Origin of the sequence: Hyunsoonleella pacifica (assembly GCF_004310335.1) — a bacterium.
GTDB lineage: Bacteria > Bacteroidota > Bacteroidia > Flavobacteriales > Flavobacteriaceae > Jejuia > Jejuia pacifica.
Genome location: NZ_SIRS01000005.1, coordinates 288,358 through 346,028 on the forward strand (window position 1 = coordinate 288,358; position 57,671 = coordinate 346,028).

A 57,671-nucleotide genomic window follows, 5' to 3' on the forward strand; every position below is an offset into this window, starting at 1 on the left:
ATCCTTATACCATTAAATTTATAAGACTAACGTAATAATTAAAGAGAAATGAAATCAATTATAAATAAAATAGGTCTTCTACTGCTAGTAGTAACTCTAGTGTTTACATCTTGCGAGACAGAAGAAACCTTAGAAATTACAACTCCAGAAGCAGAGTTTATATTAAATACACCAGGTATTAGTACCGTGTTTTTAAATTTTGCATTACCAGATAACCCTGCGTTTACAATTTCATGGGATGATGAGGTAACTGGAAGTTCATCATATACTGTGGAGATGGCAACTGATGCCGACTTTACATCTCCTATGACGTTAGGAACTTCTGATTCCAATAACTTTTCAATGTCAGTTTCAGAATTTAATAATGCACTCACATCAACTGGAAATACCCAATTTAAAGATATTCCTGTTTATATGAGAGTTCTGGCTAGTAATCAAATTAGTAATAGCATTTTAATACTGGCCACTACTTATCCAGTTAACGAACCTACCATTAATAGTGTAGCTGATGGCGATACATTTGTATTATCCATTGATAATAATGACGCTGTTGCAATGACATTTGAATGGACAGATCCTATTCTAGACTCTTCTTTAAATTTAGATGTTGAATATATATTACAAGCTGCTTTAGCCGGTACTAATTTTGCAGTACCCGTTGAAGCTGGAACTGCAACAAACACAAACAGTATTACTCTTACTAACGCTCAACTAAATGCTGCAGCTATCCAAAGTGGCATTGAAGCTGATACTACAGGCGATTTAGATTTACGTTTAGTTGCTATAATTACAGATAACGCTTCTGGCAGTGTTTTAGAAAGAACTACAGATGCAGTAACTATCACAGTAACAACCTATGCTACAGCTTTAGATTTATCAACTAATTGGGGAGTAGTTGGATCTGCTGCAAATGATTGGGGTGCAACTCCTGATTTACCATTCTTTAAAACAGATACTGATGGTGTATTAGCTGCCTATGTAAATCTGATTGATGGTGAGATCAAGTTTAGAGAGAATAATGATTGGGCAAACAATTTAGGCGACAATGATGCCGATGGCACACTAGAACAAGGCGGAGCAAATATTGCAGTAACTGCTGGTTCATATAAAATTACAATGAACTTAAATGACTTTACCTATACCATTGAACCTTTCTCTCTAGGAATTGTAGGTGGTGCCTATAACGATTGGGGGGCAACTCCTGATTTTATGCTAGAGTATGATCAGTACTCGGATGTATTTAGAGGTATCGTTACGCTTATTGATGGTGAGATGAAATTTAGAATGAACAACGATTGGGGTACCAATTGGGGTGATGATGGTGCAGATGGCACTCTAGAACTTAACGGAGCAAACATTGTTGTAACTGCTGGAATTTATATAGCCACAGTAAATATGAATGATTTAACATACACCTTAGAACCAATCGATTATGTTTGGGGGCTTGTTGGTGGTGCTTATAATGATTGGGGGGCTACGCCAGATGCTCAATTCACAAGAGATTGGTCTCGCCCATTTGATGATATCTGGATTTTAAATGATGTAACACTTATTGATGGTGAGTTTAAGTTTAGAGCCAATAACGACTGGGGAACAAACTATGGAGACGATGGTGGCGATGGTGTATTGGAGCTAAATGGAGCCAATATTGTAGCAACCGCTGGAACATACTCATTCGTTCTAGACTTCTCAGACCCTGCAAACCCAACATATACACAAAATTAAGTTTAGTTTAGTTGAGAGTGTCTAAAAAAGGCTGTACAAGAATTGATACAGCCTTTTTTGATTAAATTTTAAAGGAACAAATATGAAAAAGAAAATATTTTTTTTCCTCTTTCTGTATAGCGCATTAGTTTATGGACAGTCTGTATCTACTGTACCCGCAATTCCAACTGCGGACAATGCCCTAACCATAACATTTGATGCAACTGGTTCTGAGCTTGAAAATTACACAGGAGATGTTTACGCTCACACTGGTGTTCTTACCTCAGAATCTACAAGCAATACAGATTGGAAATATGCTATAGGTTCTTGGGGAAACAACGCCCTACAGCCAAGGTTAACACGGTTAACGACTAACACTTATGAGCTTTCTATTACACCAGACATTGCATCGTTTTATAACGTAGGTACTGGAGAAACCATAACCAATATAGCCATTGTGTTTAGAAGTGCTGATGGTAACCAACAATCTAGACCAGATCTATTTATAGAGGTTTTTGAGGCTGGTTTAAACATTACAATCATAAATCCTTCAAACGATGATGTTTTTGATGTAAACGATAACATTACGATTACAGCAGAATCCAGCACTACAGCTAATTTAGAGCTAAAAGTTAATAACACTACCATTGGTACCGAAACCGCTTCAACTAGCATTGCTACATCATACACATTTACTACTACAGGGGCATTCACTATTAATGCAAGTGCTGTACAAGGTGCAGAAACCAGAGAAGAAACCATTTCGGTTTACGTAAAAACACCCACGCAAACAGAAACTGTCCCAACTGGTCTAGAGTATGGTTTAAATAAAAACAATGATGGTTCTGTAACTTTTGTATTGCAAGCTCCGATGAAAACTGATGTTTTCCTCATAGGAAGTTTTAACAATTGGGGAGTAGACCCAATGTACCAAATGAAAAAAGATGGCGATACGTTTTGGCTTACATTAAACGGCCTTGATCCCGATACCGAATATGCATATCAATACTTTATAGATTATACGTTGCGTCTTGCAGACCCTTACTCAAAAAAAGTACTAGACCCTAGTAATGACCAATTCATTTCAGATACCACCTACACTAATTTAATGGATTACCCAGAAGGTGCCTCAGGCATTGTATCCACCTTTCAAATCAATGAAGTAGCCTATAACTGGCAAGTCGACTCTTTTTCCAAACCTAACCAAGAAAATCTGATAGTTTACGAAATGCTAATTCGTGACTTTACTGAAGATGATTCATTTTTAGCAGCTATGACGCATCTAGACTACCTTGAAAATTTAGGTATTAACGCAATCGAATTAATGCCAGTAAGCGAATTTGAAGGTAATGATAGCTGGGGTTATAACCCATCGTTTCATGGGGCTTTAGATAAATATTATGGCACTCAAAATCATTTTAAAGCATTTGTAGATGCATGTCATGAAAGAGGGATTGCTGTTATTATTGATGTAGTGTACAACCATGCGTTTAGCCAAAGCCCGCTTGCACAAATGTATTGGGATAGCGCTAATTTTAAGCCAACAGCAGACAACCCTTGGTTAAACCCAGATGCAAAGCATCCTTTTAATGTAGGTTATGATTTTAACCATGAAAGCGAATACACGAAAACCTATGTAAAACAAACTTTAAAATACTGGATTGATGAGTTTAAAGTAGACGGGTTTAGATTTGATTTATCAAAAGGATTTACACAAACTAATAATCCAGATAATGTAGGTGCGTGGGGCAATAGGGATGTCTCAAGAATTGCTATTCTCCAAGATTATGGCGACTACATTTGGAATAATGTGTCAAGTGATGCATACTTGATTTTAGAACATTTTGCAGACAATACTGAAGAAAAAGAACTGGCGGACTATGGTTTTATGTTCTGGGGTAACTTAAACCACAGTTTTAACCAAAACACAATGGGGTTTGCCTCTGATGCTAATGTATCTTGGTTATCTTATACCGAGCGTAATTGGAACGCCCCTCATGTTGTTGGCTACATGGAAAGTCATGACGAAGAACGACTTATGGTTAGAAACATTAACAATGGTAATTCCAATGCAGAGCACGATACTAAAGATTTTCAAACGGCATTAGACAGGATTAAAGCCGCTACAGCAATTTTTTATAGTGTACCTGGACCTAAAATGCTATGGCAATTTGGCGAACTGGGTTACGATAAAAGTATAAATTGTGAAAACGATATTACCAATGGTAACTGTCGCTTAGATAGAAAGCCAATAGCTTGGACTTTAAATTATGATGAAGATGAGGACCGTTTAGATTTATACCGAGTTACTGCCAAAATGATACAATTAAAAATAGATTACCCTTCAACGTTTAACACAGATGATTTTAGCTACAGTTTAGACGGCCTAGTGAAACGTATTAATTTAAATGATAATACTGGAAACTTTGATGTAGTGGTAATTGCTAATTTTGATATTGTTGAAAAATCTATAACTCCAAACTTTTCAAAAACAGGCACATGGTACAATATTCTTGACAATAATAAACCTCTTGATGTTACCAATGTATCATCTTCAATAGCATTAACACCCGGGGAGTACCGTGTTTATGGTACGCAACCTGTTATAGATCCTAATGATTTAGATAGTGATGGTGTTCCTAATACAGATGATGCCTGTGCCAATACACCAATAGGAGCAAACGTTGACGCTACAGGCTGTGAAGTATTTATTTTACCAGCCACCAACTTTAGGCTACAAATTGCCAGTGAAACATGTAGAAATAGTAACAACGGCATTATTGATATAATGGCAGCAGAAAATTTAAACTACTCAGTGGCTATTACTGGAAATGGTTTAAATACTTCTGAAACTTTTACAAGCACATACATAAAATCCGATTTAAGCGCAGGAGATTATCGTATATGTATCACTGTGGACGGACAAGCTAATTATGAGCAATGTTTTAATATCACTATTACAGAACCTGAGGATTTATCAGTATCCTCCAAAGTTATTGAAAGTAAAAATGTAGTTGCTTTAAGTTTGGATGGTGGCGAGTTATATAAAATTGACATAAATGGCACCATTATCGAAACTACAGCCTCACAAATAGAATTACCATTACAAATGGGGAAAAACAATATAACAATTAAAACCGATAAAGACTGTCAGGGTGTTTATAAAACATCACTCTTTTTAGAGAGTAAAGCCCTTGTAAGCCCCAATCCTTTTAATGGTTATCTTAATGTATTTACAGGTGTATCAAATGGTACAAATGCATCGATAGAAGTGTACTCCATTCTAGGAAATCTAGTTTATAATACTACCAGTATAAAGTCTAACTTAAACATTGATACTTCTGGTCTTTCAAAAGGTATCTATATACTTAGAGTTACCACAGATGCAAGTATTAAAACATTTAAAATCATAAAAGAATAATGAAAAAGTTAAGTACATATATCTTAGTGGGTGTTATCATATGTGGCTTCCATTTTAGCTGTAGCAGTGGTGGAGGTGGAGATGATGATATGTCAAGCCCAGATCCAGACCCAATTGCCATAGACCCGCCAAGTGCAGCTGCGTTGGTGTTTCCAGAACAAAACTCAGAATGTACAACGGGGTCTAATCTAACCAGTACAGAAAGTACAATTGTTTTTAATTGGAATGATGCCAGCAATGCAACTTCATATCAATTATTTGTTAAAAATTTAAACACACAAAATACTCAAAATTACACCTCTAACGTTTCAGAAAAAAGTGTAACAATTATGAGAGGCACACCTTATTCATGGTATGTTATTTCAAAAAATTCAAGTACAGAAACTGCTCAAAGTCCAACATGGAAATTTTACAATGCAGGAGAGGCTGTATCATCCTATGCTCCATTTCCAGCTGAATTAATATCACCTGCTCTGTCTGAAACTCTAGATGCAACAACTACAAGTGTTGTATTAGAATGGAATGGAGCCGATGTAGAAAATGATATAAAGGAGTATGATGTGTTTTTTGGCACTGAAAACTCTCCAACAAATAAAGAAGTTACTACTAACAGTACTAATACATCAGTAAGCGTGAGCTCAGGAAATACATACTATTGGAAAATTATAACTTACGACGAGCAAAATCATAATTCTGAGTCGCAAGTATTTCAATTTCATATAGAATAAAACTTCTAGTTTAGTTTGTTTTTTGGTTGACTTTGATCAACTCTCAAAGCTAAAAGGCTTCCAATCGAAAGCCTTTTTAATAACGTAAATTTAATTAGGAAACTTAGCTCTAATTTTATCTAAAGATAGGTTGTGGATGCTTCCTACATGGGTATGCTGTTTTGAGGTATCTGGAATATAAGTACCATCCTGTACTTGCCCACCTATTTTTTGGTAGGCCTCTCTAAAGCTCTGACCCTCCACCACTAGCGTATTTATATTATCTACCGTGAATAGGTATTTATATTTATCATCATTCAAATCGATGTCTTTTATAATGACTTGCTGAATGGCATAATTAAAAATGTCCAGAATATCTTTTAATTCCTCAAAAGCGGCAATCATATTTTCTTTTAATAACTGAAAATCTCTGTGATATCCGCTTGGTAAATTATTGGTAATTAATACCATTTCGGTTTGTAATGCTTGTATTTTATTGCACTTACCACGAATCAATTCAAACACATCTGGGTTCTTTTTATGTGGCATGATGCTACTACCGGTTGTTAACTCGTCTGGAAAAGTGACAAAGCCAAAATTCTGACTCATATACAAGCACACATCCATTGCAAATCTAGATAGTGTGTTGGCTAAACTTCCTAAAGCTGCGGCAATAGTGCGCTCGTTTTTACCGCGTCCCATTTGGGCAGCCACCACGTTATATTTTAGCGTAGCAAAATCCATTTCTTTAGTGGTTAATTCTCTATCTATTGGAAATGAACTCCCATAACCAGCAGCCGAACCTAGCGGATTTTGGTCCACCGTTTTTAAGGCAGCGTTTAGTAAATACACATCGTCAATCATTAATTCAGCATAAGCCGAAAACCATAATCCAAAGGATGATGGCATGGCTACTTGTAAATGGGTATATCCTGGTAAGAGTTTGTCTTTATGTGTTTCAGCTAAATCTAAAAGCGTATCAAATAATGTTTTTACTTTAGATTGTACTACCTGTAAATTCTCTTTATAGTATAAATGGCATGCCACTAAAACCTGGTCGTTTCTGGAGCGCGCCGTATGTATTTTTTTCCCAACCTCTCCCAAAGATTTGGTTAATTCGAACTCAATTTTAGAGTGTACATCTTCAAATTGTGCATCAATTTGAAACGTACCTTCCTCAATTTGTTGTGCCAACACCTCTAAACCTCCTAAAAGTTGTTCTAATTCTTCGGAAGTTAAAATGCTTATACTCTGTAGCATTTTTGCATGCGCTTTGGACGCGATGATATCATATTTTGCTATATGAATATCAATTTCACGGTCGTTACCAACTGTAAATTGCTCTATTTTGTTGTCTATTGATATGCCTTTATCCCAGAGTTTCATTATTAAGTTTTTTGTCATTCCCGCGAAGGCGGGAATCTATTTTTTAATTTATTGGATTCCTGCCTTCGCAGGAATGACAGAATTGCTAAACGATAACCCGTTCCAACAATTCAACATATATTTTAATGCCTTCTTCTATTTCTTTTAAATAAATAAATTCATCTGCACTATGTGAACGCGTACTATCGCCTGGACCTAATTTTAAACTAGGGCAGGATAATACCGCTTGGTCTGATAATGTTGGCGACCCGTATGTGCTTCGTCCCATAGCAACACCTGCTTTTACGAGTGCATGGTCTGTTGGTATGGAGGATGAATTTAATCTTAAACTACGTGGTGTAATGCTGGTTACTGGTGCTTCTTTTTGTAAAATTTCGGCAATTTCAGCATTGCTGTAAGCATCATTAACGCGCACATCTATCACTAAACTTAAATCGGCTGGTACGGCATTGTGTTGCTTCCCTGCACTTATCTGACTTACGGTTAACTTTACATCGCCTAAAGCTTCAGAGCCTTTTTCAAATCTGTAATCTTTAAACCATTGCAAGGTGTCAATTGCTTTGTAAATCACATTATCATCATTTGGATGTGCTGCATGACTTGGTGTTCCTGTTAAAACAGCATCGAACACTACGAGACCTTTTTCAGCGACAGCTAAATTCATCAACGTAGGTTCTCCCACAATAGCTACATCTACTTTTGGAATGATTGGCAGCATACTGTTTAATCCGTTAGCTCCACTACTTTCTTCTTCCGCGGAAGCGACAATCACTAAGTTATAGTTTAAGTTTTCATGGTTGTAGTAATAGGTAAATGTTGCTATTAAACTTACCAAACAACCCCCAGCATCGTTACTGCCTAAACCATATAGCTTCCCATCTTCTACAATAGCCTTAAATGGGTCTTTTGTGTAAGCAGAATTAGGTTTTACCGTATCGTGATGTGAATTTAAAAGTAAAGTTGGCTTTCCTGCTTTAAAATGTTTATTTACTGCCCAAACGTTATTTTTTGTGCGCTTGAAATCTATACCATAACGCTGAAACCATCCTTCAATATGAGATGCCGTTTGGTCTTCTTCTGATGAAAACGATTGGGTTTCTATCAGTTGTTTTAACAGCGATATGGCATCTTGCGTTAATTCCTGAATCATAATTACAAGGTTATGGTTGTGAAATTATCATTTTCTTGTGTTAACATGGCTGTATTCCCCATGTTAATAGAATGTACACCATTGTTTAAAGCATCAAAACAATTTTCTAGCTTTGGTAACATACCGTCTGCAATAATACCTTTTTCTAACAATTCGGCATACAATTTAGTATCAATATGTTTTATTACAGAGTTTTTATCGTTAATATCTTCTAATACCCCATTTAACTCAAAACAATAATAAATAGAAACATCATATAAATGACTCATTCCTACAGCTACCTGACTTGTAATAGTATCAGCATTAGTGTTCAATAATTGTCCATTTCCATCGTGAGTAATGGCACAAAACACTGGTGTAAAATCAGCTTTAATCAATTTATCTATGGATTTACCTGATACTGTTTTTACATCGCCTACAAAACCGAAATCTACATCCTTCACTGGTCTTTTATCAGAAGTAATACTGTTTATATCTGCACCTGTTAGACCAATAGCATCGATATTTAGCCCTTGTAATTTAGCTACTATGTTTTTATTAACTAATCCGCCATACACCATAGTAATGACTTCTAAGGTGTCGGCATCAGTAATACGTCTACCATTAACCATTTTAGACTCAATACCCAGTTTTGCAGCTATACTAGTAGCGCGTTTTCCACCACCATGTACCAGTATCTTTTTGCCTTCTAACTTTGAAAATAATTGTAGAAAGTTATCTAAAGCATTGGCATCTTCAATGATGTTTCCTCCTATTTTTACGATGGATAGTTTTTCCATTGGCCTCTCCCTCCGCCCTCTCCAAAGGAGAGGGAACTTTTTAAGTTCGTTATATGTTCTCTAACAATTTCTTTAACACCAATTGTGCGGCGTAAGTTCTATTATTAGCTTGTTCAATAACTATAGAACTGTCGCTATCTAATACGGCATCTTCTACCACTACATTACGTCTTACTGGTAAACAGTGCATAAATTTTGCATTGCCTAGTTTTTCTTTGGTTATCATCCAATTAGGGTCTGTATTTACTACTTTTCCATAATCTTCGTAAGAACTCCAGTTTTTGGTGTATACAAAATCTGCATCCTTAAAAGCTTCCTCTTGGTTATGATAAATTGGCGTATCTCCAGTTATTTCTGGGTTTAAATCATATCCTTCAGGATTTGCAATAACGAATTCTACATCCATTTTTTGCATGGCTTGGGTAAAGCTGTTGGCTACAGCGTGTGGCAACGGTTTTATGTGTGGTGCCCAACTTAACACTACCTTTGGCTTTGCTTTTGTTGCATGTTCTGAAATGGTCAATGCATCTGTTAAGCCTTGTAATGGATGTCCTGTGGCACTTTCCATATTTACAATGGGTACAGACGCATATTCCATAAAGGCGTTCATGACTTGTTCGCTTTCATCTTTGGCTTTATCAGTTAGCGTTGGAAATGCACGTACCGCTATGATATCACAGTATTGTGATACGACGGCAGCAGCTTCTTTAATATGCTCGGCGGTATTGCCGTTCATAACTGTACCGTCTTCAAACTCTAAGCCCCAAGCATCGCCAGACACATTCATTACAATAGGGTTCATCCCTAAATTTAAGGCCGCCTTTTGCGTACTTAAACGTGTTCTTAAACTGGAATTAAAAAATAACAATCCTAGGGTTTTGTTTTTCCCTAAGTCAATATGTTTTAAAGGATTTGTTTTTAAAGCCTTTGCGTCTTCAATCCAATCTTCAATATTATCAATATTATTTATGGAGGTGTAATGTTTCATCATGCTTTCAATTCCATTTTTTGGTGAATAATTCCGGTTTTAAGTGATGGATATAGCTCTCCAACAGGTTTAAAATTAAACTTACTATAAAAACCTAAAGCTGTTTCTCTAGCACTTAAAACGATTTTAGTCACGCCTTTTTCTTCACTATATTCTATTAATGCTTTTAATATTTTGGCACCAATACCTTGCTTTTGAAAATTTGTATTAACAGCCATTTGAGATATAATCCCTGTATTATCTTCAATATTTAAACGCCCTGTTCCAACAACTTCATTTTCATTCAAACACACTAAATGTAAGCCATCAGATTCTAAAGCATCGTTAATTAAATCTGAACTATTTTTCATGTTCTTGAAGAACTGTTCTTTTCTAATTGCTACTGCTTTTTGATACAAAGGGTCTTCAATTGTTATATATTTCAATTTCAAACTAAACACTTACTCTTTTAGTTTATGATGAGATGCTGAAATAAATTCAGCATGACATTTCATATCATTTTATCTTAGTAAACGGCACCTCATTTTCCATAGCATTGACTATAAAATTATCTTCGAGTCCGTTTACAATCCATGTTTCAACCTCAGCTTCTTTCGCCACCTTTGCAGCTTCTATTTTGCTTTGCATGCCACCACTTCCGTGCGAAGATTTAGAATTAACCACCTCATCTGTCAATTCACTAAAATTGGTAACTTCTTTAATAGTTTTTGGCGTACCACTTTCTATAGATGCTTTGGTATAAATACCATTGGTGTTGGTAGCAATGACAAATAAATCGGCATTTAATAACGAAGCGGTTAAGGCTCCTAATTTATCGTTGTCTCCAAATTTAATCTCATCAGTAGCTACTGTATCATTTTCGTTAATAATAGGTATGTAATTGTTATTTACTAATACGTTAATGGTATTTGTAATATTGACTTTGCTTTCTTCTTTTTCAAAATCTGAATACGATAACAAACATTGCGAAGTAAGCAACCCATATTCTCTAAAAATCTCCTGATAAATACGTATGAGATGTGGCTGACCGATAGATGCTAAGGCTTGTTTTACAAAAACATCTTCTTGCTTACTCTCTAATTTTACAAATTGCTTAGCTACAGCAATAGCTCCAGAGCTTACAATAATAAATTCGCAAGTATCTTGAAGTTGTGCAATTTGATTTGCAATATCTTCAATCTTACCTCTGGAAATATTATTGGTTTCCTTGGTTAGGGTATTAGACCCCATCTTTAGCAATATGCGTTTCTTTTTCTTATGCATGTCTTGTTTGTAAAATCTTTACAGTAATTAGACCTCAACTTTTATCTTCAATTACTTTCCCCTAATTGAATACTACTTCCTGATATTACCTGCCATTGACGATTAATCAATTTCCAGGTTCTAATAATTTTATATGTTCCGTCAATGACAAAATCAAAATACATCCCTTTCATGTTGATTGTTGTTGAAACAATAGCAGTATCTTCTATTAAATTTATATCTTGATTTGTAGCATGGATATCCGTTATTTTCATATTACCTGAACCATACGTTTCTAAATCCATAACCTTGGTTATCGTTTGTCCGTTAGGAATATTAAAAAGTAACTTATCATGTAATAAATCATCTAATTTGTTAATATCAGCTCGTTTCATGGCAAGTAAAAGCTCGCTTTCTACTTCTATTATTGCATCCTTATCTTTTAACTTAATATTGTCCATTCAGATTTCAATTTCAAAATTAGCTACATTTATCTAATTTGTCCGTTACCGTGAACATACCATTTATTGGTTACCAAATGCTGTAAACCAATAGGCCCGCGTTGGTGCAATTTATCGGTACTGATGGCTAACTCGCCTCCTAAACCAAACTCAAATCCATCTGTGAAACGTGTAGATGCATTATGGTAAACTGCACCACAGTCTACTGCCATCATAAAGTTCTCAGCAATAGCATTATCATTTGTTACAATAGTTGCTGAATGTCCGCCACTATATTTATTAATCATTTCTATAGCTGCTTGAGCATTTTCTATACTGCCTATTACTATTTTATAATCTAAAAACTCTTCATACCAAATGGCATCGTTATCTATTTGATTTACAGTACTATAATCACTAAGTGATGCATCTCCCTGAATTTCGACATTATGAGATTCTAAACGTGCTATTAAATCGCTGATAAACTGTGACTTGTTTGGTAAATCGTTATCTATAATAACTTTATCTACAGCATTACAGCCTGATACTTTTTGCGTTTTACCATTAACTATAATATCTAAAGCCATAGTAGCATCAACATTTTTGTGGACATACACAAAATTATTGCCTCGACCACTCACAATAACTGGACATTTAGCATTTAACTTTACAAACTCTATTAAACGCTCGCCACCACGAGGTACTATTAAATCTAAATTTTGAGTTGGATTTTCTAAAAAGGCTTGTGTTTCTGTACGATTATAATTTAAATACTCTACCCAATCTGTACTTACTCCATTATCTTTTAAAGCTTTATGCCAAAGGTTTACAATAGCCAAATTAGAATTTAGAGATTCTTTACCTCCTTTTAATAAAATTTTATTCCCAGATTTAAACGCAATTCCTCCGGCCTCAATAGTTACATCTGGCCTAGATTCGTAGATAATCATCACGGTACCAAACGATGCTGTTTTATTATAAATCTGCATCCCATTGTCGTGCGTAAAACGGAAACGTTCTACTCCCACAGGGTCTTCTAATTCAGATAATTGACGTAAGGACTCAACCATACCATCAATTTTAGCATCGTCGACCTTTAAACGGTCTCGCATTGCTAAATCGCCTCCAGCATAGGCATCCATATCTATTTTATTAGCATCCAAAATAGTATCCGCATGTTCTTTTACCAATGTTTTCATGGTCTTTAACACGGCATTCCGTTTATCTATGCTTAGTATCTCATTCATTTTTATTAGTATTTTACAAGTAACTATAGGTTATACAGTTGCTTCAATTTTAACTAAAGCTTTTGTTAAAGCCTCAAAAAACTGGTCTATATGCTGTTTTTCAATATTTAAAGGGGGTAAAATTCGCAACAGCTTTTTATTCGCTGCTCCTCCTGTAAATATCTTATAGTTATAGATTAAATCTTTGCGTAGGTCGCCCACTTCAAAATCAAACTCTAAGCCTAGCATTAAACCTCTTCCTTTTATTTGTTTTATCTGTGGAATTGCTTTAGCCTTTTCAACAAAGTAAGCTCCTATGTTATTAACGTTATCTAATAAGTTCTCAGACTCTATAGTATTTAACACCGATAAACCAGCTGCACACGCTAAATGGTTACCCCCAAAAGTGGTTCCTAGCATACCATATTTTGCTTCTATATCTGGATGAATAAAAATTCCTCCTATTGGAAATCCGTTACCCATTCCTTTAGCCAGAGAAATAATATCTGGGGTAACGTTATAATGCTGAAACGCAAAGAATTTCCCCGAACGTGCATAACCACATTGAATTTCATCTGCAATAAACATAGTATTGTTCGCTTTACACAAGGCATCTACTTGCTCAAAGAATTCTGTAGTACCTTGGTCTAAACCACCAACACCTTGAATAAACTCCACAATAACAGCGCAAACATCCCCTTTTTCAAGTTCTCTTTTTACACCTTCAACATCGTTTAACTCTAAAAAAGTTACTTTTTGTTGTGCATTAAGAGGTGCAACCACATTAGGGTTGTCTGTAGCAGCAACTGCAGCTGATGTACGCCCATGAAATCCATTTTTAAAGGCTATTACACGAGATTTTCCCGTTTTAAACGATGCTAATTTTAATGCATTTTCATTCGCCTCAGCACCAGAATTCACTAAAAACAACTGGTAGTCTTTACAGCCAGAAAGCTGTTCTAATTTATTGGCTAATTGTTTTTGTAACGGATTTTGAATCGCATTAGAATAAAATCCTAATGTTTCAACTTGTTTTGTAACTGCCTCTACATAATTTGGATGTGCATGCCCAATGGAAATCACTGCATGCCCACCGTAAAGGTCTAAATACTCAGTCCCTTGGTCATCATATACATGAATGCCCTTGCCCGAAACTGGTGTTACATTATATAATGGATAAACGTCAAATAATGGCATTTTAACTCTTTTTTAATTGATTAATTTTCTCAAACGAAGCCGTAATTCCTTGAATTAAGGCAGAGCTCAATCCCTTGTGCTCCATTTCATTTAAGCCTGCGATAGTACATCCACTTGGTGTGGTAACCCTATCAATTTCTGCTTCTGGGTGCCTACCAGATTCTTTAAGTAAACTAGCAGCACCATAGCAGGTTTGTAATGCTAAATTATGGGCTTCATCAGCTTCAAAACCTAGCTGAATTGCTCCTTGAGTAGTCGCACGCACAAGGCGCATCCAAAATGCAATACCACTGGCACAAATTACCGTAGCAGCCTGTATTTGTTCTTCAGGAATTACCATGGTAGTTCCTAATTGGTTAAATATACTTTTCGCTAATTCAAGCTTCAACTGGCCCACATCATTAGCCGATAAACAGGTCATCGATTTCCCTATAGAAATCGCCGTATTCGGCATCACACGAATAATATGTTTATCATCGCCTATGATACTTTCAATTTTAGCTATGGAAAAACCAGCAGCCACCGACATTATCACATGGTCTTCAGTAATTAAAGGTTCCAATTCCTTTAAAACGCCTTCAATATGTCGCGGCTGAAGCGCAAAAATCACAACATCACTGTTCTCTACGGCCGTGGCGTTGCTGTTTGTGATTTTCACATAATCTTCATCTACAAACTCATTGACTTGCGCCGTATTTCTATCACTTAAATACAACGATGTAAACGACTTGTTTTTAATAAGTCCTTTTGCAATTGAACTTCCTAAATTCCCGGTTCCTATAATGGCTATTTTCATAATACTAAAAAGAAGCCTCCCCCAACCCCTCCAAAGGAAGGGAGTACTTACTCATATTTTAAAATTATTATATTCATTTTTAAGCCTTTCAGCTTTATTTTTATTCTTTTTTTGGGCGTTACCCACAAGGGGTCGGGCTTTCCGTTCCAAGTCCTCGCTGCACCCTAAAGGGATTCCGCTGTGGGCTTTCCTCTACAATCCCTAACGCACTCACTCAAGCGCAACAATACGCATGAGTAAATCCCTCCCCTTCGGGGAGGTTAGGTGGGGCTTCGGGCTTTAAAAATAAGTTCCTTTCAAACCTAAGCCCATAGTTTCTTCCAATCCAAACATTAAATTCATATTCTGTATGGCTTGTCCAGAAGCACCTTTCAATAAATTATCAATCGTACTTGTAATTAATAATTTACCATTATGCTTATGTAAATGCACTAAACACTTGTTGGTGTTTACTACTTGTTTCATATGCAAAAACTCATCCGACACAAATGTAAATTTTGCATCCTTATAAAACGAGTTATAAATAGCTTTCGCATCGTCTACAGAACCATCAAAATCCGTATAAATAGTAGCAAAAATACCTCTAGAAAAATTACCTCTATTTGGCATAAAAATAATTTCTGAAGAAAAATTGGCTTGCAACTGATTTACCGACTGATTAATCTCTCCTAAATGCTGATGCGTAAACGGTTTGTAATACGAAAAATTATTATCTCGCCAGGTGTAATGCGTTGTAGCAGATAACGAGGTTCCCGCACCAGTAGCACCAGTAACAGCATTTACATGCACATCTTTTTTAAGTAAGCCAGCATCAGCCAAAGGCAATAATCCTAACTGAATAGCCGTAGCAAAACACCCAGGATTAGCAATATAATTCGCATTTACAATAGCCTCTTTATTCAATTCTGGTAATCCATATACAAACGTTTTACCATCAAAAACTTTATCAGCTTCCAATCTAAAATCGTTACCTAAATCAATAATTTTAGTACTATCAGAAAACGTATTAGCTGATAAAAACTTAACCGAATTTCCGTGCCCTAAGCACAGAAATAACACATCTACGTTTGGGTTAACGGTATCAGTAAACACGCGATTTAAAGACCCAACCAAATCTTGGTGTACTTTAGAAATTTGATTTCCTGCATTACTTGTACTATACACAAAATCTATCTCAACCTCAGGATGATGTATCAATAGTCTGATTAATTCCCCTGCGGTGTACCCTGCGCCTCCTATGATACCTACTTTTATTTTCTTCATTTCAATTTATAATTCTATTGAGATGCTGAAACGAGTTCAGCATGACAAAAAGATTAAGAGTTTACCTGCTGATAAATCTTATTTTGATTTCCTATAATTTTAATAAATCCTTTCGCATCGTCGGCAGTCCATGCTTTATTTTCTTCGCCATAACTACCAAACTTCGCACTCATTAAATCATGTTCAGATGTGATACCGTCTAATGAGAAATGATACGGTTTTAATGTTACTGTAACGTCTCCCGAAACTTTTTCTTGACTGTTAGATAAAAACGCTTCAATATCTCGCATTACAGGGTCTAAATACTGTCCTTCATGTAAATGCATACCGTAAAAACTAGACAAATACTCTTTATGCTGTAATTGCCACTTCGTAAGCGTATGCTTTTCTAATAAATGGTGTGCTTTCACAGTAATTAAAGCCGCTGCAGCTTCAAATCCTACACGCCCTTTTATACCCACAATCGTATCTCCTACGTGAATATCTCTACCAATAGCATAAGCCGATGCTAAATCATTCAATTTTTCAATATTTACCTCTGGTGCATTAGTTGCGCCATTCAAAGCTACAAACTCGCCTTTATCAAAAGTTAAGGTCACTTTTTCCTCGCCTTCTTTTTCTAATTGCGACGGATACGCTTCACTTGGTAATGGCTTTTCAGAAGTTAATGTTTCTGCGCCACCTACACTAGTACCCCACAATCCTTTGTTTACGGAGTATTGTGCTTTTTCCCAAGACATATCAATACCATTAGCTTTTAAATATTCTATCTCCTCTTGTCTCGATAGTTTTTGGTCTCTAATTGGTGTGATGATTTTTATACCTGGTGCTAGTGTTTGAAAAATCATATCAAAACGCACTTGGTCGTTTCCGGCACCTGTACTTCCATGAGCAATATATTCAGCATCAATACTTTTAGCGTACTCAATAATTTCAATAGCTTGTACAATACGCTCAGCACTTACAGATAGTGGATAGGTGTTATTTTTCAACACATTGCCAAAAATTAAATACTTCACTACCTTTTGGTAAAAGGTTGCTACAGCATCTATATTTTTATAGGTAGAAACACCCATTTTATAGGCATTACTTTCAATATGTTTAATTTCATCTTGTGTAAAACCTCCTGTGTTTACACTTACCGCATGCACATCGTATTCTTTGGATAAACTTACTGCACAATACGATGTATCTAATCCGCCACTATAGGCTATTACTAACTTTTTCATGAATTTGTTTTAACTAATATTTTTAAGAATCTTATTAAACTGATTGATTTTAGATTCGAAATATGGATTAACGTAATATTTATATTTAAACTCATCCCTTAACTTTCCCAGCTTTTCAAGTGTTTCAATTAAAACAGGCGATAAGTCTTTTAATGTAATAAACTTCATGCCTAACAACTCATTGTTAAGATGCACGGTTTTATCTTGAGCTATTGAAATAAGAAATGCTTTTGAAAATTTTTTGGTCAACGCATCCATCAATAACAACCCTAAATTATGATTTCTATAGGTTTTATGAATCCATAAAGAGGAACGCTCGTACACAGAGTGTTTTTCTATAGTGTGCCTGTGTGCAAAAATATGACCAACGATATCATCATCTTTTAATAGCAAAAAACAACCATTGTTAAGTCTATCAAGCAACATACCTACACTAGCATGATACATCGCAGGAAGATTTTTAGTTCTTTCTGAAATAATCTGTAGCTGTGTTTTGGAAACCTCATGCGTAAAAACAAGCTCTAAGCCTTTATCTTCGCAAAAGGCTGTTGCTTCTAATAAAGCTTTATTAATATCTTTTTCCAATGTCGTTTCCATTTTTAGTTGTTGTTTTTTTCAAAACACATTTCTAGTTTAATATTCAACTTTGACCTAAATAGGTGTGAATTTTAAATTACTTTTCTGCTAAAATCTTCCATAATGGAATAATCCCAACAAACTTTAATACTTCAATACATAACGAAAATCGCGAAAGTGAATTACTTTCTTAAACAGATACACCCCACTAGGGGCGTGTTTGAGGAAAACGCACAACAACTGCCTCAGCATTGGCTGCTGAAACAAAAGAGATAAAAGATATGTTGTTTCCTGTTTTCACTGAATAACCATCTTAACTATTAACTCTAAATCGTCGGCGTGAGCCCCTTTCGTTAATATGAGCGGCAAAATTACAACTTATTATGAATTAAACAACTACTAAATGTAAAAAATAAAATCTACGGAAATAAAAGTTGTTTTAATCCAACGCTCTAATCCAAATATTTCTGTAGCTCACACGGCTATTATCGCCATGGTCTTGTAACATTAAAGGTAGTTTACCATGGGGATTGTACTTTGGAAAACCTACATGTGCCACAGCGCCTTGGATTTCAAAATTATCCTGAATTAACACACCGTTGTGTAATACTGTAATGGTTGCCTCTTTTATCACACGTCCTAAATCATTAAACCTTGGTGCGTGAAAAATTATATCGTAAGTATTCCAATCGCCGCTTGCAACCGATGCTTTTACCAATGGTATCGATTGTTTATATATGGCTCCAACCTGTCCGTTAACATAAGTATCGTTGTTGTTATTATCTAAAATTTGGACTTCATATTGACCTTGCAAGAACACGCCACTATTGGCACGGTGCTGTCCATTTCCTCGAATATCCTCTGGCGATTTCCACTCTATGTGTAATTGAACGCTCCCAAATTGTTGCTTGGTTTGAATGTCTCCAGATTTATCTTTTACCGTCATAGAGCCGTCTTCATTTAAAATCCATTGTACGGCACTGCTATCCTTTACGTGTTCCCAAGCCTCAAAATTGCTACCATCAAAAAGCACAATGGCATCACTAGGCACTCCGTTTTGTCCTGTGGGGCTGACCGTTGGCGGTACAGGTTTATACAACTCTGTCTCTTCCGGAGTTTTGGGTTCTTCTTTATTGAGTGCTTTTTCTTTGGCTAACTTTTCACTTTTATCTTCAAGCAAATAGTTGCAGGAACTTATTGCAAGCAATAATAACAATAAGGGTAAAATTCGCTTCAAAAACATAACTTAGATACCTAGTATACTTTTTAAATAATCCTCATCTATATCGCCTCCAGCAAAATCATCAAAACTTCGTGTAGCTGCTTCAATAATATGCTTTTGAATGAAAGGTGCGCCTTCCCTAGCTCCTTGTTCAGAGGATTTTATGCAACACTCCCATTCCATAACTGCCCACAAATCGAGTCCGTATTTGGTCAATTTTGAAAAAATAGCACTAAAATCCACCTGGCCGTCTCCCAAACTTCTAAAACGTCCTGCTCTATCTTTCCAATCGGTATAACCACCATACACCCCTTGCCGCCCTGTGGGGTTAAACTCTGCATCCTTTACATGAAATGCTTTAATTCTTTCGTGGTAAATATCAATAAACTGCAAATAATCCAGTTGCTGTAATACAAAATGACTGGGGTCGTATAACAAATTAGCGCGAGAATGATTTCCAGTTGCTTCTAAAAACCGCTCATAAGAAATTCCATCATGCAAATCTTCGCCTGGATGAATTTCATAACACACATCTACGCCACAGTCATCAAAATGATTCAAAATAGGCAACCATCTTTTGGCTAATTCTTTAAAACCCATATCCACCAAACCAGTTGGTCGTTGAGGCCAAGGGTATACTGTATGCCACATTAATGCTCCAGAGAACGACGCGTGCGATTTTAAACCTAAACGCTTACTTACTATTCCACATTTTTTTACAAAATCTATTGCCCACTCGGTTCTCGCTTTAGGGTTGCCTCGAACAGCTTCTGGCGCAAAACCATCAAACATGGTGTCGTATGCTGGGTTTACGGCAACTAATTGGCCTTGTAAATGCGTAGATAATTCTGTGATTTCCAATCCATAAGATTGTACTTTTCCTTTAAGCTCGTCGCAATAGGTCTGACTTTCGGCTCCTTTATCAATATCTATTAAGCTAGATTCCCATGTTGGGATTTGTATACCTTTATAGCCTAAATCGGCAGCCCATTTACACATACCGCCTAAACTATTAAATGGTGCTTCACTACCTGCAAATTGCGCTAAAAATACCGCTGGTCCTTTTATTGTTTTCATAAATTCTCTGTACCTAAAGCCCCACCTAACCTCCCCAAAGGGGAGGAACTGAGTACTCTTTTATTATTTATTTTTTGGGCGACTGTATTGAAACAGGTAATCCTAACGCAAAAAAATCAGCCCAAACCTATGTCAATCATTTAGCTTATTTATTATCTTCTCAATCAAGACATCATCTTCCTCTTTTAGGAAAATAATTGTCGGACCATACACATTATTCACTGCAAGAAGCCCGTAGTCTTCATTATACAATATCGGCCCAGTTCCATCAACAACAGGACTTTCTAAATTGTAAAATCCAAATTTCAAATTATCTAACTTTTTGCTAATAAAAGGTCTTTTATTAATACTTATAAATTTTTCGAAACCGAAAAATAAAAAATTTGAATCTTTAATCTTTCTAATAGAAATAACTTTTGAGGAGTCGATTCGATTTACATACTTATAATTCAATGAATCTCCATTTCTTGTGAATGTTGATATAAACCTCTCTTCTCTAAGCTCTGCCCCATACAATATTATCGCATCCATTTCTGTTTTCCTTTCTACATTTTTCTCAGAACAATTGTTACAAAGCATAAATAGCAATATGTAGACAAAACAAAATCTCAAAAAATTAAATCTTCGTCCAATTAGCATTGTTCTTATCACTTTCTACAGCAGCATAAATAAATTTCATGCCACGTACACCATCTGTAATGGTCGGATAATCTGGATTTTCAATAGTTTTTCCTTCATTTACCGCAGATAAGTGCAATGCAAAATTTTTATATATCGTAGCAAAGGCTTCTAGATAACCTTCGGGATGACCTGCTGGAATTCTACAGACCGCCAAAGCCTCGTCGTGCAAACCGTTACCGTTTGGTGTATAAATTGTTTTAGGTGCTTCCAGCCAGCGCGCTGTTAATTCATTTGGGTTTTCTTGATACCATTCTATACTCCCTTTTGTTCCATATACTTTAATTCCCAAATTGTTTTCTTCGCCCAGTGCTATTTGCGAAATAGAAATCGTGCCTTTCGCACCATTCTCCATACGTATCAACATATTGCCATCATCATCCAAAACCCTGCCTTCTCCAAAGCGTCCTAAATCGGCTGCAATTTCTTCGATTTTTAAGCCTGTAACGTATTCTATCAAGTTTTCAGCATGCGTACCAATATCTCCTAAAGCACCTCCAATTCCCGAACGTTTAGGATCTACCCGCCATGCGGCTTGTTTTTGTTCGGTTTTTTCTAATGATGTAGATAACCATCCTTGCAAATATTGCGCTTGTATTTTTCTAATGGTACCCAATTCGCCTTTAGCCACCATAGCTTTAGCTTGTTTTACCATAGAATTTCCCGTGTAATTATGGGTTAGTGCAAATAATTTTCCGCTTTTAGCAACTACGTCTTGTAATGCTTCAGCCTCATCTAAAGTTAAGGTTACAGGCTTATCGCACACCACATGAAAACCATTCTCTAAAGCTAGTTTTGCTGGTGGAAAATGCATGTGATTAGGCGTTACGATGACTACAAAGTCCATTCTAACATCTTCAGGGAGTGCTTTCTCCTTTACAATCATTTCTTCAAATGTTCCATAGCATCTTGTTTCGTCTAGACCTAATGCTATCCCAGAGGTTATCGATTTTTCGGCAGTACTACTAAACGCACCGCACACCAACTCAATCATGCCATCAATGGCTGCAGCTTTTCTATGCACATCGCCGATAAAAGAGCCTGTACCACCGCCGACCATTCCCATTCTTAATTTTTTACTCATAAATAATTTATACTTCTGAAGTTTGATATTTTTTTCTCATATAAATATGCAATCCCAAAAATGCCACAATTAAAATAGCTGGTAAAATAGACATAGTCCGCAATGCTTCTGCAGCATTAGCATCATCCATAAGTTTTCCCATAATTGGCAAAACTAAAGATACCGAAAACATGCCCGCACCTCCCATAATAGAAAGTCCCAACGCACCTGTTTCTGGTAAATATTCTGCCACAAACCCTAACATAGTTGGCCAAAAGAATGTGACCCCTATAGCAAAAACCGCCGCTGCTACAAAGGTCATTCCGCCACTTGTAATGGTTAACAACCATAAGCCAATAAAGGTAAAAATAGCGGAATACAATAACATCCCCGAAGGACTTAACTTATGCACCACTTGCCCTGCAAAAAGTCGCCCCAAAGCCATAATACCATTAATAAATGCCAACACCAATAACGGTGCGGTTACCGATTCTTTTAATAAGGATTCTATACGCTGCGTAGTCCCTAATTCTGAAGCGGCCGTTAAAAACATACACGCTACCATAAATAAAAACAAAGGCTTTAAGACACTGGAGAACATTTTTTTATTACTAATACCCATTTGCACACGTTCAGTAACGGGAATCTTTTGCCCCCAAAACAACAAACCATAGATAATAAGTGGAATGAATAAAGTCCCTACCATAACTTGCCAGCTTTCAAAACCTAAAAAACTTAAATCTAATTTATCCATAACTAACCAGCCCACAAGCGCACCAATTACAATACCTCCAGGAAACCATACATGAAACCGGTTTAGCATTTTGGTTTTTTCGTCCAGATACATTGACGCCACCATAGGATTTAAAGCCGCCTCTACAAAACCATTACCTATACCTATAAATAAGGTTGCTATAAATAGTGAGGTCATGGAATCTGCTAATAAAGTCAATACGATTCCAACAGCGTGGGTTACAAACGCCATCCACGTAATTTTTTTAATTCCCAATAAATCCACCAAAGGTCCACCAATAATCATGGCGATGGTAAACCCAAAAAAGGCTGGTGCAAAGGCATAACCTATTTGCTCTAGTGTTAAGCCTACGCCTTCTGGTCCAAACACCGTTTCTAATCTTGCCCTAATAGCAAAGGTCATGGCAGTCGTAATTAAAGCCAAACAACTCCCGAGGAATAACCTGTTCTTATTAATCGTTTCCATTTATATTTAGTTTGGTTAGTTGTGTTTTAAGCAAGTTGTTTCCCTACTTTCTTTAGCAAGTCTCGCGTTGCAGTAATACCTGCTTCTTCAGTCATACCACGGCCTTCAAACTCAATACCCACAAAGCCAGTATACCCAACTTCCTTAACTAGCTTCATTAATCTTAAATAGTCTAGTTTCGTTTCGTTTCCTTCAGCATCAAAATGATATGATTTTGCACTTACTGCTTTTGCAAACGGCAATAGTTCTTTCACGCCTTTATAAGTATCATAGGCCTCCAGACAATTTCTGTCTTTGTCTTTTTGGATGCAGAAATTGCCAAAATCGGGCAATGTCCCACAATTATTATGTTTTATTTGAGAGAACACCTGTGTCATCCACTCGCCATTTGAAGAAAACCCACCATGATTTTCTACTAAAATATTAATATTGGAACCCTTTGCAAATTCAGATAATTTAGACAACGAATCTATACTGGCCTTAACGGCATCATCCTTATCTGTACCTCCTGCAAGATTTACGCGAATGGCATGACAACCCAAAAAGTGAGCCGCTTCTACCCATTTGTAATGGTTTTCAATAGCTTTTAAACGCTTTGGAGTATCTGCGTCGGCCAAATTCCCCTCGCCATCAATCATTATCAAAACATTTTGTTGCCCTTCTTTGTTAGCTCTAGCATTCATTTCTTTTAAGTAAGACCTGTTTTTGGCCTTATCTTTGAAAAAACTATTAACATATTCTACACCTTCACAATCAAAATGGCGCGCTTTTGCTGCAAAGTCTAAGTTATCCATAGTACCATCACGCAACGAACGATTAAACGACCATTGTGCCAATGAAATCTTAAAATGCCAAGCAGGGTTTTCTATTACTGCCGTAGACGTTTCATTATTCTTGTTTGTATTTTTGCAAGAAGAGAGCCCTAATAGCGACAACGCCAAACCTGTTTGACCAGTTTTATAAATAAAGTCACGTCTTTTCATTGTTCCTAATTTAGATGTGTTAGTAAACACGTGAAAATATATAAATATTAGCCTCTTTCTGTTTATTTTTATTCAGTGAAAGATTTTGAACAAATACTTTACAACTCAGGATAAGTAGTAAGCGATTGCTTTTTACTATATAACTCGCGATATTCATTTGGAGAACATTTTTCATGTTTTCTAAACACAGTGGAGAAGTACTGACTTGTTGAAAACCCACACATATAAGCCACCTCCGTAATGGTTAAATTTTCATTTTTTAGCAAGATTTCTTTTGACATCTTTAATCTGCACATGGTTAAGTACCGCATTGGTGTTAAATTAGTCAACTGCTTACAATGATGTGTAAACCTAGTGAGGCCAACACCTGCGGACCGAGACATTTTACCTATCGTCCAGTTCTCAGCAAGATTTTTATCCAGCTCCTTTAAAAAGTAAGCCACACTTCTGGAACTATCAGTTAAAGATTCATTGAACTCAATGTTTTCGTTATCCAACAAATCTAAAATCAATATTAAAAGATAGTTTACCAAAAGCCGTATTCTAGAAGCATTACTTCCTTTTTCATCTGTATTAACCGCCATATTGATGCGTTTAAAACAGTCTCGCACCCTTTGGTCTGTTTTCAATATCGATTTTTCGTTCTGCCTTAAAAACTTAGTTAATCGTGACAGGTCAGCTTCTGTTAGGGTAATCCAATCTGGCCATACCCATTCTTGATGAGGCCTACGCACACCCAAATCAATAATAACCCAATAAAATTTTCCCATACCTATATAGGGGTTCCCAACCTTATGCACCTCCCAAGGACGTGTAATTGTTAAATGATTTGGCGTTAACAACACCTCCTTGTTTTCTTGAGAATACGGCATGGAACCAGATTCTAAAAAATGAAATTCTATCCCTTCATTCCTATGCCAATCCAATCCCCAATCCTGCGGTTCGTTAGCATCCCAATACCCTATACTGTTCAACCCAAGCGTATTGTCGTCCAACCTGTCGCCAGGATATGTGTGACGCGCCAAGGCTTTAAATTTCAACTTCTTTCTATCAAAAGCATCAATTAACGGCAAACATGTATCGGCATGATACACTATTTCTCCTGACTCGTAGGGCTCTATCTGTTGTATATTTATTTTCACTGAAATATTTTAGACAATTAACCTGTACAAATTAGTTATTTTTCCGAATATTATAAAGAAACTAAGTCTTTTGTAATAATTCTTAGGTTTGTAACACATATTATCTCCCAAATTAATAACAAAAGCCTATTCTACAGTAAAACAGGTAAATTATGAGTATTAAGGATTCTACAGAAATATTAAGTAAGTACGACGCTATCGTTATAGGAACCGGTATTACAGGAGGATGGGCTGCAAAAGAGTTATGCGAAAATGGACTTAAAACCCTAGTACTCGAAAGAGGTAGAATGGTAGAACATATTAAAGACTATCCTACAGCCCATCTAGACCCTTGGGACATGGAACTCCATGGAGAACCTACCGCTGAAGAGCTTGCCCAACAACCCAAACAGTCTAGAACGGGTTACATAGTCAAAAAAGATTCCAGACATTGGTTTGTAAACGATTTAGAACACCCCTACAATGAAAAAAAGAGATTTGATTGGCTTAGAGGTTACCACGTAGGTGGACGCTCTATTATGTGGGGCAGACAGTCCTATCGATTAAGCGATTTGGACTTTGAAGCCAACATAAAAGATGGTTATGGTGTAGATTGGCCTATTCGCTATAAAGACTTAGAGCCTTGGTACAGTTACGTAGAGCGTTATGTTGGTATTAGCGGAGAGGCATTAGGTCTACCACAATTACCCGATAGTGTTTTTGAACCACCTATGGAACTCAACTGTGTAGAAGAACATCTTAAAGCTGAAATGGCAAAAAACCAAGGACGTGTTTTAACTATTGGTAGAGTTGCTAATGATACAGGAAGTACTCCTCGCGAAGGACGAGGCAAGTGTCAATTCAGAGCAAGATGTAGGCGTGGATGCCCTTATGGCGGGTATTTTAGTAGCAACGCTTCTACACTCCCTGCTGCTGCCCGTACTGGAAACATGACTTTGAGACCACATTCTATTGCCTATGAAATTGTATATGATGATACACATAAAAAAGCAACAGGCGTTAAAATAATTGATGCAGAAACCAAAGAAAAATTAGAGTTTGAAGCCGATATTATTTTCTGTTGTGCTTCTGCCATTGCATCGGCTTCCATCTTAATGCAATCTAAATCTGCTAGATTTCCAAACGGATTAGGTAATGATTCTGGAGAATTAGGTCATAACATTATGGACCACCATTTAGGCTCTGGAGCTTCTGGAACTATTGATGGTTTTGAAGATAAATACTATAAAGGGCGAAGACCCAATGGCATCTACATACCCCGTTTTAGAAACCTAGGCGATAAAGCTAGTGAGCAAAAAACATTTTTAAGAGGTTATGGCTACCAAGGTGGTGCAGGAAGGCGTGGTATTTTTGAACACGTAGCAGAACTTGGTTATGGTGCAGAATTTAAAGAAAAAATATTAGAACCTGGACCATGGCGTATGGGGCTTGGCGGTTTTGGAGAATGCCTTCCTTATCACGAGAATAAAATGACTTTGGATTATGAAAAATTAGACCAATGGGGGCTGCCAACAATAACGTTTGACGCTGAGTGGAAAGAGAACGAAATAAACATGCGCAAAGATATCGTTGAGCAAGCAGCACAGATGCTTGAAACAGCTGGTTTTAAAGACATTCAAACCTTCGACAGAAAAACTGCGCCTGGAATTGGTATTCATGAAATGGGAACCGCTAGAATGGGTCGAGACCCTAAAACCTCAGTACTCAATAAGTACAATCAAATTCACAATGTACCTAATGTATATGTAACTGATGGTGCTTGTATGACCTCAGCGGGGTGCCAAAACCCTTCATTAACATATATGGCACTTACCGCTAGAGCAGCCAATCATGCTGTTAAACAATTTAAAACCGAACACTCATGAAACGTAGAGACGCCATAAAACAAATTGGTTTAACACTTGGTTATTCTGCCATTGCTCCCAGTGCTTTAAACATTTTACAAAGCTGTACAAGTGAGGTTGAAAAATGGACACCGGTATTCTTTACGGAAGAAGAGAGCATTGTTATAAAACATCTCGTAGATTTAATTTTACCTAAAACCGAAGCTACACCTGGTGCTTTAGACGTTAATGTCCCTGAGTTTATAGACTTATATGCCTTTAAAGCCTATAATGAAAAGAAAAAAGCATCATATAAGATAGAAATAGAGGGTATTCTTAACGCCCTTAACATACCTAAGACTAAAGCAAAAGACTTAACTACCGAAAATTACACCACTTTATTAGACAAATACTTAAGAGCATCCAAAACGGAAGAAAAACAATTTAAAACAGAAAACAACTTAGTTTATAAAGCACTCTTAAATCTAAGGAACCAAACGGTTTGGGCTTACCGCACTAGTGAAATGGTTGGCGAACAGGTATTGGCTTACGACCCTATTCCCGCATCACAAAAAGGATGTGTTTCTTTAGAAGAGACCACCAACGGAAAAGCGTGGTCTTTATAAACATCTACTATTATGACGTTTTTTAAACAATTATGCCTTATAGCATTAATACTGAGTATAGCCTTTTCTTGTAAAAAAGAAAACCATTGGACACCAATTTTTAATGGTAAAAACTTAGAGGGTTGGACACCAAAAATTAAAGGATACGAATATGGGAACAACCATAACAATACTTTTATAGTAGAAGATGGTATTCTAAAAGTAAGCTACAAGGCTTACGACTCCTTTAATAATGCATTTGGGCACCTATTTTACAAAACACCATATAGTAACTACAGGTTTAGAATGGATTATCGGTTCACAGGCAATCAAATTACAGGAGGAAGACCATGGGCATTAAGAAATAGCGGCATTATGATTCATTGTGAAGACCCTAAAAATATGGAACTAGACCAAAACTTCCCTGTAAGTATAGAAGTGCAACTTTTAGGTGGAAATGGTGTGGATGAACGTGCTACAGGAAACTTATGTACACCAGGCACACATGTGTTTTATAAAGACACTTTAGTTACAGAGCATATCATAAAATCATCATCAAAAACCTATCATGGCGAGCAATGGGTACATGTTGAAATTGAAGTTAGAAACGATTCTATTATCAAACATTTTATAAATGGCGAAGAAGTGTTAAGTTACACTAAACCACATATTGGAGGTGGTGCGGTAAACACAGGAGATAAATGGAAACCAAAAGAAAACCATCCCCTAAAAGGCGGTTATATTTCACTACAAAGCGAAAGTCATCCTGTAGAGTTTAAGAATATTGAATTATTGGAGTTGAAATAAAAAACTCTCAGTCAACACTAAACTGAGAGTTTAAATTCTTTAAGTATATATCTTACCTCTACTCTACAATAAATTTTCCTTTCATTAAGGCATAGTGCCCAGAGAAACTACATAGAAATTCATAAGTACCAGGTTCTGGCGCATCAAATTCAATAACATCTGTTTCGCCTCCTCCAAGCATTTTGGTATGTGCAATTATATCTTGAGTAGACGATTCTGGAATATAACCGTTATCTCTGGCATTAGCTGCTTTATTACCAAATGCAGTAAGATTGACTCCATTTTTAAGTAAAACAAAATTATGTCCCATAACATCTTTACCCATTTTACCAATGTGCCTTAGCGTAATTTTTACAGTTTTATCTGCTTTTACCCTAATTTCCTTTTTATTGAATTGCATGGCATCGTTACCCGTAATAACTACATCATTAGAATTGCTCTCTACGCTTTTTTCTTCTTTTTTTGTCCCTAGTTTAATTTTTTCCTCTGAGGCCTCCTTCTTTTTGTCGCCACCACAGTTAAATAGCAGTGTTGCAGCTAACATACTTGTAAATAAAAATTTAATCGTTTTCATAATGCTATGTTGTTTTTGTAAAGATAAAAAATCACATTTCAAATACTTTATATTTTATTACTTGAAAATAATTAATGTTAAAATATTTTAATATCGATACTCATTACATCAGAAGCCTATCAGATTTATTTCTTTCCTCTATTATTTCTGTTCGAAAATCCTTAGCTAAAATCTCAAATGAATTATCATGCATAGGAAAAAAGAAATGACGATAATCATCAAACAAACTATCTTTATGATATGGATGAACCTTGTTAGAATTTATTATTTCGGTTAACCATGAAGAATTTTTAATTTCATAAAAACTCAGTGGATACAATCCTTTTTTGTACAAATAATGCCCTGATATTGCTTCTTCATTGGGGTAACCAAACTTATACTGACACAAGCCATTAAAAATAATTACTCCCCTTGTATTATCATCTTTATGCTCCAAATAAAAACTTAATTTAACTTCATTTTCAGTGGAATAAATTATAGGAATCGGAGCTCCATAATCAATATCAAATGGCAAATCAATTAATTTAATTTCATTCATCATAAAAGAAAAATATTAGGTATGATAATCTACAAAATATAATCCGTGCTAATAAAATTAGATGATTTTTGATCTAACAATTCATTTAAAATAGCATTGTTGTATTCATTATCTTTTGAAGCTACGAAAGTTCTTATAGAAAACGAACGCAACGCGTCTGTAACACTTAAGGTCCCTACGGCAGAATCTTTTCGTCCTGTAAAGGGATATACATCTGGACCTCGCTGACATGAACTATTTAAGTTAACACGACACACTAGGTTTACCAAAGTATCAATAAGCGGTGAGAGGGTTGTTACATTTTTTCCAAACAAACTTACTTGCTGTCCGTAATCAGATTCTGCCATATCATCTAGAGGTTCTTCAATATCAGAAAAAGATACTACTGGTATTACTGGCCCAAACTGCTCTTCTTTAAACACACGCATATCTTTGGTTACAGGAAACAACACTGCTGGGAAAATAAAATTATCGGTTGTTTCTCCTCCCTTTTTGTTTAAAATTTTAGCACCTTGTGCTGTAGCATCATCAATTAACTCTTGTATGTATGCTGGTTTATCTACTTCGGGTAATGGTGTTAGTTTAGCACCTTCTTCCCATGGCTTTCCAAATTTTAATTGATCTACTTTATATGCAAAACGCCTATTGAATTCTTCTACAATAGATTCGTGAACATATAACACTTTTAATGCTGTACAACGTTGCCCATTAAAAGACAATGTTCCTGCGATACATTCCTCTACAGCTAAATCTAAATCGGCATCAGGTAATACAATCGCTGGGTTTTTTGCTTCTAAGCCCAACACCATTCGTAATCTATTCCCTTTTGGGTGTTGCGCCTGTAATGCATTTGCAGACTTACTATTTCCTATCAAAGCAAGTACATCTACTTTACCAGATTTCATAATTGGTGTTGCCAAAACACGTCCGCGACCATAAACAATATTTACAACTCCTTTTGGAAAGCTATTTTGAAATGCTTCCAATAGTGGAGAAATTAAAAGCACACCTAATTTTGCTGGTTTAAAAATGGTAGTATTTCCCATAATTAAAGCCGGTATTAACAAGCAAAAGGTTTCGTTTAGCGGATAATTATACGGGCCTAAGCACAATACTACTCCTAGAGGACCTCTACGAATGTGGGCATGTACTCCTGAATGTTTTTCAAATCGTGCAGAATCCCTATCTACTTCCTTGTAAGCTTCGATAGTATTATAAATATACTCAACAGTTCTATCAAACTCTTTTTCAGAATCTGGTAGGTTTTTACCTATTTCCCACATTAATAATTTTACTATTTCTTCCCGTTTGGTCTTCATTTCTTCAACAAAAGTCTCCATACAGGCAATTCTATCTGCCACCTTCATCGTTGGCCATAACCCTTTTCCTTTATCATAAGCTTTTTCAGCAGATTCTAGAGCTTCTAAAGCTTCTGCTTCTCCGAGCTGTGGAATTGTTCCTAATAGTGTAGGCTTATAGGTTTTTGTACTAGAAATGGTAGAATATATTTCTGCTGTATCTCCATTCCATTGCTTTAATTCTCCATCTACCAAATATGTAGATTGGTGTAGCAAATCGGTTATTTTATATTTGTTTGGAATTTCAACTTGTGCTTTGCTCATAGTTATATTTTTAATGGTGCTAAGATATCCAATATTTAGGAAAAATACTTTCTAAAGAGGTCGTCAAAACCTTTACAAACTTATGATTTTCATAGTGATTTTATATTAAAATGCACTAAAACGTTTGCGAGGTTTCCTATATATAATATGTTGGTAATAATTAGATTTAATATCTTTCTGAACTATTGGACTATTTAGATTTAAGTATATTCAAAAATTTTGAGAGTTATGTTTTACTAATAAAAAACCTCACATATTAAATATGCGAGGCCTTTCAACATTTAAAAATGTTTAGTTTAGTTGAATTGTTATACTATTGGCTTCATAGCCGTCATAGACGCTCTTAAAAATGTTCCAATTTTTTCAACTGGATGGTTTCTTAATGCTGCATTTACTTCAATAAGTTTTGCATTATCTACACCTTCCCCGTTATCTTTTGCGTAAGTTTTACCAATAACATCAGTACTTACTGTTTTCATAAAGTCTGCTAATAAAGGCTTACATGCATGATCAAATAAATAACATCCGTATTCTGCAGTATCAGAGATTACACGGTTCATCTCATATAATTTCTTTCTTGCTATTGTATTTGCAATAAGTGGTGTTTCATGTAATGACTCGTAGTATGCAGACTCGTCTATAATACCAGATTCTGTCATCGCTTCAAATGCTAATTCTACACCTGCGCGTACTAAAGCTACCATTAGTACACCATTGTCGTAGTACTCTTGCTCGCTAATTTCCATATCACCAGCTGGTGTTTTTTCAAATGCAGTTTCTGCAGTTTCTGCTCTCCACCCTAAAAGTTTTGCATCGCCATTGACCCAATCAGCCATCATTCCACTAGAGAAATTACCTTCCATAATATCGTCCATGTGCTTTTGGAATAACGGACGCATAATATCTTTTAATTCTTCTGATAATTCAAAGGCTTTAATTTTTGCTGTATTAGATAAACGGTCCATCATGTTTGTAATACCACCGTATTTTAAACCTTCTGTTACAGTTTCCCAACCGTATTGAATTAATTTTGAAGCATATCCTGGATCAATGCCTTCTTCTACCATTTTATCAAAGCAAAGGATAGATCCTGTTTGTAATAAGCCACAAAGAATGGTTTGCTCTCCCATTAAATCACTTTTTACTTCAGCTACGAAAGATGATTCTAGAACTCCTGCTCTATCTCCTCCTGTTGCAGCGGCATAAGCTTTTGCTTGCGCCCAACCCTTTCCTTCAGGATCGTTATCTGGATGTACCGCTATTAGTGTTGGTACACCAAAACCTCTTTTATACTCTTCACGTACTTCAGAACCTGGACATTTAGGTGCACACATAATTACTGTGATATCTTCACGCACTTTCATTCCTTCTTCTACAATATTAAAACCGTGAGAATAAGATAATGTAGCTCCTTTTTTCATCAATGGCATTACTGCATTTACAACATTAGTATGTTGTTTATCTGGAGTAAGGTTTAACACTAAATCAGCTGTTGGAATTAACTCCTCGTAAGTCCCTACATTAAATCCGTTTTCGGTAGCATTTACAAAAGAAGCACGCTTTTCTTTAATTGCCGCTTCACGTAATGTATAAGAAATATCTAAACCAGAATCTCTCATGTTTAATCCTTGGTTTAACCCTTGAGCACCGCAACCTACAATTACAATTTTCTTGCCTTTTAATGCAGCTACACCATCTGAAAACTCAGACGAATCCATAAATCTACATTTAGACAATTGGTCTAATTTACCTGCTAATGTAAGTGTGTTAAAATAATTTTCCATTGTTTGTTTATTGATTTAATAATCTAGTTTGCACCCATCAAATTAAGATGCTTTTTTAGTTTTAATTTATTTATTGATTTCTAAATTCTTCTAATATTTCTGAAACTTTCATTTCATCCTTGGTAACGGCAATACGTCCTGAGCGTACAAATTGCATAATGCCAAAGGCATCTAATTTCTCTCTAAGCTCTTCTATTTCGTAGCGTCTCCCTGATTTTTCTAAGACGAAAAATTCCCGATTTACAGTTACAATTCTAGAATCGCTATCTTTTATGATATTTTGAATCTGTGGCTCTTCAAAAAGCAATTCGCTTTTAATTTTAAACATACAAGATTCAGTAAATATCGTTTCTTCATTTGTGTGATAATAAGCACGAATAGCCTCTACTTGCTTTTCTATTTGCCCTACTACCTTTATGGCTTGCTCTTCTGTAATTTTAACAACTATAACAAAACGATTTACATGTTTAATTTCAGATTGCGAAGTTGTTAAACTTTCTATATTAATATGTCTACGCTGAAAAATAGCAGAAATACGATTAAGTAATCCAATGTTATTTTCTGTGTAAACAGATATGGTATATGTTTTTATTTCTTGGCTCATTGTAATCTTTTTAAATACTAGCTTAGTCTGATATCAGAAACCGAGGCTCCCGAAGGGATCATAGGGAATACATTATCTTCTTTTTCAACACATACTTCTAAGAAATACGACGACTTAGATGCCATCATTTCTTTTACCGCATCTGCTAATTCCTCTCGCTTAGTAACGCGTTTTGCTTCTATATAATACCCCTTTGCAATGGTTACAAAATCTGGATTAGTCATTTCTGTGGAAGCATATCTTTTATCAAAAAACAGTTGCTGCCATTGACGTACCATACCTAAAAATTCGTTATTCAATACTACAATTTTAACAGCTGCTTTTTGCTGAAAAATAGTACCTAATTCTTGAATATTCATTTGGTAACCACCGTCACCAATAATAGCCACAACTTCTCTGTGTGGTTCAGCCATTTTTGCACCAATAGCCGCTGGTAAAGCAAATCCCATAGTACCCAAGCCGCCTGATGTAATATTACTTTTAGAAAGATTAAATTCTGCATAGCGACAGGCAATCATTTGGTGTTGCCCAACATCAGAAACAATTGCAGCATTACCATCGCTGTAATTATTAATTTCTTTTAAGACTTCGCCCATGGTTAAGCCATCCTTTTCAGGCAACAAATCATCTTTAATTACGGCATCATACTCAATAGCATACAAGTCTTTAAATTCTTGGTGCCATGCTTCATGAGAATTCTTATGTAATTCTGAAAGTAGTAATGCCAAACTTTCTTTAGCATCTCCTAAAACCGCAATATCTACTTTTACATTTTTGTTGATTTCGGCAGGATCTATATCAAAATGAATGACCTTAGCTTGTTTCGCGTAGGTATCTAAACTACCTGTAACACGATCATCAAAACGCATACCTATAGCTATAAGTACATCACATTCGTTTGTTAATTTATTTGGTGCATAATTACCATGCATGCCTACCATTCCTATATTTAGTGGATGCGAGGTTGGTATTGCAGATGCGCCCAAGATAGTCCAAGCTGCAGGTACACCAGATTTTTCAACTATCGCTTTTAGCTCTTCTTCTGCTTTACCTAAAATAACACCCTGTCCCCAAACAATCATGGGCTTTTTAGCGTTATTAATAAGTTCTGCAGCAGCTTTTACTTTATTTATATCGGTTTTTGGTACTGGATTATAACTTCGTACCGCCGTACATTTTTCGTATTTAAAATCGAATTCTTCAAACTGTGCATCTTTTGTAATATCTACAAGTACTGGTCCTGGTCTACCGCTTTTAGCAATATAAAATGCTTTAGCCATAACCTCTGGAATTTCTGAAGCTTTAGTTACTTGCGCATTCCATTTAGTAACTGGCGTTGATATACCAACAATATCTGTTTCTTGAAAAGCATCTGTACCCAATAAATGTGAAGGTACTTGCCCTGTAATACAAACTATTGGTGTAGAATCTATTTGCGCATCAGCAATACCAGTAATTAAATTGGTAGCTCCTGGACCAGAAGTAGCCATAGCTACACCAACTTTTCCTGAAATTCTAGCATAACCTTGTGCTGCATGTGCTGCGCCTTGTTCATGACGCGTTAAGACGTGATGAATTCTATCCTTATATTTATATAACTCGTCATAAACTGGCATTATAGCACCACCTGGATAGCCATAAAGTGTTTTTACACCTTCGGCAATTAAACACCTTATAATGGCTTCACTTCCAGTAATACGTTCCGTTTTGTCTGTATTGTTTATTTCTTTTTTTATGGTTTCTGTATTCATAATCTCAACTTAAATGGATGAGATTCCGAAAATATATTCGGAATAACAAAATGTTTTTAAAATGCATCCGTAACACAACCTTTTGAGGCTGATGCTACAGATTTTGCAAACTTATAAAGTATGCCTTTTTTATGTTTTAATGCTGGTGTTACCCAAGCTGCTCTTCTTTTGGCTAATTCTTCATCAGATAGTAACACATTGATGGAATTATCTTCTGCACTAATTCTAATACGGTCGCCTGTTTCAACTAAAGCAATAGCACCTCCTGTTTGGGCTTCTGGTGTAATATGTCCCACAACAAACCCGTGAGTTCCGCCTGAAAAACGTCCATCGGTTATTAATGCTACAGATTTACCTAAACCAGCCCCCATAATCATAGACGTTGGTTTTAACATCTCTGGCATTCCAGGACCTCCTTTTGGACCCACATAGCGAATGACGACTACATCTCCACGTTCCACTTCGCCATTGCTAATACCTGTATTGGCTTCTTGTTCACTATTATATACCACTGCCTTACCTTCAAAAAATAAGCCTTCATTTCCAGAAATTTTTGCCACAGCACCTTCAGTAGCTAGGTTTCCGTAAAGAATTTGTATGTTTCCTGAAGGTTTTAATGCCTTATCTTTAGAGTAAATTACTTCTTGACTGTCATCTTCAAATTCAAGAGGCGCAACATCAGCTAAGTTTTCAGCCAGTGTTTTACCTGTAACCGTCATACAATCGCCATGTAAATAGCCATTATCTAGTAGATATTTCATAACAGCTGGCGTACCACCAATACCGTGAATATCTTCCATAAGGTATTTACCAGATGGTTTTAAGTCACCTATTAATGGTGTTCTATCACTCACACGCTGAAAATCTTCCAAGGTAAAATCTATATCCGCAGCAAATGCAATCGCTAAAAAGTGTAGCACTGCATTTGTAGAACCACCTAAGGCATTTACCATAGTTACTGCATTCTCTAAAGATTTTTTAGTAATAATATCTAAAGGCTTTAAATCTAACGCCAATAAGTTTTTTATAGCTCTTGCATGGCGTTCTGCTTCAGATAATTTATTTGGATTTTCTGCAGGAATAGAAGAATTATAAGGTAATGCAAAACCCATAGCTTCAATAGAGGAAGCCATAGTATTTGCAGTATACATACCACCACAAGCACCAGCTCCTGGAATAGATCGTTTTATAATCTCTTTATATTCTGCTTCATCAATTTCTCCAGCTACTTTTTGCCCTAAAGCTTCAAAAGCCGAAACAATATTCAATTTTTTTCCTTTATACATTCCAGATGCCGTAGCACCACCATACATCATAATAGAAGGACGATTTAAACGACACATCGCAATTACCGCCCCTGGCATATTTTTATCACAACCCACTACAGCAACTAAGCCATCATAACTTTGTGCCTGCATTACTGTTTCAATAGAATCTGCAATAAGATCTCTTGAGGCCAATGAGTAATTCATACCAGAAGTACCCATAGAAATCCCGTCACTTACACCAATAGTATTAAAACCTAACCCAACTAAACCAGCAATATTACATTCTATCTTAACCTCATCTTTCAGTCTATTCAAATGCATATTACAAGGATTACCATCAAAACCAGTACTAGCAATGCCCACTTGCGCTTTGTTCATATCCTCTTCAGTAAGACCTGCAGCGTACAACATAGCCTGCGAAGCTGGTTGAGATTCATCCTGCGTTAATCTTTTACTGTATTTATTGAGTTCTTTCATTTTTATTGAAAATAATTTTAGAGTTTAGCTTATTTAGTTGCAAAAATTTCAAATTCTTTAAGGATTTCAAAAAGAATCCGTAATTTCAGAGAACGAAAATAATTGTTTATGTTATTTTCATCTTTTTCATGCTTACTTAGAGGTTAAATTCACTACATACAAAAAACACATAAAATACTGTTTTTCAAATATTTAAACTATATTTTTTATGATGTTCAAATGAAAAAAAAGTCATAAAAAAAACCTTCTTAGAAATCTAGGAAGGTTTTTTATTATTTTAAATATTAAATAACGCTTCCTATCACTGCAAAATAATCACAGTAATACTAATTAGGCTATTTAAAATTTGATTTTTCATATATAACGCACCAAATATTTAAAAATTAAATGAAGTTGCCAAGTCTTAGATGAAAAATCTAAAAAGATATTTACATATTCTTTTATTTTTTTACTTTTGCACCTCATAAATCATAGAGGAAAGATTTGACTGATTGCAACCTCTTTACACTTAATAATTTCAGTGTAAATAAAAATGCTAAAGGCAGTGTTAACTTCCTTGACGTTTTCCGTCAAATCTTATCTCATAAATTAAAAATATACAATGTCGTATTTATTTACTTCAGAAAGTGTTTCTGAGGGACACCCTGATAAAGTTGCAGACCAAATAAGTGATGCCTTAATTGATAACTTTTTAGCTTTTGATGCCGACTCTAAAGTAGCTTGCGAAACTCTTGTAACTACAGGGCAAGTTGTACTTGCTGGCGAAGTAAAGTCTAAAACCTATCTAGACGTACAAAAAATTGCTAGAGACACCATAAATAGTATTGGATATACCAAAGGCGAATATATGTTTGATGGTAATTCATGTGGTGTGTTTTCGGCCATTCACGAGCAGTCTGAAGACATCAATCAGGGTGTAGATCGTGCCACAAAAGAAGAGCAAGGTGCAGGAGATCAAGGTATGATGTTTGGTTATGCTACTAACGAGACTGAAAACTACATGCCATTGGCTTTAGATTTATCGCATCGTATTTTAAAAGAACTAGCAAACTTACGTCGCGAAAATAAAGACATTACCTACTTAAGGCCAGACTCTAAAAGCCAGGTAACTATTGAGTATAGTAACGATAATGTACCCCAACGTATAGATGCCATTGTAGTATCTACGCAACATGATGATTTTGCTGATGACAATACAATGTTGGCAAAAATTAGAAAAGATATTGTTGAGATTTTAATACCACGTGTTGTAGCAAAACTTCCAGAAAATATCCAAAATTTATTTAATAATAACATTAAATATCACATTAACCCTACTGGCAAATTTGTAATAGGAGGACCGCATGGAGACACAGGGTTAACAGGACGTAAAATTATAGTAGATACTTATGGTGGAAAAGGTGCCCATGGTGGTGGTGCATTCTCTGGTAAAGACCCAAGTAAGGTAGATAGAAGTGCTGCTTATGCTACACGCCATATTGCCAAAAACTTAGTTGCTGCCGGTGTGGCAGATGAGGTTTTAGTACAAGTAAGTTACGCCATTGGTGTTGTAGAACCTATGGGAATTTTTATCGATACTTATGGTACAGCAAAAGTGAACCTAAGCGATGGCGATATTGCTAAAAAAGTATCTGAAATTTTTGATATGCGCCCTTATGCTATTGAAACACGATTAAAACTGCGCTCACCAATGTATAGCGAAACTGCAGCTTATGGACACATGGGACGCAGCAACAAAACCGTTACTAAAACCTTTACACAACCTAATGGAGAAAGTAAAACTCTAGATGTAGAGTTATTTACTTGGGAGAAACTAGATATGGTGGATACCATTAAAAGTTCTTTTAATATATAAAAAAACAAATATTGAGTTTTAAAAAAGATCACTAGATAGTGATCTTTTTTTATTCCCTAAACTTATATCATAACACCATCAGTTCTAAGTTAAAACTACTTGAAATAAAAATTAAATGATAAAAAAATACAAACCAATGGTAGGAGTTTTATAATGTAAACTGTTTTATAAGCAGATGACTGCTTTTGCAGTCATGACCCAAATTGTTTAACCTATAAATAATCATGATTATGAAACTTAAACTATTATTTACCTTATTCCTTTTTGGAATACTTTTGTCATGCGATAAAGACAATGTTTCGAATGACGATCAACAAGATGATAATCCATCAAACTTTAGCGAAAATTTTGGTAATGAAATTACACGTTCATTTCTTGGAACTGTTATTGACAGCAACAGTAATCCTATAGAAGGTGTTATTATTTCTATTGGTAACGATCAAACTCAAACCGATGAAAATGGTGTTTTTAATATTAAAAATGCTCAAGTAAATGAACGTTTTGCTTATGTAAAAGCTGAAAAATCAGGCTTTATACATGGCTCTCGTGCTTTAGTTCCAACACATGGTATAAATAAAGTAAGTATTATGCTTTTAGAAGAAGCGGTGGCTGGAAGCACTAATAGTGGAGCCGAAACAACTATAGCTATAGCTAACGGAGCTTCAGTAAGTTTAAAAGGGAATTACATAAAAGAAGATGGCACACCCTATTCTGGAAGTCTAGATGTTATTATACATCATTTAGATCCAATAGATGAAAATGTTACACTGAAAATGCCCGGTATGTTATACGCTGAAAATGAAGAGAATGAAGAACGCATGCTACAAACACTAGGAATGCTAGCTGTAGAATTAAGAGGTGCTGGTGGAGAGGACTTAAATTTAAGTGAAGGCAGTTCTGCAGAAATTAAAATTCCAATAGACGCTAGTTTACTATCTATGGCACCTAGCACAATTCCACTTTGGTATTTTGATGAAACTAAAGGGTATTGGATTGAAGAAGGAGAAGCTACTTTAGTGGGCAGTAATTACATCGGAACCGTTAAGCATTTTTCGTTTTGGAACTGCGATATACCTGCCGAAGCCGTAAACCTATGTGTTACAGTAACAAATGAAGACAACACGCCTTTTGCTAACACCAAAGTAACTATAACAAGTAATACCTATGGCACGCGCGCTGGCTATACTAATGAGTTAGGAGAAGTATGTGGATTAGTACCTAGTGGAGAAACTCTAGAAATTAACATATACGACTTTGCAATTTGCGGTTCAAACAGTATTCACTCTGCAATGATTGGCCCCTATACTACTGATGATAGTATTGCTGTAGTGGTTGAACAAAACTCAGATATTATAGAAGAAACAGTAATTGGTACTTTTGCCGATTGTAATGAAAACCCTATTACTGAGGGTTATGTAATATTAACCTACGGAGAACAAACCTTTTATGATACTGTAATAGATGGTGCTTTTGAAATTAACTTGTTGCGTTGTACTTCATCTGATAGCTTTTCAATTGAAGCAATAGACACCAGTAATTTACAAACTACTGGGGCAATAAACTATACCTTTAATGATACGGAAACCAATTTAGGCAATCTACTTTCCTGTAATACCATAGCTGAATTTATTCAGTATACTATTGATAATACTGATGAATTATTGATAACCACAAATATTCAAGCTAGCTTTATGGCTTCTGGTGGCAACGTAAATAATAGTTTAAGCATTTCTGGACAAAGAGAAAGCTCTGGTAATACTAATGGTTGTTTTTACTTGTTTGGTGTTTTAAATGATGCACCTCACACTGGCACTTATGATAATTTAAATTTTGATAGTGAAAATGATACGGGTATAAATATTTCTGAATGTCTTGGTATATCTGGGGATAATAATACTATTATTTATAACGTTACAGCTCTGGGAGCAGTAGATGAATATATAGATATTAATTTTAGTGGTAGTTACGAAGATTTTAACGGTAATCCACATACCATTACAGGTATCATTCATGTATTGAGAGATTAAAATAATAAACTATTATAATTTAAAAAAGACCACTTTAAAAGGTGGTCTTTTTGTTTTTAATCATTTTAAGTGTGTGTAAATTTACCTTTAACTTCCTCCTTCCCCATTCTTATAAAAAATGACAACCCTATTTTATGTTAGTTATAATAATTGCTTATTCTTACCTTCATAAAAAAACACATTAATTTTTGGTTTATTCCATTTGTTATTTAAAATTTCTTTTACGGCAATCTTAAGTGCTACATGATGTTAGCAAGTAGCATAAAAATTCACAAAACAACAGTTAAATACAAGTATTTACATACGTGTATTTTGTATATCAAGTTTATAAAAAAAGTGAATTTGATATACAAAATGCATGACTATAAAAAAGCATTTTTCTTAGTGTTTGCAGATGTTATGTGAATTTTATTACTATTTTTATGCATGTGCAAAACTTGCATATATATACTAGTTAGCCACAAGTTGAAAAAACAGATGAACTACGAAATACCAAATACATATAATTGGTTTGCGAAACTGAATTTAACTCAATTCATTCCTTGGAATTTTGAAACGGAAATTAATCCGAATTCATCAATCAACGAGCGATTTAAAATTGAATGTGAACAAAATCGACAAGTTTTGACTTTTGGACGGAGACAAGATATGGACACTTATGTCGGATTTGAAATTGTGAATGGAAAAGTATCGGAAAATGTTATTGTTTTTCATCCTTCATTCGGTAAAAATGTAAAAGGTTGGGATATAATAGAATCTGAACATTCGGATTTCTTTGACTTTATGCAAAAAAGAGTGCTACCTGAAATGAAAGAATGGATTCCAGAAGACGATGTTAATGATTATATGGAATAAATGGCTGAACTTGAACAATATTATAACGGACAAAAAAGTTGGTTAGAATTTTCATCAAACTTTAATGATGAATGGAAATCATCTGAATTCCAAAAATCTCTCTTGAATAAACTAAACAATCAAATAGACATAGCCAGAGTAATTTATTTCCATATTGGAGAAAATAGTTTGGAATGGTTAAATAAGAAAATCCCAGCATTAAATAATCTTACACCTTTAGAATGTTTGAAAACAGAAAAAACAACCAACAGACTGAAAGTGTGTCTGATGAGAATGAAATAAAAACCAGTGGCTAACACTGTGTATAATTCATTGTTAGTAAAGGCTTACTTACGAAAATCCTTGCGGATTTTCAATTCGGTTTGTATTTGCTAAATTAGTTGCTTAATCACGCAACGAAATCATACACTTTACCGTTAGGTGCAATTTGAAGGAGAATTTAATCCTCAAAGAAATCATCTGGAATATTTGCTATTGGAAGAGTAAAACCTTTATATTGTGTCGAAGACAGATAAACCGACAACATTCCTCTTGAACCTCCAATTGCTATGTTTAATAATTTACGTGCAAATTTTGAGTCTAAAATATTATTTTTATCTTTTTTTATTAATACATCTTTTAAATCATAAACCCCAAACTCAAAGAAAGAACTTAAACCAAATAAATCTTTTTCGTTTTCTTTCAATATAACTGTCAAGTCAATTTTCACTCCCACAGCTGAATTTTTTTCATCTATTTGAAATTCTGAATTTAAAGCTATATTAATATTTTCAAACTTTAAATCACCTTCGAAAACATTATCATTATTTACTTGGAAAGAAAGTGCTTTGGCATTGAAAATCTCAATACTGATATCTGATTTTTTCATTGTTTATATTCTAAATTAATCAATGTTTACTAATTTGGGTCTCCTCACAGCTAATTCATTTCCTTTACTTCGAATTTTAAAAGGCTCTTCTGTTCTTAATTTAAACGTACTAACCTCAGAACCAGTTAAAATAAAATCGTGTATCTTTTTAGATTCATAAACTCCATAAGTTTTAAAATTATCCCAAATATTTTTTCTCAAACTTATGTATTCAGCTTTATTCTCTAATTCTTTAATCTTGGCTTTAAGATTATGAATCTCCAATCTCAAGTCTTCTTCTGTTTCTATTTTAAAGACTTTACAATCAATATTATCTTTAATATTATTGCTTGAAAGTTTTTTAATGATAGACATTCCCGTTCGCGCTTCTATTAAACTTAAAGTTAAAATAGTGAAGTTGTGGTTTCCTGAAACCCATCTAGTTACATCACTAGCTGTTTTACCAACTAATTTAGCAAAAGTCTTCTTATTCATACCTTTAACAGAACGAATATAATTACTAATCATAATAGCTATTTCAGTAGAATGAGCAGTATAATTTTCAATCTCTTTTGGTATCTCGAAATCTAAATCATTTATGTTTTTCATAATTCTAAAATTTCTTCTTTATCAATTTCATCAATAGATAATCCATACTTTTTTTCAAGCATTTCTATATGTTTTGAAATAGTACATAATTCTTCGGCTGAATCTTCGCATTCAGGAACTTCTTGATAAGTTTTAATTTCAATCCCATCAATCATTTCTGGTTTATGACATCCTCCTCCTATGATTATTGTACTTCCATTTAACACCCAATAATAAAGTCTATATCTACTTGTGATTTTTTCTCCGTCTTCATATTTACTGGGTAATGCGAATAACCCTTCTCTTCCTGAACAAGCTTCTTTTCTTCCTTCAATTCCATATACATTAGCTGTATTAAATATTTGTGATTTTAAAATTTGAGCATCTTGCAACGATATTTGAGAAAGGTTTTTTAAAAAATCAAAAGTTGGATTGGAAATTGAATTTCCATTTGAATCACAAATTTCATAAGTGTAAATATTCACGACTTTGGCATCTTCAACAAATTCTCCGATTTTAAAATTCATAAATACACATATATGTAAAATGCTAAACTAAATAATTTATTTGAATTACAATGCAAAAAATATCTTAAATAAAAACTGCACCTAACAACGTGTATATTCAATTGCTAACTTCTAGCCTACTTGGGAAAATCCTCGCGGATTTTCAATTCAGTAATTATTTGCTAAATTAATGCTTAAACAACGCAACTGAAACATACACAAAAACGTTGTGTGTAATTAAATGAACAATGTAAATTTAGAATATAATTCAACTTACATCAGTATTAATTTACTTGATGAACTTGACTATGTAATTGGGGAATATGGAAAACCAAACTCTATTTTTATTTACTCATTAAATGCATTTTAAGAAGCTTTTATACTAAATAGTAATTTTTATATTTCTGGACAGGAAGCTAAACACTTTCAGATTGTCTCTAAAGCAATGTTTCCGAATGGGAGACCTATATTGGAATTACTTGCTCAATCCAAAAATCTGATGGCAATCGGAGGAATTGGAAATAGTATTGGACAAGTAGTTAGTTTAGGCAAATTTGACCCTGAAAATCCAACAAGCTATCAAGAGAGAATTGAACATTACATCAATAACGGTTTAAATACGGAAGACACTAGAAAAAAGTATTTGATAATACCTTCCATTAATGACAATAGCTACAATTTCAAATACTTAAATATTGGAAGAGTAGATGATGGTTATGTAGCCACTGAAAGTACAAATGCACCAGATAAATTTTTCAAAAAACTATGTGATGTCACTGAACATTCAAACGTTCAGGCTACGTTACCTTTTTATAGCTACCAGTTTCAAATAAATGACGTTAAAAATAGAGGAATAAGTAGGGAAATAATAACACAGTTGACTGATAGTTTCAAAAACAAACAAAAACTAGTCAATCAATATTTTGGAATCCAACACCAAACTGTTCCACCATTAGTTACTATTTTACTTTCTCATGCAAAAGCATATCTGATATTCCAAGCAAAATTCTACAACTAAGAGCAGATTTCTCTAAATTGAGACAATCCGTTGTTCATTACGAAAAAAGAATCAATGATGCGGATACAATCAAAGAACAGCTTGATGCTATTGATGAATTAAACGAATTTTGGTCAGCATTTAATAAGAAGTATTCGGAGGATAAAAGATTACTATATCAGTTTTGGGAAGTAGCTGAGGAATCAAATTATGAAAAAGCTATTGATGACGCTTTTGATTCTGGAGACACGTCAGAAATGATAGAGGATTTGAACGTTGGAAAAATTGCTGGAAAGGGAGCAAAAAAAATGTTTGAATGGTATAAAGATAGAAAAGTAATTAATCGATTTAGGGGAGTAACTGATATTTGGAAACTATTTGAAAATTCACCAAATATTAAAAAGCATTTATCTGAATTTGAAAGAGTTTTTAAAGTGAAAATAGATGAATCTGAATTGGTTGAGCTGAATAAAAAATTAGAAAAACTAAAATAACTACACACAACAATGGCTACAGGTAATTGCTTCTACTCGCCTACTTTGGAAATTCCATAGGAATTTCCAACTTGGTGTGTACTTGCAAAGTTAAGTGCTAATCCACGCAACTACTCATAGCCGTATTCCAAGATAAAATCCAAATTTATTTTAAGCCGCATATTGCTTTAATAACACATAAGGTGTCCCTCTCTTGATAACGGCAAAAGCTCTAGACAAAAGTTTATTTCGAACATTGTTCAAAGCAATCATTTTTGGTTTGCCCTGAGCTACTTTAGATTTATAATACAACCGCAGTTCTTGATCGTGCTGTATGGCTGAAATACTAGCCATACTCAATAAACTCTTCATTTTCCTATCGCCTAGATAGTGGCATTTTTTTCGTCTATGAATACTTGTACCAGAACTATACTCAAATGGCACCAACCCACAATAGCTTGAAAACTGCCGCCACGTTCTAAAACGATTAAAATTATGAGTATGATAGATTAATTGACATGATAAAACAAAACCTATACCTTTGATGGACTGTAATAAATCAAAGCTTTTGTTTAGACGCTCTTCTCCTGTTATTAGCTCGCTCAACCTTGTTTCCGTTGCCCTGATCTGTTTAGATAGATAATCTATACTTCTTTTAAGAACTCTACAGCCAATATCTGTTGATGGACTGTTTAACAACTGTTGGGTCTCCTTAAGTGTTCCTATAAGCCCTGCTCTATTCCGTACCAATTGATCCCTCAATCCTATCAATCTTCCCATTTCTTGAAAGACAACATCCCTGAGCTTACTTGGCTCTAACTCCTCTCTATGAAGCCATGCATACCTAGCTATCATACCTGCATCTATCTTATCACTCTTCCCACGAACCAAACCACTGGAACGTTTTATCCTTATGGGGCTCTCCTCTACACAGGGAACTGATTTTTGACTTAGGTGGGTGGCCAACTTTAAGGAATAGTTACCTGTGTTTTCAAAACAATAAAACAGGCTTTACCCTTTGTTACTTTTTCTACCCAATTGAACATCCCTAAATACCCTTTGTAATCGTTACTGAACACTCGATGCGCACCAGATAAATGGCAGTTTATATCAATGGTCTTTTTTGATACATCAATGCCTACTGCTTCTTCGTAATTTTTCATATTTTTATTATTTGAAAGTTAAATTGTTGCGGTAACTATTTCCTTTGTTGGGTTCTTGAAAACCTAGTATTCCAATTAGTTCTTTGCAACCTATAGAGGAAAAAGAGGACTGGCACATCTAATAAGCCATTAACTTAAAGACCGTTTTAGTTCTCCTCTTTTCTTGTGTTAATTTAACAATTCAAAGTAAAGGAGACCGTTGTACACAACATAAACGAACAATATGAATAGAAAAATAATTACATTTTTAATATTAGCAATCTTCGCAAATTTTGGATATGCTCAATTCGAAAAAATCAACATTAAAACAGAAAATTTGACAGAAGCGAATTATCTGAAAATAGATGATTTTTATTTAACTCACTACTTATACATTGACTTGTTTTTAAGAGAAAATCTGTTTCCAGAAGTAAGTCCTGAAGACGTTTCATCTATTCTAGAAGCATTGAAAAAATACGTTTCAGTTGAAAATAAATTGGATATCGAAATTGAAAAACCTGGAAAAAGGAATTACTTAATTCGATTTGCTATTTTAAAAAAAGATGACGGAACTGAACTTTTGATAGCTTTCACGAATTGGAGCGTTAAGAAAAAAGAGTTTGAAAAAGATATTAAAATGGAAAATGATTCCTATACGAGATGGTATTTTCTAAATGATAACAAAATGACTTACCGAAAAGATATGTCTGACCAAAGCGATTATTCAACTATGAGTAAATCTGACTTGGCCAATGCTTATCTATTCGATGAAATATCTGAAAATGATTCTGAGATAAAAAATGCAATAGATGAGTATCTAAATCAGAGCAAATTAAGTGTTTCAGATAAAATTATGGCGAATTTAATTTTATTGAAATACCAAATTTTTCAAAAAAAGAACGATAATGTGACTAAACAAACTGAATACTTAACTGAACTATTTGAGAAAAATAAGTCGGAATCTAATTTAAGAGGTTTACAAGCAGCATTTAATGCGACAAAATTTCAAATAGAATTAAGTAAATAAATACTGTGTACAACAATGAACTAAGCTAAAATCCAAATTTTAATTTATAAAATCAGGCTGATTTCTACAGTGGAATAATCCTGCGGATGATTCCACAACGAAATCATACACAAACCCGTTAGCAAACATTAAAACAGATTATTAATAACATTTATAAAATGAAACAATTTTACTTTTTACTCTCAATGATATTTTTTCTTATATATGGAAATAAAATTGATGCACAAACTACTGTTATAACTGGGTTGAATCGCCCTATTGGATTAGTCCTAAACGGAAATAATCTTTATATCTCTGAAATTGAAGGAAATAAAATTTCTAAAATAGATATTACTGCAACCACACCTACAGCAACCGATGTTGTAACGGGATTGAATCGTCCTATTGGATTAGCCCTAAACGGAAATGACCTTTATATCGCTGAACAGTACGCCAATAAAATTTCTAAAATAGACATTAATGCAACCACACCTACAGCAACCGATGTTGTAACGGGATTGTATTTCCCTGCTGGATTAGCCCTAAACGGAAATGATCTTTATATCACTGAATTCACGGGAGATAAAATTTCTAAAATAGACATTACTGCAACGACAGCTACAGCAACAAATGTTGTAACGTTATTGAATCGCCCTGATGGATTAGTCCTAAACGGAAATGATCTTTATATCTCCGAATCGGGAGGAAATAAAATTTCTAAATTCAGTATTACTTCATTATCTATCAACAATATAAGTCTACAAGAAAAGATAAGTTTATATCCAAATCCTTCTCATGATTTTATCGAATTTACAGGATTAACGTCGAATATGAACTATAATATTCTTAACGCTTTAGGTGTAGAGATTTCTAAAGGTACTATTTCCAAACATATGAAAATTGATATCAGCAACTTCACTGATGGATTTTATTTCCTAAAGTTTGATAATGGTAGAATGTTTAAATTCATGAAAAGATAGAAGCGATAATGTTTGCTAACACCGGCTATAGTTCATTGCTTCTGATTTTGTTATTGGAAAGTTCTCGCAAGTTTGCTGTCCTCGATTTAAATCAGAAAATACTTACGTATTTTTACGCATCGAAACCATAACCAAACACCTTAACAAAAATTAAAATGAACATTCCGATATCATTAATACTGTTTCGTTTTATGTTAGCTCCAATAATATTGGTTTTAGCATATTTTGTTGGAGAAAGTTCCAAAATTATTATTGTCACCTTAATGTATCTGGGACTAATATCCGATATTCTTGATGGCATAATGGCAAGAAAACAAAATATTTCTTCAGCAAAATTGAGACGAATGGATAGTCAAACAGATATGATCTTTTGGTTATCAATCGGATTTGCTACTTGGATTTTATATCCAAAATTGATTTCTGATAATTCCGTAGTTATTTGGACAATACTTGGAATGGAAATAGCTTGTTATTTAATAAGTCTAATAAAATTTAAAAAAGAAACTTGTACTCACGCATTTCTATCCAAATTATGGGGAATTACATTATTAGTGGCTTTTACATCATTAATTGGATTTAATCATGCTGGAATTCCTTTTGCCTTAGCCATAATTATGGGTTTAATATCTCATATTGACAGAATATTAATCACTCTGATTTTACCTAAATGGACTCACGATATCCCAAGTGCATATCACGCTTATTTAATGAGAAAAGGAATCGATTTTAAAAAGAATGAATATCTAAATGGATAAATTAACTTTTGTTAAGAACGTGTATAGTTTATTGCTTTTGATTTTCCTTTCGGAAAATCCAAGCTGTTGAACAATAGGTGTTTCTTTTTGCTATCTTAGTGCAAACACAACAAACCATACACAAACACGTATGTAATAACCTGAAAATGAAAACTAAGACAGAAAATATTCATATTATTTTTAAGGAGTTCTCAAGAAATACTTTGACTGACAATAAGGAACTAAATATAGAAAGTAAAAATATTATAAGTCTAGAAGATGATTTAAGAGTTGGACCAATTTCTAATCTCAATAATAGAGTAAAGGATAGAAAAAATTGGTTGTCAAATGTTTTTGGAAAAACATATTTTGTTGAAAAAACTATTTCAAACGTAGATAAAGATATTGAAAAAATAGATAAGATATTAAAAACTGAAAACCCTAAGACATTTTATTTTTGGACTTTTAAAAATGCTCTTGACATTATAAGTACTGCAAAACTTATTACGAAATTAATAGAATTTAATGTTACTGTTTTCATAATAGACTTCAATGAAATTACTCTTCAAAACAAAAAAGGAAACTCTTTTTACCCTAAAAGTCTTATTGAGGTAAATTCTCCCCAAGTTTATCAAATATTCAAAAATTTTAAACGAGTAGAAACAGAAGAACTAGTTAAATGGAAAAATTTATGGAAAAAAATTGAAAGTGAAAATTCTTTACTCAGGATTCTTGATAACAATGGGGATATTAAATCGGAAAAGGAAACATACTTTGATAATTTATTAAAATCATTTTGTAGTGATGAATTTAAAAAATCAGCAAGAATTATTGGAGAAACTCTTATTGAGAGTGAATTTAGTATTCCAGACTGGTATTTAAATTGGAGATTAAAAAAATTATCTGAAATGAAAAAAATAGAAACTATTGGAGAACTAAAAGATATTAGAGATTATAAAGTTAAAAGTACTACATACAATACCTTATAAAAAAATTGCTAATAAAACCCTACTTACGAAAGTCCTCGCGGACTTTCTATCTGTATTTATTTGCTAGCTTTACTGCTTAAAGCACACAACTATACTTACACAAACCGTTACCTTCAATTATTGAAATATGAATTTTGACTTAAAAAAATCAATTGAATTATTAGAAAGGAGTCCAAAGACATATGAAACTCTTTTTTGTAATTTGAATTATAACTGGAATAGAATAAACGAAGGTCAAAATACTTGGAGTGCCTATAGTATAATTGGACATTTAATTCACGGTGAGAAGACTGATTGGATTCCGAGAGCTAAAATTATATTAAATCAAGGTGACAAAAATTTTGAACCTTATGATAGGTTTGCTCAAGAAAAACTTTATTCTACTCAAACATTTGAAGAACTCATAACTGAATTTAAAATATTAAGAATTAATAATGTTGAGGAATTAAAATCTTGGAACTTAACTGAGCAGGATTTGAATAAAGAAGGGATACACCCAGATTTAGGAATTGTAACTCTTAAACAATTAATTTCTACATGGACAATTCACGATATAATTCATTTAAATCAAATATCACGAGTAATTGTAAAACACTATGGGGAAGATATTGGACCATGGAAAAAATATGTTCGGTTATTGAATGAATAAAACAGCGGGTAACGATGTACAAGCACAATTACAACGAATTCGACTACCCTTCTACTGCGCTCAGGGCTGGCTGAATCCACTCGGAATTACTAATGACAGGCTTAACCGAAAATCATTAACTTGAAAACCGTTTTAGTTCTCCTCTTTTCTTCTGTTAATTTAACAATTCAAAGTAAAGGAGATCGTTAAATCAACTTGTTTTATTCCTCAAAATATAGTGTATCGATCTTCCTATCACAGATTGTCATACAACCTATTCTTAAAAAATATGAATAGTTTGTTTTTTGCGATCAACACTTACTAAAAGACGACAGTTCATTCTCATATTAATTTTCTAATGATTTATGTCAATTTTATGTTGACTTATCATTAAAATTTTATTCCATAATACTATCAATGTATACTTGCGCTATAATATTTTAAAAAGCAATTATTTATGAGATTTTTATTGGCGGCACTAATAGTAATACTATGTAGTAAGACCGTTTTTAGTCAAAGTTTAACATCTGCTACAGATTCGTTAATCCACACATTAGACAAGAAACTTCCAAAGTTAATCCAACAAAACAAAGTACCTGGAATAGCACTAGCCATTTTAGATAATAACAAATTTGTTTACACAAAAGGTTATGGTTTTTCTAATTTAAAGAACGGAACACCTATTACATCTTCAACGGGATTCAACATAGGTTCTATTTCAAAACTTTTTACTGCGTTTGCAATTATAAAATTAGTAGATGAAGATAAAATAGAATTAGATAGCCCTGTTGAAAATTATTTAACGCGATGGAAGTTGCCAAACAGCAAATATAATAACAGTAAAATTACAATAAGGCATTTATTAAACCACACTGCAGGAGTATCGGTTCATGGTTATAATGGTTTTAATACTAAAGATTTGCTTCCTTCCCTTGAATCTTCGTTGAATGGAAATAAACCAGCACGACATGATGAAAAAGTAGAAATTATAATTGAACCTCAAACAGAATTTAAGTACTCTGGAGGTGGTTATACCATATTACAATTGGTTATAGAAGAAGTTACGCATATCCCTTTTGAAAAATATATGGATAAAGCAGTTTTTAAACCATTAAAAATGAAAAACACATCATTTAAAATTACCAAACGGGTTTTGAAAACATCTGCAATCCCTTATGATGAACATGAGAAAGAAATTCCTTTTGTATATTTTACTGCTAAAGCTGCTGCTGGGCTTCAAACCACACTTAATGATTTTATTAAATTTACAAATGAAATATTGAATAACCATACGCTTTTATCTAAAGAAAAAATAGATATGATGACACAAGCTAGTCAACTATCTAAAAACAGATATGGTTTAGGTTTTAAAATATTACAATTAGGCAAAATAAAACTAAAAGGACACTCTGGCACAAATTCTGGCTGGCAGGCAGCATTTTTTATAGACTTTAAAAACAAAAATGGATTAATAATGATGACAAATGGAGATAATGGAGATCGTGTGTTAAAAAAAGCATTAGGTATTTGGGCAAGGGCTAAGTATCAATAATGGAGAAAAAAGAATAATGTATCCTTAGTTTTAGTTATGCTTAATTTTTTAAAAAAACATAGAGTATTTGGTATTGTATTTTTACTGCAGTTGCTAATTATTTGGGGTTTAACCAAAATGAAATTTATACACATTGACCCAAAAGAAACAATACTAAACGCTATAATATTTGTTTCTAATTGGGTTTTAATTTCTTTGGTAATCCACAAATTCAACTATTTAAAAGTACATCGGAAAATTGTTATTAAACTCCTTGGGTTATTAGTAATATTTATCGCAATTATAATAGTAGATGACACTATGAAAATGGCAGATAACCCATTCACACTCATTTTAATTGTGTGTTTTTTTATGTTCTTTTTCTACAATATCTCGCCTCAAACCTTTAAAAAATATAAGTATTATATTATTGGTTTTTATATTCTAATACTTGCTTATTTCTCATATATCAGATTAAATATTGGAGAGGATTATTTCTTGCAAAAGAAAAGTATACTACTATTTTTTTTAGTTTCTATCCCTATAATTATTGTGCTTTGGGCATATGAGCAATGGAAATGGTTTAAAAATCTAAAAGCTGAAAAAGCTGAAGCAGAATTGTTGCTACTAAAAACCCAGGTAGACCCTCATTTTTTCTTTAACACATTAAATAATCTTCATGCCCTTACTCTAAAAAAAGATGATAAAGCACCAGAAATGGTTTTAAAATTGTCGCACATCATGCGTTATACTATTTATGAGGGTAAAAAAGACATTGTATTTTTAAAAGATGAAATAACGTTTCTTGAAAACTATATTGAATTACATAAAATTCGATATCACAAAACTTTAAAAGTCAGTTTATCGCACAATATTAATGATAGTGACACTGTTGCGCCTTTATTATTTATTATTCTGGTAGAAAATGCTTTTAAACATGGAGCTGAAAAACTTACAGAAAATGCTTTTATTACTATGCATTTGGAAAGCAATCCTACAAGTATTCATTTTACAATTCAAAACAATTTTGATATAGATGAACATTCCCTCCAACAAGGCATAGGTTTAGACAATTTAAAGCGCAGATTGAATTTAATTTATCCTAAAAAACATAATTTAGTAATTGAACAAATTGATAATATTTATAAGTCTGATTTGAAAATTGAAAAAAAATATTAGTTACATAATTATAGATGATGAACCATTAGCACACGAAACTATTAAAGAGTTTTGTAATATGTTGCCATACATGCATTTAAAAAAGCAATGTTATAATGCTCTGGAAGCACTAACTTTTTTAAACTCTGATGAAGTTGATATTATATTTTTAGATTTAAACATGCCAAAATTAAAAGGGTTTGATTTTCTACGTACACTCATCAACCCTCCAAATATTATAGTAACTACAGCTTATAGTGAATATGCTTTAGAAGGTTTTGAATTAAATGTGGTTGATTATTTATTAAAACCTTTTAGTTTTGAACGTTTAGTACAAGCTGTGAATAAAGCTATACCCGTAAAGCCTGAAATTTCTCTAAACTCATCAACAGATAAGCTACCAAACTCCATACGCTTTTTTTTAAAAGGCGATAAAAAATATCATCAAATTAACTCAGAAAATATTCTTTACATAGAAGCTTATGGCAACTATACAAAATTGTATTGCAGAGATGAAATGATTGTAAGTCATGAAAAAATATCTGATTTGATTAACCTATTACCTCCTAGTAATTTTTTGCGTGTTCATAAATCATTTATAGTGGCGCTAGATAAAATAAAAACTATTGAAGGGAACCGTATCTATATAGACAACTTTAAGATACCAATTAGTCAAACGTTTAAAAATGATGTTAGTAAACTCTATAAAATTTAGTAACTATTAAACAAACCCCTTAAATCTCATACCTTAAACGAAACGTCACAAACCGTGGCTGTATAAAATATTCTGATGCAAATACAGATACATTAGTATTCCCATTTTGTATAAGAGATGTCGTGTTTAGTAAATTCGTAGCATTTAATGAATACTCTAACTTTGCATCTTTATCTTTTCTATAAGATAGCGAGGCATTCCATATTTCAAATTCTTGTGGAGATCCGTTGGGATTACTCTGCCTAGTATATGAGTAATCGGTTAAAAACGTAAACTTCTTCCATATATATGCATCAAATCTTATGGATGGTGCATTAGTTGTAAACTTAGTAGTACGACCACCTTGTTGATTACGATTCACAGCATACCTGTATGCTAATCTAACATTAGGTGCTTCTCTAAAATTAGTACGCAATTCTGGCGTATACGTTTGCTGAAAACTTTCGTTTATAGAACGCTCTCCTTGAATAAACTGATTAAATTTACTGTAGTTAAACCGTGTATTGATACTTGCTCTAATTTTTCCAAACGTACGTTGAAAACGCCCAAAAGCAGTCACACTTTCATCTGTAAAACCCGAATTAAAAAATTCACTAGTTCTAACTACACTTTCAAAATTAGCTCTGGATCTTATTTGGTCTACTGCATTGCTATAATTTATAACCGCAAATACATTGGTATAATTAAACAAGTTAAAACTTCGGTAAATTAAGCTAACATTATTAGTTACTGCATTTTCCAACTCTGGATTACCTGATTGAATGCTACCAAAACCATTTAATACAATACCACTTGCCAAACGTGTTACATCTGTAAACTGATTGCGCATACTGTATCTAAAGGTTAAACTTTCACTCTTTTTAAATTGTAGACGTGTTTCAAAACTGGGTAGTAGTAATCCAAAATTATCTTGAAACTCTTGCCCAAATTGATTGTTACCATATTTATACGCATGTGCAGAAAGCCCCGGTGTAAATGTAAAAATACCAGCTTTCAACATATATTTAACGCCCAGATAATAATCACTAAAACTGTATTTAATATCGTTAACATCTAAACCATCATTAAATGTTGGTTCAGGATCAAATGTTGTGTCATCATCTAAAATTTGAAATAAACTTGAGTTAAAATCTTGTCTACTAGTAACCGCTCCTAAAGTAAAGTTGATATTACTTTTATCATTTAAAATATTCCAATAATCCAACTTTACATCTAGCTGATTGGTTTTTACACGTCTGGTTTGGTTTATATTGTACCCTATTTGATTTGGGTCTAACCCCAATGCGTCAGCAGTATTTTCATAATTATCTTTATCCTCTAAAAAGGCATTATAAAATGGATCTTCATCTTGTAATAAATGCTGTACTTCAAAAGCAAAAATATTATTATCGTTTAACGTGTAGTAATAATTTAAATTTTGATTGATACTATATGGTGTATTGTCTTCAAACTGATTTGTGTTTCCAATAACCGATGAAAATAGATTTTGAGTTTGTGACTCTTTTGTAATACGCCCCAATACATCATAATCTATTTGATTGTTTACATTGGGTTTATATGACGTACTTAGTTTTAACAACCCAATATCAGAACGTTGAGATGTTGTTTGGTCTGTATCTTCATCAGGAATAGCAAAATTAGGATTGGTATATTGTACAGATCTTTTTTGGCGAATATCTACACGACTACTATTAAAAATTCCAAATCCACTAATATCTAGAGCTTTATTAGGAGAATAGCTAAAATTACCCGAAGCCAATTTATTTTCAATGTTTTGGGCGCGGTTGTTTTGGGTTGCTAAAAACCCTAAATCGTTATTTCCTAGGCTAATACTTGTACCACTATCTCTACTTGGAGGGCGAAAACCACCAGTAAAGCCTCGTAAATCACGTCTTGTGAGTGCAGGTTCGCCTGTGTTATTTAAATCTCCAATTAAGTTGATGCTGTATTTAGGACTATAATAAAACAACTTTGGCTGTACAAGATATAACTCATTATCTGGCGATGTACCTCCACCCGCAGTGATATTACCAAACCAAAAATTCTTTTTACCTTCCTTTAACTTAATATTAATAGCATAGTTATCTTGATTATTAGTAACACTGCTGAGTTGCCCTACCTCAGCATAATTCTTTAATACCTGAACTTTATCTACCGCATTTGATGGAATATTTTTACTAGCGAGTTTAGAATCGCCATCAAAAAAATCTTTACCATCTACCATTACTTTAGAAACCCGCTGTCCCTCAACTTCAATTTGTCCATCATCATTTACCTCTACACCGGGAAGTTTTTCTAATATATCCTCAAGTTTTCGCTCAGTACCGTTTTTAAAAGAATCTGCATTATAGATTAACGTATCTCCACTAATAGTAACTGGCATTTCATAAGTGAGTTCTACAGCATCTAGGGCATTATCAGAAACCATACTTATAGATTTATCAATGTTTTCTGTAGTAGTCTTTAAGATTTCCTCATAGGTTTTCATACCTATATAGCTTACTTGCAATTTATACGTAGAATTTTTACTTAAATTAAGAATGAATTTACCTTTATCATTAGTAATTCCATAAGACTCCAAAGCACTTGTTTCTTGGTTAATTGCAACAACATTCGCAAGTTCTAGCGGTGTACCAATACTATCTTTTACAACACCTTGAAGTTTAATTTGCGAATAGCCCATTGAAACTATAAAGGCTAATATTATGGTTAATTTTATTTGCATTATTCTTTTGGTTAATTTGTTTTAGCGCCTTCCGCCACCTCCGCGTTGTCCACCTCTTCTAAAATTTTCTCGCATTTCTTGAAATTTTTTAGTAGCAATTTCAACGTATTCCTCTTTAGTAATTTCTTTACCTTTTTTAGGCTGTTTAATATTTGCTTTATCTTCTGGGTTTAATATAATTTTAGAGCATAAAATTGTAGTAGTATCCGTATTCACTTCTAAAATTAAGCCTGGCAACCCCCAATAATCTCCAGGACCTTGATTTACTGGTATTTGCATAGTATACCATGCTATAACTTCTACATCTGGCTGCACTTCTTTAGCCTTGGTTTCTTCTTTAGTTCCTTCATTATTATCGTTACTATTTGGTGATCTTCTTAAAGCTGTGGCATCAAAATCCTGCCAAGTTTTAGTTGCTGTTGCTTTGTAACAGGTATAGCCGCCTATCTGTTTTGTCTCATTAGTCATAGTCCATTTTAAATCTGGTAATTCATCTTTAACTAAAAATAATTTTCCAAATAGCTCCAACTCCTGCAATACCGTTTTAGTTTGTACATTCTTATATTTTTCGCCA

General features: G+C 34.2%; 55 protein-coding genes (2 of these 55 only partly in view). 21 read left to right on the forward strand and 34 right to left on the reverse strand.

The genetic code is table 11. The features are described 5' to 3' along the window. The 4 genes from EYD46_RS13240 to EYD46_RS13255 all read left to right on the forward strand — a co-directional run. Positions 1 to 24, forward strand: partial view of a SusE domain-containing protein gene (locus EYD46_RS13240; RefSeq protein ID WP_130937654.1) — the end only. Its footprint begins 1,110 nt before the window's first position; only the last 24 of its 1,134 coding nucleotides appear in the window; its start codon lies beyond the left edge, outside the window; its stop codon occupies positions 22 to 24. A gap of 24 nt (positions 25 to 48) precedes the next feature. Beyond that, positions 49 to 1,725: a SusE domain-containing protein gene (locus EYD46_RS13245; protein ID WP_130937655.1), complete on the forward strand. Its 1,677-nt coding sequence runs from the start codon at positions 49 to 51 to the stop codon at positions 1,723 to 1,725. A gap of 82 nt (positions 1,726 to 1,807) precedes the next feature. Further along, positions 1,808 to 5,125, forward strand: coding sequence for an alpha-amylase family glycosyl hydrolase (locus EYD46_RS13250; protein ID WP_130937656.1), 3,318 nt, complete (start codon positions 1,808 to 1,810; stop codon positions 5,123 to 5,125). Beyond that, entirely contained in the window at positions 5,125 to 5,853 is a 729-nt protein-coding gene (locus EYD46_RS13255) for a hypothetical protein (protein ID WP_130937657.1), read from the forward strand. The genes EYD46_RS13250 and EYD46_RS13255 overlap by 1 nt, the downstream gene beginning before the upstream one ends. A 90-nt stretch (positions 5,854 to 5,943) precedes the next feature. On the opposite strand, the gene argH is transcribed toward EYD46_RS13255, so the two are convergent. The 20 genes from argH to EYD46_RS13355 all read right to left on the reverse strand — a co-directional run bounded on the left by argH (position 5,944) and on the right by EYD46_RS13355 (position 25,488). Then, the gene (argH, locus tag EYD46_RS13260) at positions 5,944 to 7,218 is read right to left on the reverse strand and encodes an argininosuccinate lyase (protein WP_130937658.1); all 1,275 of its coding nucleotides are present in this window, start codon (positions 7,216 to 7,218) and stop codon (positions 5,944 to 5,946) included. Between the two features lie 85 nt (positions 7,219 to 7,303). Then, positions 7,304 to 8,368 (reverse strand): M20 family metallo-hydrolase, encoded by a 1,065-nt coding sequence (locus tag EYD46_RS13265; protein WP_174719905.1) that lies wholly within the window; start codon positions 8,366 to 8,368, stop codon positions 7,304 to 7,306. A 2-nt stretch (positions 8,369 to 8,370) separates the two neighbouring features. Then, on the reverse strand, positions 8,371 to 9,147 hold the full coding sequence (argB, locus tag EYD46_RS13270) for an acetylglutamate kinase (RefSeq protein ID WP_130937660.1): 777 nt from the start codon (positions 9,145 to 9,147) through the stop codon (positions 8,371 to 8,373). A 49-nt stretch (positions 9,148 to 9,196) separates the two neighbouring features. Further along, positions 9,197 to 10,135 (reverse strand): N-acetylornithine carbamoyltransferase, encoded by a 939-nt coding sequence (locus tag EYD46_RS13275; protein ID WP_130937873.1) that lies wholly within the window; start codon positions 10,133 to 10,135, stop codon positions 9,197 to 9,199. Further along, positions 10,135 to 10,560, reverse strand: coding sequence for a GNAT family N-acetyltransferase (locus tag EYD46_RS13280; RefSeq protein WP_130937661.1), 426 nt, complete (start codon positions 10,558 to 10,560; stop codon positions 10,135 to 10,137). Before EYD46_RS13280 ends, EYD46_RS13275 begins: the two co-directional genes overlap by 1 nt. Positions 10,561 to 10,630: 70 nt before the next feature. Beyond that, positions 10,631 to 11,398 carry a glutamate 5-kinase gene (gene proB / locus EYD46_RS13285; protein WP_130937662.1) on the reverse strand — a complete coding sequence of 256 codons (768 nt, stop codon included), beginning with the start codon at positions 11,396 to 11,398 and terminating at the stop codon, positions 10,631 to 10,633. A gap of 47 nt (positions 11,399 to 11,445) precedes the next feature. Next, the gene (locus EYD46_RS13290; protein WP_130937663.1) at positions 11,446 to 11,838 is read right to left on the reverse strand and encodes a nuclear transport factor 2 family protein; all 393 of its coding nucleotides are present in this window, start codon (positions 11,836 to 11,838) and stop codon (positions 11,446 to 11,448) included. Positions 11,839 to 11,867: 29 nt separating this feature from the next. Further along, on the reverse strand, positions 11,868 to 13,064 hold the full coding sequence (locus tag EYD46_RS13295) for a glutamate-5-semialdehyde dehydrogenase (RefSeq protein ID WP_130937664.1): 1,197 nt from the start codon (positions 13,062 to 13,064) through the stop codon (positions 11,868 to 11,870). A 30-nt stretch (positions 13,065 to 13,094) separates the two neighbouring features. Next, positions 13,095 to 14,240 (reverse strand): aspartate aminotransferase family protein, encoded by a 1,146-nt coding sequence (locus tag EYD46_RS13300; protein WP_130937665.1) that lies wholly within the window; start codon positions 14,238 to 14,240, stop codon positions 13,095 to 13,097. A gap of 1 nt (position 14,241) precedes the next feature. Beyond that, entirely contained in the window at positions 14,242 to 15,036 is a 795-nt protein-coding gene (gene proC, locus EYD46_RS13305; RefSeq protein ID WP_130937666.1) for a pyrroline-5-carboxylate reductase, read from the reverse strand. 279 nt (positions 15,037 to 15,315) lie between these two features. Continuing rightward, positions 15,316 to 16,299 (reverse strand): N-acetyl-gamma-glutamyl-phosphate reductase, encoded by a 984-nt coding sequence (gene argC, locus EYD46_RS13310; RefSeq protein ID WP_130937667.1) that lies wholly within the window; start codon positions 16,297 to 16,299, stop codon positions 15,316 to 15,318. A 53-nt stretch (positions 16,300 to 16,352) separates the two neighbouring features. Then, on the reverse strand, positions 16,353 to 17,528 hold the full coding sequence (locus tag EYD46_RS13315; protein WP_130937668.1) for an argininosuccinate synthase: 1,176 nt from the start codon (positions 17,526 to 17,528) through the stop codon (positions 16,353 to 16,355). A gap of 9 nt (positions 17,529 to 17,537) precedes the next feature. Further along, entirely contained in the window at positions 17,538 to 18,125 is a 588-nt protein-coding gene (locus EYD46_RS13320; RefSeq protein ID WP_130937669.1) for a GNAT family N-acetyltransferase, read from the reverse strand. A gap of 418 nt (positions 18,126 to 18,543) precedes the next feature. After that, positions 18,544 to 19,341, reverse strand: coding sequence for a 3-keto-disaccharide hydrolase (locus EYD46_RS13325; RefSeq protein ID WP_229731300.1), 798 nt, complete (start codon positions 19,339 to 19,341; stop codon positions 18,544 to 18,546). A 9-nt stretch (positions 19,342 to 19,350) separates the two neighbouring features. After that, positions 19,351 to 20,403 carry a sugar phosphate isomerase/epimerase family protein gene (locus EYD46_RS13330; protein WP_130937671.1) on the reverse strand — a complete coding sequence of 351 codons (1,053 nt, stop codon included), beginning with the start codon at positions 20,401 to 20,403 and terminating at the stop codon, positions 19,351 to 19,353. Between the two features lie 132 nt (positions 20,404 to 20,535). Next, positions 20,536 to 20,982, reverse strand: a complete 447-nt coding sequence (locus EYD46_RS13335) for a hypothetical protein (protein WP_165454385.1) — start codon at positions 20,980 to 20,982, stop codon at positions 20,536 to 20,538. Positions 20,983 to 21,019: 37 nt separating this feature from the next. After that, positions 21,020 to 22,165: a Gfo/Idh/MocA family protein gene (locus EYD46_RS13340; RefSeq protein WP_229731301.1), complete on the reverse strand. Its 1,146-nt coding sequence runs from the start codon at positions 22,163 to 22,165 to the stop codon at positions 21,020 to 21,022. 7 nt (positions 22,166 to 22,172) lie between these two features. Continuing rightward, on the reverse strand, positions 22,173 to 23,363 hold the full coding sequence (locus tag EYD46_RS13345) for an MFS transporter (RefSeq protein ID WP_130937673.1): 1,191 nt from the start codon (positions 23,361 to 23,363) through the stop codon (positions 22,173 to 22,175). A 26-nt stretch (positions 23,364 to 23,389) separates the two neighbouring features. Beyond that, complete coding sequence (locus EYD46_RS13350) at positions 23,390 to 24,346, reverse strand: sugar phosphate isomerase/epimerase family protein (RefSeq protein WP_130937674.1); 957 nt, start codon at positions 24,344 to 24,346, stop codon at positions 23,390 to 23,392. A 98-nt stretch (positions 24,347 to 24,444) separates the two neighbouring features. Continuing rightward, on the reverse strand, positions 24,445 to 25,488 hold the full coding sequence (locus EYD46_RS13355; RefSeq protein ID WP_130937675.1) for a helix-turn-helix transcriptional regulator: 1,044 nt from the start codon (positions 25,486 to 25,488) through the stop codon (positions 24,445 to 24,447). A gap of 152 nt (positions 25,489 to 25,640) precedes the next feature. Here EYD46_RS13355 and EYD46_RS13360 point away from each other — a divergent pair, with 152 nt between their 5' ends. Genes EYD46_RS13360 through EYD46_RS13370 form a run of 3 tightly spaced genes read left to right on the forward strand, consistent with a single transcriptional unit; the run spans position 25,641 to position 28,723 of the window. Then, positions 25,641 to 27,353, forward strand: coding sequence for a GMC oxidoreductase (locus EYD46_RS13360; RefSeq protein ID WP_130937676.1), 1,713 nt, complete (start codon positions 25,641 to 25,643; stop codon positions 27,351 to 27,353). Then, positions 27,350 to 27,937: a gluconate 2-dehydrogenase subunit 3 family protein gene (locus tag EYD46_RS13365; RefSeq protein WP_130937677.1), complete on the forward strand. Its 588-nt coding sequence runs from the start codon at positions 27,350 to 27,352 to the stop codon at positions 27,935 to 27,937. The genes EYD46_RS13360 and EYD46_RS13365 overlap by 4 nt, the downstream gene beginning before the upstream one ends. 12 nt (positions 27,938 to 27,949) lie before the next feature. Then, on the forward strand, positions 27,950 to 28,723 hold the full coding sequence (locus EYD46_RS13370) for a 3-keto-disaccharide hydrolase (RefSeq protein WP_130937678.1): 774 nt from the start codon (positions 27,950 to 27,952) through the stop codon (positions 28,721 to 28,723). A 58-nt stretch (positions 28,724 to 28,781) separates the two neighbouring features. Here EYD46_RS13370 and EYD46_RS13375 read toward each other — a convergent pair whose 3' ends face one another. The 7 genes from EYD46_RS13375 to ilvD all read right to left on the reverse strand — a co-directional run bounded on the left by EYD46_RS13375 (position 28,782) and on the right by ilvD (position 37,341). After that, positions 28,782 to 29,297 (reverse strand): plastocyanin/azurin family copper-binding protein, encoded by a 516-nt coding sequence (locus EYD46_RS13375; RefSeq protein WP_130937679.1) that lies wholly within the window; start codon positions 29,295 to 29,297, stop codon positions 28,782 to 28,784. A gap of 103 nt (positions 29,298 to 29,400) precedes the next feature. Beyond that, the gene (locus EYD46_RS13380; protein WP_130937680.1) at positions 29,401 to 29,838 is read right to left on the reverse strand and encodes a protein kinase family protein; all 438 of its coding nucleotides are present in this window, start codon (positions 29,836 to 29,838) and stop codon (positions 29,401 to 29,403) included. Between the two features lie 26 nt (positions 29,839 to 29,864). Next, on the reverse strand, positions 29,865 to 31,457 hold the full coding sequence (locus EYD46_RS13385) for an NADP-dependent glyceraldehyde-3-phosphate dehydrogenase (protein ID WP_130937681.1): 1,593 nt from the start codon (positions 31,455 to 31,457) through the stop codon (positions 29,865 to 29,867). Positions 31,458 to 31,765: 308 nt separating this feature from the next. Beyond that, the gene (gene ilvC, locus EYD46_RS13390) at positions 31,766 to 33,241 is read right to left on the reverse strand and encodes a ketol-acid reductoisomerase (RefSeq protein ID WP_130937682.1); all 1,476 of its coding nucleotides are present in this window, start codon (positions 33,239 to 33,241) and stop codon (positions 31,766 to 31,768) included. A 70-nt stretch (positions 33,242 to 33,311) separates the two neighbouring features. Further along, positions 33,312 to 33,845, reverse strand: coding sequence for an acetolactate synthase small subunit (gene ilvN / locus EYD46_RS13395; RefSeq protein WP_130937683.1), 534 nt, complete (start codon positions 33,843 to 33,845; stop codon positions 33,312 to 33,314). 17 nt (positions 33,846 to 33,862) lie between these two features. Further along, positions 33,863 to 35,596: a biosynthetic-type acetolactate synthase large subunit gene (ilvB, locus tag EYD46_RS13400; RefSeq protein WP_130937684.1), complete on the reverse strand. Its 1,734-nt coding sequence runs from the start codon at positions 35,594 to 35,596 to the stop codon at positions 33,863 to 33,865. Between the two features lie 56 nt (positions 35,597 to 35,652). Further along, positions 35,653 to 37,341, reverse strand: a complete 1,689-nt coding sequence (ilvD, locus tag EYD46_RS13405; protein ID WP_130937685.1) for a dihydroxy-acid dehydratase — start codon at positions 37,339 to 37,341, stop codon at positions 35,653 to 35,655. 601 nt (positions 37,342 to 37,942) lie between these two features. Here ilvD and metK point away from each other — a divergent pair. From metK to EYD46_RS13425, 4 genes are all read left to right on the forward strand, one after another. Then, the gene (gene metK / locus EYD46_RS13410) at positions 37,943 to 39,196 is read left to right on the forward strand and encodes a methionine adenosyltransferase (RefSeq protein ID WP_130937686.1); all 1,254 of its coding nucleotides are present in this window, start codon (positions 37,943 to 37,945) and stop codon (positions 39,194 to 39,196) included. 230 nt (positions 39,197 to 39,426) lie between these two features. Continuing rightward, the gene (locus EYD46_RS13415; protein ID WP_130937687.1) at positions 39,427 to 41,223 is read left to right on the forward strand and encodes a hypothetical protein; all 1,797 of its coding nucleotides are present in this window, start codon (positions 39,427 to 39,429) and stop codon (positions 41,221 to 41,223) included. 624 nt (positions 41,224 to 41,847) lie between these two features. After that, the gene (locus EYD46_RS13420; protein WP_130937688.1) at positions 41,848 to 42,078 is read left to right on the forward strand and encodes a hypothetical protein; all 231 of its coding nucleotides are present in this window, start codon (positions 41,848 to 41,850) and stop codon (positions 42,076 to 42,078) included. Continuing rightward, on the forward strand, positions 42,079 to 42,360 hold the full coding sequence (locus tag EYD46_RS13425; protein WP_130937689.1) for an antitoxin Xre/MbcA/ParS toxin-binding domain-containing protein: 282 nt from the start codon (positions 42,079 to 42,081) through the stop codon (positions 42,358 to 42,360). A gap of 157 nt (positions 42,361 to 42,517) precedes the next feature. Here EYD46_RS13425 and EYD46_RS13430 read toward each other — a convergent pair whose 3' ends face one another. From EYD46_RS13430 to EYD46_RS13440, 3 genes are read right to left on the reverse strand one after another with little or no spacing between them, the layout of a single operon-like run. Further along, positions 42,518 to 42,946 (reverse strand): hypothetical protein, encoded by a 429-nt coding sequence (locus EYD46_RS13430; protein ID WP_130937690.1) that lies wholly within the window; start codon positions 42,944 to 42,946, stop codon positions 42,518 to 42,520. Between the two features lie 15 nt (positions 42,947 to 42,961). Continuing rightward, a complete protein-coding gene (locus EYD46_RS13435) occupies positions 42,962 to 43,534 on the reverse strand; it encodes a hypothetical protein (RefSeq protein ID WP_130937691.1) in 573 nt (190 codons plus the stop codon). After that, on the reverse strand, positions 43,531 to 44,040 hold the full coding sequence (locus tag EYD46_RS13440) for a hypothetical protein (RefSeq protein ID WP_130937692.1): 510 nt from the start codon (positions 44,038 to 44,040) through the stop codon (positions 43,531 to 43,533). The genes EYD46_RS13435 and EYD46_RS13440 overlap by 4 nt, the downstream gene beginning before the upstream one ends. Before the next feature lie 478 nt (positions 44,041 to 44,518). Here EYD46_RS13440 and EYD46_RS13445 point away from each other — a divergent pair, with 478 nt between their 5' ends. Together EYD46_RS13445 and EYD46_RS17800 are read left to right on the forward strand one after the other, a co-directional pair. Further along, entirely contained in the window at positions 44,519 to 45,037 is a 519-nt protein-coding gene (locus EYD46_RS13445; protein WP_130937693.1) for a hypothetical protein, read from the forward strand. Positions 45,038 to 45,054: 17 nt separating this feature from the next. Next, positions 45,055 to 45,510, forward strand: coding sequence for a hypothetical protein (locus EYD46_RS17800; RefSeq protein WP_165454386.1), 456 nt, complete (start codon positions 45,055 to 45,057; stop codon positions 45,508 to 45,510). Between the two features lie 150 nt (positions 45,511 to 45,660). Here EYD46_RS17800 and EYD46_RS13450 read toward each other — a convergent pair whose 3' ends face one another. Both EYD46_RS13450 and EYD46_RS13455 read right to left on the reverse strand, forming a co-directional pair. Further along, positions 45,661 to 46,455 (reverse strand): transposase, encoded by a 795-nt coding sequence (locus EYD46_RS13450; protein ID WP_130937694.1) that lies wholly within the window; start codon positions 46,453 to 46,455, stop codon positions 45,661 to 45,663. Positions 46,456 to 46,457: 2 nt separating this feature from the next. Then, the gene (locus tag EYD46_RS13455; RefSeq protein WP_130937695.1) at positions 46,458 to 46,652 is read right to left on the reverse strand and encodes a hypothetical protein; all 195 of its coding nucleotides are present in this window, start codon (positions 46,650 to 46,652) and stop codon (positions 46,458 to 46,460) included. Positions 46,653 to 46,875: 223 nt separating this feature from the next. Between EYD46_RS13455 and EYD46_RS13460 the strand changes: the two genes are divergently transcribed. The 8 genes from EYD46_RS13460 to EYD46_RS13495 all read left to right on the forward strand — a co-directional run bounded on the left by EYD46_RS13460 (position 46,876) and on the right by EYD46_RS13495 (position 54,372). After that, entirely contained in the window at positions 46,876 to 47,658 is a 783-nt protein-coding gene (locus EYD46_RS13460; protein WP_130937696.1) for a hypothetical protein, read from the forward strand. 158 nt (positions 47,659 to 47,816) lie between these two features. Further along, entirely contained in the window at positions 47,817 to 48,617 is an 801-nt protein-coding gene (locus tag EYD46_RS13465) for a T9SS type A sorting domain-containing protein (protein WP_130937697.1), read from the forward strand. A 155-nt stretch (positions 48,618 to 48,772) separates the two neighbouring features. Further along, positions 48,773 to 49,372: a CDP-alcohol phosphatidyltransferase family protein gene (locus EYD46_RS13470; protein ID WP_130937698.1), complete on the forward strand. Its 600-nt coding sequence runs from the start codon at positions 48,773 to 48,775 to the stop codon at positions 49,370 to 49,372. A 146-nt stretch (positions 49,373 to 49,518) separates the two neighbouring features. Further along, positions 49,519 to 50,340 carry a DUF3658 domain-containing protein gene (locus tag EYD46_RS13475; protein WP_130937699.1) on the forward strand — a complete coding sequence of 274 codons (822 nt, stop codon included), beginning with the start codon at positions 49,519 to 49,521 and terminating at the stop codon, positions 50,338 to 50,340. Positions 50,341 to 50,467: 127 nt separating this feature from the next. Next, on the forward strand, positions 50,468 to 50,989 hold the full coding sequence (locus EYD46_RS13480; RefSeq protein WP_130937700.1) for a DinB family protein: 522 nt from the start codon (positions 50,468 to 50,470) through the stop codon (positions 50,987 to 50,989). A gap of 436 nt (positions 50,990 to 51,425) precedes the next feature. Further along, a complete protein-coding gene (locus EYD46_RS13485) occupies positions 51,426 to 52,520 on the forward strand; it encodes a serine hydrolase domain-containing protein (protein WP_130937701.1) in 1,095 nt (364 codons plus the stop codon). A 117-nt stretch (positions 52,521 to 52,637) separates the two neighbouring features. Continuing rightward, positions 52,638 to 53,678 carry a sensor histidine kinase gene (locus EYD46_RS13490; RefSeq protein WP_229731303.1) on the forward strand — a complete coding sequence of 347 codons (1,041 nt, stop codon included), beginning with the start codon at positions 52,638 to 52,640 and terminating at the stop codon, positions 53,676 to 53,678. Next, positions 53,662 to 54,372 carry a LytR/AlgR family response regulator transcription factor gene (locus EYD46_RS13495; protein ID WP_229731304.1) on the forward strand — a complete coding sequence of 237 codons (711 nt, stop codon included), beginning with the start codon at positions 53,662 to 53,664 and terminating at the stop codon, positions 54,370 to 54,372. Before EYD46_RS13490 ends, EYD46_RS13495 begins: the two co-directional genes overlap by 17 nt. A 19-nt stretch (positions 54,373 to 54,391) precedes the next feature. On the opposite strand, the gene EYD46_RS13500 is transcribed toward EYD46_RS13495, so the two are convergent. Further along, entirely contained in the window at positions 54,392 to 57,097 is a 2,706-nt protein-coding gene (locus EYD46_RS13500; protein WP_130937703.1) for a carboxypeptidase regulatory-like domain-containing protein, read from the reverse strand. Between the two features lie 21 nt (positions 57,098 to 57,118). After that, on the reverse strand, positions 57,119 to 57,671 hold the 3' portion of the coding sequence (locus EYD46_RS13505) for a GLPGLI family protein (protein ID WP_130937704.1). Its footprint extends 314 nt past the window's final position; only the last 553 of its 867 coding nucleotides appear in the window; its start codon lies beyond the right edge, outside the window; the stop codon is at positions 57,119 to 57,121.

Bases quoted from the DNA above. Each gene is read 5' to 3' on its own strand.
- EYD46_RS13250 (WP_130937656.1), top strand. From the start codon at position 1,808: ATGAAAAAGAAAATATTTTTTTTCCTCTTTCTGTATAGCGCATTAGTT.
- EYD46_RS13455 (WP_130937695.1), bottom strand. From the start codon at position 46,652: ATGAAAAATTACGAAGAAGCAGTAGGCATTGATGTATCAAAAAAGACC.
- metK (WP_130937686.1), top strand. From the start codon at position 37,943: ATGTCGTATTTATTTACTTCAGAAAGTGTTTCTGAGGGACACCCTGAT.
- EYD46_RS13470 (WP_130937698.1), top strand. From the start codon at position 48,773: ATGAACATTCCGATATCATTAATACTGTTTCGTTTTATGTTAGCTCCA.
- proB (WP_130937662.1), bottom strand. From the start codon at position 11,398: ATGCATAAGAAAAAGAAACGCATATTGCTAAAGATGGGGTCTAATACC.
- EYD46_RS13255 (WP_130937657.1), top strand. From the start codon at position 5,125: ATGAAAAAGTTAAGTACATATATCTTAGTGGGTGTTATCATATGTGGC.
- EYD46_RS13365 (WP_130937677.1), top strand. From the start codon at position 27,350: ATGAAACGTAGAGACGCCATAAAACAAATTGGTTTAACACTTGGTTAT.
- EYD46_RS13425 (WP_130937689.1), top strand. From the start codon at position 42,079: ATGGCTGAACTTGAACAATATTATAACGGACAAAAAAGTTGGTTAGAA.
- EYD46_RS13340 (WP_229731301.1), bottom strand. From the start codon at position 22,165: ATGAGTAAAAAATTAAGAATGGGAATGGTCGGCGGTGGTACAGGCTCT.
- EYD46_RS13300 (WP_130937665.1), bottom strand. From the start codon at position 14,240: ATGCCATTATTTGACGTTTATCCATTATATAATGTAACACCAGTTTCG.
- EYD46_RS13475 (WP_130937699.1), top strand. From the start codon at position 49,519: ATGAAAACTAAGACAGAAAATATTCATATTATTTTTAAGGAGTTCTCA.
- EYD46_RS13265 (WP_174719905.1), bottom strand. From the start codon at position 8,368: ATGATTCAGGAATTAACGCAAGATGCCATATCGCTGTTAAAACAACTG.
- EYD46_RS13315 (WP_130937668.1), bottom strand. From the start codon at position 17,528: ATGAAAAAGTTAGTAATAGCCTATAGTGGCGGATTAGATACATCGTAT.
- EYD46_RS13320 (WP_130937669.1), bottom strand. From the start codon at position 18,125: ATGGAAACGACATTGGAAAAAGATATTAATAAAGCTTTATTAGAAGCA.
- EYD46_RS13380 (WP_130937680.1), bottom strand. From the start codon at position 29,838: ATGATGAATGAAATTAAATTAATTGATTTGCCATTTGATATTGATTAT.
- EYD46_RS13415 (WP_130937687.1), top strand. From the start codon at position 39,427: ATGAAACTTAAACTATTATTTACCTTATTCCTTTTTGGAATACTTTTG.
- proC (WP_130937666.1), bottom strand. From the start codon at position 15,036: ATGAAAATAGCCATTATAGGAACCGGGAATTTAGGAAGTTCAATTGCA.
- EYD46_RS13440 (WP_130937692.1), bottom strand. From the start codon at position 44,040: ATGAATTTTAAAATCGGAGAATTTGTTGAAGATGCCAAAGTCGTGAAT.
- EYD46_RS13490 (WP_229731303.1), top strand. From the start codon at position 52,638: ATGAAATTTATACACATTGACCCAAAAGAAACAATACTAAACGCTATA.
- EYD46_RS13330 (WP_130937671.1), bottom strand. From the start codon at position 20,403: ATGAAAACAATAAAAGGACCAGCGGTATTTTTAGCGCAATTTGCAGGT.
- argC (WP_130937667.1), bottom strand. From the start codon at position 16,299: ATGAAGAAAATAAAAGTAGGTATCATAGGAGGCGCAGGGTACACCGCA.
- ilvN (WP_130937683.1), bottom strand. From the start codon at position 33,845: ATGAGCCAAGAAATAAAAACATATACCATATCTGTTTACACAGAAAAT.
- EYD46_RS13385 (WP_130937681.1), bottom strand. From the start codon at position 31,457: ATGAGCAAAGCACAAGTTGAAATTCCAAACAAATATAAAATAACCGAT.
- argB (WP_130937660.1), bottom strand. From the start codon at position 9,147: ATGGAAAAACTATCCATCGTAAAAATAGGAGGAAACATCATTGAAGAT.
- EYD46_RS13375 (WP_130937679.1), bottom strand. From the start codon at position 29,297: ATGAAAACGATTAAATTTTTATTTACAAGTATGTTAGCTGCAACACTG.
- EYD46_RS13445 (WP_130937693.1), top strand. From the start codon at position 44,519: ATGGCAATCGGAGGAATTGGAAATAGTATTGGACAAGTAGTTAGTTTA.
- EYD46_RS13350 (WP_130937674.1), bottom strand. From the start codon at position 24,346: ATGAAAAGACGTGACTTTATTTATAAAACTGGTCAAACAGGTTTGGCG.
- ilvD (WP_130937685.1), bottom strand. From the start codon at position 37,341: ATGAAAGAACTCAATAAATACAGTAAAAGATTAACGCAGGATGAATCT.
- EYD46_RS13335 (WP_165454385.1), bottom strand. From the start codon at position 20,982: ATGCTTTGTAACAATTGTTCTGAGAAAAATGTAGAAAGGAAAACAGAA.
- EYD46_RS13430 (WP_130937690.1), bottom strand. From the start codon at position 42,946: ATGAAAAAATCAGATATCAGTATTGAGATTTTCAATGCCAAAGCACTT.
- ilvC (WP_130937682.1), bottom strand. From the start codon at position 33,241: ATGGAAAATTATTTTAACACACTTACATTAGCAGGTAAATTAGACCAA.
- argH (WP_130937658.1), bottom strand. From the start codon at position 7,218: ATGAAACTCTGGGATAAAGGCATATCAATAGACAACAAAATAGAGCAA.
- EYD46_RS13485 (WP_130937701.1), top strand. From the start codon at position 51,426: ATGAGATTTTTATTGGCGGCACTAATAGTAATACTATGTAGTAAGACC.
- EYD46_RS13345 (WP_130937673.1), bottom strand. From the start codon at position 23,363: ATGGAAACGATTAATAAGAACAGGTTATTCCTCGGGAGTTGTTTGGCT.
- ilvB (WP_130937684.1), bottom strand. From the start codon at position 35,596: ATGAATACAGAAACCATAAAAAAAGAAATAAACAATACAGACAAAACG.
- EYD46_RS13245 (WP_130937655.1), top strand. From the start codon at position 49: ATGAAATCAATTATAAATAAAATAGGTCTTCTACTGCTAGTAGTAACT.
- EYD46_RS13480 (WP_130937700.1), top strand. From the start codon at position 50,468: ATGAATTTTGACTTAAAAAAATCAATTGAATTATTAGAAAGGAGTCCA.
- EYD46_RS13370 (WP_130937678.1), top strand. From the start codon at position 27,950: ATGACGTTTTTTAAACAATTATGCCTTATAGCATTAATACTGAGTATA.
- EYD46_RS13360 (WP_130937676.1), top strand. From the start codon at position 25,641: ATGAGTATTAAGGATTCTACAGAAATATTAAGTAAGTACGACGCTATC.
- EYD46_RS13460 (WP_130937696.1), top strand. From the start codon at position 46,876: ATGAATAGAAAAATAATTACATTTTTAATATTAGCAATCTTCGCAAAT.
- EYD46_RS13290 (WP_130937663.1), bottom strand. From the start codon at position 11,838: ATGGACAATATTAAGTTAAAAGATAAGGATGCAATAATAGAAGTAGAA.
- EYD46_RS13275 (WP_130937873.1), bottom strand. From the start codon at position 10,135: ATGAAACATTACACCTCCATAAATAATATTGATAATATTGAAGATTGG.
- EYD46_RS13500 (WP_130937703.1), bottom strand. From the start codon at position 57,097: ATGCAAATAAAATTAACCATAATATTAGCCTTTATAGTTTCAATGGGC.
- EYD46_RS13435 (WP_130937691.1), bottom strand. From the start codon at position 43,534: ATGAAAAACATAAATGATTTAGATTTCGAGATACCAAAAGAGATTGAA.
- EYD46_RS13465 (WP_130937697.1), top strand. From the start codon at position 47,817: ATGAAACAATTTTACTTTTTACTCTCAATGATATTTTTTCTTATATAT.
- EYD46_RS13295 (WP_130937664.1), bottom strand. From the start codon at position 13,064: ATGAATGAGATACTAAGCATAGATAAACGGAATGCCGTGTTAAAGACC.